Here is a 55345-nt window from a genome sequence, read left to right as displayed (position 1 = left end):
AGGTGAAGTCCCGCCTCGACATCTTCGTGAAGGACATGGGCATCGTCACCGGCATCGCGAAGGACGCCCACGTCCCGGTCCCGCTCGCCTCGGCCGCCCAGCAGCTCTACCTCCTCGGCGAGCGCGCCGGTCTCGCCGCCCACGACGACTCCTCGGTCGTCACTCTCCTGTCCCCGAAGTCCGCCGCCTCCCCAGCCCAGAAAGGAGAGGGACGATGAGTCACACCACCCTCCTCCTGATCGCCGCCGCCGGCGTCGCCACCCTCCTGCTGCTGATCCTCCGCGCCAAGGTCCAGCCGTTCGTCGCCCTGGTCGTCGTCTCCATCGGCGTAGCCCTCACCGCGGGCGTCCCGGCCGCCGACCTGGTGAAGACCATCGAGGACGGCATGGGCTCCACGCTCGGCCACATCGCCACGATCATCGCCCTGGGCGCGATGATCGGCCGGATCGTCGAACTCTCCGGCGGCGCCGCCGCGTTCGCCCACTCCCTCATCGACCGCTTCGGCTCCAAGCGCACCCCGCTCGCGCTCACCGTCGCCGGTTTCGTCCTCGGCATCCCGGTCTTCTTCGAGGTCGGTTTGATCATCCTGATGCCGATCGCGTACGGCGTCGCCCGCGCCTCCCGCAAGCCGCTCCTCGTCTACGCCCTCCCGATGGGCGCCGCGATGCTGACGGTGCACGCCTTCCTGCCCCCGCACCCCGGCGCGGTCGCCGTCGCCCAGGCCATCGGCGCCGACCAGGGCCTGGTCCTGCTCATGGGCATCCCGGTCACCGCGGTCGTGATCCTGCTGGGCTACCTGATCTCCCGCCGCATGACCCGCCGCGAATACCCGATGGACCCGGACCTGCACGCGGAGATCTACGGCGAGGAGACCACCCTCGAAGCAGCCGGCGCACCCGGTACCCCCGGAACGCCTGGAGGTTCCACTCCCCAGGCCGACGACGGCGGCCACGGCACCACCGTCCTCACCAAGCCGGCCCCGACGACCACCACCGCGGCCGTCCGCCCGCCCTCCTTCGGTACGGTCCTCACCCTGATCGTCACCCCGATCCTGCTGATCCTCGCCGGCACCCTCGGCCAGAACCTCCTCGCCGACGGCTCCGCACCGCGCGCCGTCCTCACCGTCCTCGGCGCCCCCATGGTGGCCCTGCTGATCGACGTGGCGCTGTGCGCGTACGTCCTCGGCGCCCGCCGCGGCTGGGACCGCGCCCACATCGCGAGCGTGATGACGTCGGCCCTGCCGCCGGTGGCGATGGTGATCCTGGTGGCGGGCGCGGGCGGGGTCTTCGGCAAGGTGCTGGTGGCGAGCGGTATCGGCGACGCGATCGCCGACGTACTGGACCGCAGCGGCCTGCCCGCGCTCCTCCTCGCCTTCCTGACGGCGCTGGCCCTGCGTGCCGCCCAGGGCTCGGCCACGGTGGCGCTGATCACCACGGCGGGCATCCTCGCCCCGCTCCTGCAGCGCGCCGACCTGTCCACCGGCCAACTCTCGCTGGTCGCGCTGGCGATGGGCGCGGGCGGCCTCGCCGTCTCGCACATCAACGACGCGGGCTACTGGATGTTCACCAAGCTGGCGGGCCTGGACGTGGCCTCGGGCCTGCGCACGTGGACGGTCCTGACGACCGTCATGGGCGTCCTCGGGTTCGGCCTGACCGCCGCCCTGTGGCCGCTGGTGTAGTGGTGGCCGCCGGTGGGGCCGGGGTCAGCGGACGCTGACGTCCAGCGCCCCGAGTCCCGCCCTGCGTACGGCGATCGATCCGTACGGCGTGCGCAGCCTGAGCCATGCGCCCGACGAGAACAGCGCCAGCGGCGTCTCATCGGGCGCACTCAAGCCGGCGGCGGGCACGGCCGGACGCAGGAATCCGAGCGACTGGGCCGCGTGCACGGCCCGCACCGGCAACCCGGTGTCCCCGACCGTCCGGGACCAGATCTCCCGCCCGATCCGGTCGAGTTCGGCCCTCGTACGCGCCTCGGGCGCCAACTCGTCCGTACGGGACCGGAATTCGGCGATCACGGCGGCGACCATGGCCCGCAAGGCGTCCGGCGCCGGCAGCCCCGGCTCCACCCGCCAGCCACGGCGCGGTGGCAGCACCCCGGCCCACGGCGGCCCGGTCACCGCCTCCGGAACGCCCGCGGTGACCGCGGCCTCGTCGATGGACTCCAGGAGCTCACCCGCGGACACGGTCACGTCCAGCGTCACGTCGAGTCCGTCCTCGTACGGCTTGGCGAGTCGCACCGTACGGATCGCGAGCACCTCGAAGGACGGTGGCCGTCCGAAGACGGCGAGTGCGGTGCCGGCTCCCTGGAGGCGTACCGCGGCTCCACGGTCGTAGTGGAGCAGCCGGGAGAGGAAGGCCGCGAGATCCGCCGCCTCCCTTTCGTCGGCCAGGTGGAGCACCGTCATGCGGCGACGGCCTCCCCCTCGTCCTCGTCCTCCTCGGAGGCCTCGGAGGCGTCGCCCCGGTCGTCCCGGTACTCCTCCAGGAACTCCCGTTCCTCCGCGGTGAGCCGCCGTGGCCGCTGCGCCTGGAAGTCGAACGGCACGATCACCGTCGCGGCCTGGACATAGACCTGGTCCGGGTCCTTGACCTCGTAGTTGATCGTGAAGGACGCCGCCCTTATCTCCGTGACCCACAGCTCGATGTCCACCGGTGTGTGCCGGTGGACCAGCTGCCGCTTGTAGTCGATCTCATGGCGCGCCACCACGGACCCCTGCTTGAAGTCCTTCTCCGGGCGGAACAGGAAGTCGATACGGGCTTCCTCCAGGTAGCGGAGGAAGACCACGTTGTTGACGTGGCCGTACGCGTCCATGTCCGCCCAGCGCAGCGGGCAGCGGTAGATGTGCCGCAAGAGATCAGCCCCGAGTCAGCTTCTTGTAGGTGGCGCGGTGCGGACGAGCCGCATCCGGTCCGAGCCGCTCGATCTTGTTCTTCTCGTACGACTCGAAGTTGCCCTCGAACCAGAACCACTTGGAGTCACCCTCGTAGGCGAGGATGTGCGTGGCCACCCGGTCCAGGAACCACCGGTCGTGGGAGACGACCACAGCCGCGCCCGGGAACTCGAGCAGCGCGTTCTCGAGGGAGCCCAGCGTCTCCACGTCGAGGTCGTTGGTCGGCTCGTCGAGCAGCAGCAGGTTGCCGCCCTGCTTGAGGGTGAGCGCGAGGTTGAGACGGTTGCGCTCACCACCGGAGAGGACACCGGCCGGCTTCTGCTGGTCCGGACCCTTGAACCCGAAGGCGGAGACGTAGGCGCGCGAGGGCATCTCGACCTGGCCCACATTGATGTAGTCCAGCTCATCGCTGACGACGGCCCACAGCGACTTCTTCGGGTCGATGTTCTCGCGGCTCTGGTCGACGTACGAGATCTTGACGGTGTCGCCGACCTTGATCGAACCGGAGTCCGGCGTCTCCAGACCCTGGATCATCTTGAAGAGGGTGGTCTTGCCGGCACCGTTCGGACCGATGACCCCGACGATCCCGTTGCGCGGCAGCGTGAAGCTGAGGTCGTCGATGAGAACCTTCTCGCCGAACGCCTTGCTGAGGTTGTTCACCTCGACGACCACACTGCCCAGACGCGGGCCCGGCGGGATCTGGATCTCCTCGAAGTCCAGCTTCCGCATCTTGTCCGCCTCGGCGGCCATCTCCTCGTAACGGGACAGTCGCGCCTTGGACTTGGCCTGACGCCCCTTGGCGTTGGACCGCACCCACTCGAGCTCTTCCTTGAGCCGCTTCGCGCGCTTGGCGTCCTTCTGGCCCTCGACCTTGAGGCGGGAGGCCTTCTTGTCGAGGTACGTGGAGTAGTTGCCCTCGTAGGGGTGGGCGCGGCCGCGGTCCAGTTCGAGGATCCACTCGGCGACGTTGTCGAGGAAGTACCTGTCGTGGGTGACGGCGACGACGGTGCCGGAGTACTTCGCGAGGTGCTGCTCCAGCCACTGCACGGACTCGGCGTCCAGGTGGTTGGTGGGCTCGTCGAGCAGCAGCAGGTCGGGGGCCTCGATCAGCAGCTTGCACAGCGCGACGCGGCGCTTCTCGCCACCGGAGAGGTTGGTGACCGGCCAGTCGCCGGGCGGGCAGCCCAGCGCGTCCATGGCCTGCTCCAGCTGGGCGTCCAGGTCCCACGCGTTGGCGTGGTCCAGGTCGTCCTGGAGCTTGCCCATCTCCTCCATGAGCGCGTCCGAGTAGTCGGTGGCCATGAGCTCGGCGACCTCGTTGAAGCGCTTGAGCTTGCCCATGATCTCGGCGGCGCCGTCCTGCACGTTCTCCAGGACCGTCTTGGACTCGTCGAGAGGCGGCTCCTGGAGCAGCATGCCGACGGAGTAGCCGGGGGACAGGAACGCGTCACCGTTGGACGGCTGCTCCAGTCCGGCCATGATCTTGAGAACGGTGGACTTACCGGCACCGTTCGGACCGACCACACCGATCTTCGCGCCGGGCAGGAAGCTCAGCGTCACGTCGTCAAGGATCACCTTGTCGCCGTGCGCCTTGCGCGTCTTGCGCATGGTGTAGATGTACTCAGCCAAGAGAAACCGTCCGGCAGCTTGAATTCTGGCAGTGGGCAGATACACCCCATCTTGCCTGACGGCTACCCCTCGAAGGAAACGCGTTCGGTCGGGCACCCGTGACCTGCACGTTCACCGGCCGCACGAGTAGCCGGCCTGTCACTGGTCGTCATCGCCGGCCGCTGCGGGACACCACGTCACATGTCCAGTGCGCTCAGTTCGCGCCGAAGAACCACGCGGGCGGCCCGGGTCGCGTCTCCATGGGCCTGCCTTGCCGTCTGATAGCTCACCGACGTCAGCGAGCCACCGGAAGCGAGTATCTCGCGTACGTCTCGCAGCGAGTGATAGGACGCGTCGATCGCAGACATCACCGTGTCGGTTGCCGTGAGGATCAGCCGTTCACGCGCCTCATCACGCCGCCCAGCGTGGCCCCCACTCCCAGCACAGCCCCAAGTCCCGTCCCGACCAGCGTCGTCCACTCCACGGCAGGGATCGAGCCATAGGGGAGCTACAGAAATGCCCTCCCGAAGGAGGGCGAACACTTGGCGCCCCCGGCAGGACTCGAACCTGCGGCCAAGCGCTTAGAAGGCGCCTGCTCTATCCACTGAGCTACGGGGGCCGGGTGTGGTGGCCTCTGTCGTGGGTGTGCCCGGGTGTGGGCCGTGCCGTGACGTTGCCGGGGACAAGGATAGGGCTCCCGCGTCCTCGTCCCTGTTGCTTCGCCTCCGTGGCTCGATGTGGAGGTTCGGTGAAGCGGTCCTGATAATCGCAGGCAGGTACGAATCGTGCATCGCTTTTGGCTACTTGCGCATCGGGTGTTGTGCACTCGTTATGCCTGGACTGTGGCCGCGCCCCAGTCGTCCCTTCCGTCCCTTGTGTTCTGTCGGCGCGCAGACATGCTCATATGCTTCAGAATTCCCCTAAAATTGGGCATTCTTCGCATGTGGTGACCTTGGACGTACGGCCTCAGCTGCTCGACGCACTCTCCGCCCTGCGCGACCGTGTCGCCGCCGCACGCTTCCCGCTGCCCCTGGCGGGGGCTCCACGCGCGCGTGCCAACCGCGACGAACTACTCGCCCAGCTCGACGACTATCTGGTGCCCCGGTTGAGGGAACCCGAAGCACCCTTGCTGGCCGTCATCGGGGGCTCCACGGGGGCCGGGAAGTCGACACTCGTCAACTCGCTCGTGGGGCGGCGGGTCAGCGAGGCGGGTGTCCTGCGGCCGACCACCCGGACGCCCGTGCTGGTCTGCCATCCGGAGGATCATCACTGGTTCAGCGGGATGCGGGTACTGCCCGACCTCACGCGCGTGTGGGTGCCCCACCAGGAACCGGCGGACGAACTCCTCTTGCCCGGCGAGAACCCCGCGCGCGTGCTTCGCATCGAGACCGCCGACACCCTCCCGCCCGGCCTCGCCCTCCTGGACGCGCCCGACGTCGACTCCCTCGTCGCCGACAACCGCGTCCTCGCCTCCGAGCTGATCTGCGCGGCCGACATCTGGGTCATGGTCACGACGGCGGCCCGGTACGCCGACGCCGTGCCCTGGCACCTGCTGCGCACCGCCAAGGAGTACAACGCCACCCTGGTCACCGTCCTCGACCGGGTGCCCCACCAGGTCGTCTCCGAGGTCTCGCGCCAGTACGGGGCGCTGCTCACCAAGGCCGGACTGGGCGACGTACCCCGTTTCACCGTGCCGGAGCTGCCCGAGTCGGCGTGGGGCGGCGGGCTCCTGCCGGGCACCGCCGTGGCGCCGCTGCGGACCTGGCTCCTGCATCAGGCGCAGGACCAGGCCGCCCGGCAGCACACGCTGGCCCGTACCGCGTACGGCGTCCTCGACTCGCTCAAGGCCCGGATGCCCGAACTGGCGAGCGCCGCCGCCGCGCAGTACGCGGCCGCACTGCGGCTCACCGCCGCCGTCGACGGGGCGTACGACAGCGAGCACTCGCGCGTACGGGGCCGGCTGCAGGCGGGTGCCGTGCTGGCCGGCGACGCCCTGAAGCGCTGGCGGGCCTTCCCGCTCGACTGCACCGCCGAGGAGCTCCTCGACGCCCTCGTGGAGAGCCTGGGCGCCCTCCTGCTGTGCGCCGTCACCGCCGCCGACGAGCGTGTCGACGACGCCTGGCGGCGCGAACCGGCCGCCGGGGCCCCGGAGCTGACGGACCGTGGCCCTTCCTCGGAGAGCGCCGAGCACCGCATCGGACTGGCCGTACGGCGGTGGCGGCGGGAGCTCGAGGAGTACGCCGAGGAGGAGGTGACCGCCCTCGACCGGAGCATGGCGCCCGACCCCGAGGTCGTCGCGGCCCTCGTCGCCACCGTGCTGCTGGGCGGCCGCCGGGCACGGTCGGCGGGCGAGGGACTCGCCGAGCGGATCGGCGCGCACGGCGCGCTGCGGCTGCGCGACCGCGGCGGACGGCTGCTCACCGACCACCTCGACCGCATCATGCACACCGAACGCGAGCGCCGCCTCGCCCCGCTCGACGCCCTCGACGTCCACCCCGAACCGCAGGCCGAACTCATCGCCGCGCTGTCGGTACTGCAGAAGGAGAGGTGACCGGTGACCGCCGTCACAGACCAGGACCACACGGACCACACGGACCACACGGACCACACCGAGCCCACAGATCACACAGAGCACGCCGACCACTTGGATCAAGCTGACCACACCGAGCATGCGGACGATGCGGGTGACGCGGGCGGCGCGGATCCCCAGGAGGAGCGTCCGGAAAATACCGTCTCCGAAGAGGGCGCCTCAGCGAACGAACTCCCTGAAGAGGCCGATTCGGACGGCGAGGCCACGGAGGACGAGCCCGCCGACCAAGCGGCTCCCGAGGAATCCAGCCAACCCGAGGAGCCCGAGGGAGGCCCCTCCGGCGACCGGCACGCACGCGTGAAGGACGACTACGACTCCTCAAGTCGTACGGGCGCGTCCGGTCGTACGGAGTCCGACAGGCCCTGGGACGACGGACTCATCGCGCGAAGGGTCACCGAGGAGACCGCCGCGCAGCACGTCTCCGTCGTGGAGACCCGGCCGTCCACTCCGCAGCCCGTGCCCCAGCTGGCGTACGACGGAGCGCTGCGCTCGCGGCTCGAAGCGCTGCGTGAACTGGTCGGGCTCTCCCGCACGCGGCTCGACAGCAGGACCCTCGCGGAGGCCGGCCGGGTCCTCGACGAGGCGGCCGCGCGGCGGCGGCTGTCGGGGCAGCACACCGTCGTCGCCATCGCGGGTGCGACCGGCAGCGGCAAGTCGCAGCTGTTCAACACGCTCGCCGGAGTGACGATCTCGGAGACGGGCGTACGGCGGCCCACCACGGCCTCGCCCATCGCGTGCAGTTGGAGCGACGGCGCGGCCACCCTCATCGACCGGCTCGGCATCCCGGGACGGCTGCGGCGGCGCCCGGTGCAGAGCGCCGAGGCGGAGGCGCAGCTGCGCGGGCTCGTCCTGGTCGACCTGCCCGACCACGACTCGGCCGCCGTACAGCACCGCGAGCAGGTGGACCGGGTGCTGGCGCTCGTCGACGCGGTGATCTGGGTCGTCGATCCGGAGAAGTACGCCGACGCCATCCTTCATGAACGCTATCTGCGGCCCATGGCGGGGCACGCGGAGGTCATGTTCGTCGTCCTCAACCAGATCGACCGGCTGCCCGGGGAGGCCACCGAGCAGGTCCTGGACGATCTGCGGCGGCTGCTCGACGAGGACGGGATCGCGCTCGGCGAGTACGGCGAACCCGGCGCGACCGTGCTCGCGCTGTCCGCGCTCACCGGGGAGGGCATCGGTGAACTGCGGGAGGCCCTCGGTCAGTTCGTGACGGAGCGGGGGGCCGCGGCCCGGCGCATCGCGGCCGACGTGGACGCCGCCGGCTGGCGGCTGCGGCCCGTCTACGCGACCGGACGGCGGACCGGGCTCAGCGAGCAGGCGCGCGACGAGTTCGCCGCCCGGCTCGCGGAGGCGGTGGGTGCCACCGCGGCGGGCGAGGCGGCCGAGCGCGCGTGGCTGCGCAACGCCAACCGCGCGTGCGGGACGCCCTGGCTGCGGCTGTGGCGGTGGTACCAGGACCGGTTCGAACCGTCCACGGGCCGACTGCCGTTGCGCGCCCAGGCCGACGAGGAGGCCACGGCCCGCCAGCGGGTCGAGCAGGCCGTACGGACGCTGGCCGACCGGGCGTCGGCCGGGCTGCCCGCGCCCTGGGGGCAGGCGGTGCGCGAGGCCGCCGTACGCGGTGCGCAGGGGCTGCCCGAGGCGCTGGACGAGCTGGCGACGCGGGCGGGACTGCCGCCGGGGCGGCCGCCGCGGCCGGGCTGGTGGCCGGCGGCCGTGTTCGCCCAGGCGTCCATGACGATCCTTCAGGTCATCGGCGGGCTGTGGCTGTTGGGGCAGATCATCGGGTTCATGTCACCGAACCTGGGCGTGCCGGTGCTGCTGATGGTGGCGGGCATCGTCGGCGGCCCGTTGGTCGAGTGGAGCTGCCGGATCGCGGCACGGGGGCCGGCGCGGCGGTACGGCCTGGAGGCCGAGCGGCGGCTCAGAGAGGCGTCCGCCGGGTGCGGCCGGGCACGGGTGCTGGATCCGGTGGCCGCGGAACTGCTGCGGTACCGGGAGGTTCGGGAGCAGTACGGGCGGGTGATGGGGGTGGCCGCGGCACGGTGATCCCGGCTCGGGTGCCTGATCCCGGGGGAGTTCGGGGTGTCCGGGGTATCCGGGGTATCCGGGGTATCCAGGGTGTCCAGGGTGTCCGGGTATCCGGGGTATCTCGGGGCGGTGGGTCCCTCGTTCGGGTGGCGGAGTTTTCCACAGCCGGGGGATGGTCCACAGCGCTCAGCGGGCTCGGCCCGACGGAGGCAGCCTGGCCGCACGGCGATCGCGACGGACGCGGTCGCCGCGGCAGACGCAGCCGTACGGGACGGGCCCGTGGGCGTATCCGACCGGCGTGAACGGCCGGGTGAAGGAGGGGTTCGAGATGAACGAGACGGTCATCTGCGCGGTGGGCAACGTGGCGACGCGGCCGGTGTTCCGGGAGCTGGCGTCGGGGGCGTCGGCGCGCTTCCGGCTGGCGGTGACCTCGCGGTACTGGGACCGCGAGAAGAGTGTGTGGACCGACGGCCACACCAACTTCTTCACGGTGTGGGCCAACCGGCAGCTCGCCACCAATGTGACGGCGTCGCTCGACGTGGGCGACCCCGTCGTCGTGCAGGGCAGGCTGAAGGTCCGCTCGGACGTACGCGAGGGGCAGAACTGGACGTCGGCCGACATCGACGCGCTGGCCATCGGCCACGATCTCGCGCGCGGCACCACGGCCTTCCGGCGCACGCCCAGGCCGGAGACGGGAGCCGTCGGCGCCCCGGCGCAGCCCGAGCCCAGCTGGGAGACACCGCCCGCGGAGCCGGACACCCAACCACAGCCGGAACCAGCCGCGGTGACGTGACGTCAGCCATCGGCGGCCACCCGCCGAAGTCTGACCGAACTGCGGCTTATCGGCGAATGCGCACCGAACGACCCCTGTGGATTTGTCGATAAGCCCTGTTCGGAAGAGGTCTTGGCGATAACGATTCCGAGTCGGATCGATTGACCGACAGCATCCCCGGGAAGCGCGGTGCGCCAGGTACCTAGGATGCCGAGCGTAGCTCTCGGGGTTTCTGTTTCTGCTGGTGGGACCGCGCCCCCACGTCAACGGGTCCTGCTCGAAGGGGAATTCTGTGTTTTCTTCGTTCTCCGCGCTGTCGGTGCGCGGGCGAGGCGTGGCCCGCCTCGCCGCCGCCACGTTGGTGTCCGGGCTCCTCGCCGCCGGTGTGCTGACCGGCGCGGGCCCGGCGTCCGCCGACGAGACGTCGCAGAACCAGGGCGGGGCGACCGCCACCATAGGTGGCCTGAAGACGTACGGCGACGCCGTCATACACGACGCCGCCGGGGACCTGACGGTGTCGGCGGGCCTGTTCGAGATGTCCGTCGAGGGCGGCGGCACCCTGCAGACCTACTGCGTCGACCTGCACAACCCCACGCAGCGGGACGCCAAGTACCACGAGACCCCGTGGAGCGGCACCTCGCTCGGCGCCAACAAGAACGCCGGCAAGATCCGTTGGATCCTGCAGAACTCCTACCCGCAGGTCAACGACCTCGCGGCGCTCGCGGCGGCGGCAGGGGTACGAGGCGGCCTCAGCGAGGAGGACGCGGCGGCCGGCACCCAGGTGGCCATCTGGCGCTACTCGGACGACGCTGCCGTCGACGCCGTCGACCCGCAGGCCGAGAAGCTCGCGGACCACCTGGAGAAGAGCGCCCGGAACGTGGCGGAGCCCGCGGCGTCCCTGACGCTCGACCCGCCCGCGGTCTCCGGTCACCCCGGTGAGCTGCTCGGCCCGGTCACGGTGCACACCAACGCGGCCGGCGTGACGGTGACGCCACCGGCGGACGCCGCCATTAGCGGGGTGCGGATCGTCGGCAAGGACGGCAAGGTCATCACCTCCGCGGTGAACGGCAGCCAGCTCTTCATCGACGTCCCCGAGGACGCGGCGGCCGGCTCGGCCGAACTGACCGTGCAGGCGTCGACCACCGTGCCCGTCGGCCGCGCCTTCACCTCCGAGAGCCGTAGCCAGACACAGATCCTGGCGGGCTCCAGCGAGTCGACGGTCTCGGCGACGGCGAGCGCGAACTGGGCGAAGCAGGGCGCCATACCCGCCCTGTCCTCGGCGAAGAACTGCGCCGAGGGCGGCCTGGACATCACCGCGGCCAACGTGGGCGACGAGGCGTTCGCCTTCGAGCTCATGGGGATCGAGCACAGCATCCCGGCGGGCGAGTCCCGGACGGTGACGATCCCGCTCCAGGAGGACCAGGCGTACGACTTCACGATCACGGGCCCGGGCGGCCTCGCGCAGCGCTTCAACGGCGTCCTGGACTGCCGGACCGAGGGCAGCGAGGCCGGCGGCGACGCGACCCAGACCCTGAGCGAGCCGAGCCCGGCGACGGTCGGCGGCACCGCCAGCGACGTGAACCTCGCCGAGACCGGCAGCTCCAACACCACCCCGATGATCGCCGGCACAGCCATCGCCCTCGTGGTGATCGGTGGCGCGGCCCTGCTGCTGGTGGGCAGGAAGAAGCCGACCGAGGACTAGGCCTGCCGGGCACCTGAAGAGAGGTCCGACAGGCGCGGACGGTGCCGAGGGGATGTCCTGGTCGGTCGTCGGGAGCACGATGGAGCCATGGACAGTCGCACGGAGCAGGTGGATACACCCCGATCACTGGACGACATCAGCACGCCGGGGCGCGTCGCCGACCCCGGCGAGGGCATCAGCCACGAGGAACTCGCCCTCGCCGCCCGCAACCACGGCCTCCCCCTCGAGGCCCTGCGCTACGACGTCACACCCCCCGGGCTGCATTACATCCTGACCCACTACGACATGCCGGTCCTCGACGCCTCCGCGTGGACGCTGACCGTACGCGGCCGGGTGCGTACGCCCCTGGCCCTGGACCTTGCGGCCCTGCGCTCCTTCCCGGCCGTCACCCACCGGGTGACCATGGAGTGCGCGGGCAACGGCCGGGCCCGGCTCACCCCGCGCCCCGTGAGCCAGCCCTGGCTGGTCGAGGCGGTCGGCACCGCCGACTGGACCGGCGTACCGCTGCGGACCCTGCTCGCCGAGGCCGGCGTGGAACCGGCCGCCGTGGAAGCGGTCTTCACGGGAGCCGACCACGGCGTGGAGCGCGGCGTGGAGCAGGACTACGAGCGCAGCCTGCCCCTCGCCGACGCCATGGCCACCGACCCGGAGGTACTGGTCGCGTACGAGATGAACGGCGCCCCGCTCCCCCCGCAGCACGGGCACCCCGTGCGCCTGGTGGTCCCCGGCTGGTACGGGATGGCCCATGTGAAGTGGCTGCGTGACATCACCCTCACCGACACGCCGTTCACCGGCTTCCAGCAGACGGTGGCGTACCGCTACCGCCAGTCCCCCGACGAGATGGGCACCCCGGTCACCCGGATCGCGCCCCGGGCGCTGATGATCCCGCCCGGCTTCCCGGACTTCATGTCCCGCACCAGGGTCGTACGCCCCGGCCCGCTGCGCCTGGAGGGCCGCGCCTGGTCGGGCCGCGCTCCCGTCACGAAGGTCGAGGTCAGCACGGACGACGGCCACACCTGGCACGAGGCGGAACTCGCCCCGGCGGACCGGCACTCCTGGTCCTGGCGCCACTGGCACGCGCCCTGGACGGCCGTCCCCGGCACCCACGTCCTGACCGCCCGCGCCACGGATGCCGCGGGCGACACCCAGCCGGTCACCCAGCCCTGGAACCGCGGCGGCTTCGGCAACAACGCGGTCCAGCGCGTCACGGTGCTCTGCGAACCTCAGTGAGGGTCGGTAGTGCCCATGGGCTGGCGGGTCGTCAGCCATACGCTCGCGCCCGGCATGAGGCGGACTTCGCGCGGCCGACGGAACCCGAGCGGCCGCACCTGGTCCGCATGGCGGGCGGAGACCGTGATCGCGACGGCGGTGGCGGCCTGGTCGTCGACGGCGCGCAGGCCCGGGGCCAGCAGGCCGGCGGCCACCGTGTGGTCCCAGGCGCTGGTGTCGTCCAGCTCGCCGGCGATGACCACCTTCCAGTGCGGCCCCTCGGGCCCGGCCTCCCTCAGCCCCGCGGGAAGGACGGGGCGGTCCTGCGGGCCGTTGGCGAGCTCACGGGAGAGAAGGCCGCCGAACCGCGTGTCGGGGGGCTCGGTCTCGGTGTCCGGCGGCAGCCAGATGCCGGCCGCGAGAAGCCGGCCGTCCGCACGCTCGGCCACCCACACCTGGCCCTCTTCGAGCGCGTAGTGGGCCAGCATCAGCCGCATCGCACGCTGCGCCTGCTCCCAGTCCACCGCGGAGTCGCCCGGGACCGAGGGCAGGGGCGAGGGCGAGGGCGGGACGAACAGGCGCACCACGGCGGGCACATCCACCAGCCCCGCCGCGCGCACGGTCGTCCGAAGGGTGCCTTGAAGAGTGGTCACAGCCGCAGTGCTCACGGTCGCAGTGGTCATGGTCTCCGTCTCGTTTCTCAGAGTGCCCGGCTCATGCCGGTGATGTCGGTGGTGACCGCGCCCATCCGTCCGGAGGACGCCAGCGTGGACGGCAGCGTGGACGGCAGCGCGGAACGGAACACGCGGGCGGGCCGCAGGCCAGGCGCGGCGGCCCGGACTGTCGTCCGGCGCGGCGCGCGCGGCCGGTCGACGCCACCCATGAGATGGGCGGGAAGAGCGTCCTGACCGGACTGGGGGCGGCTCAGCAGGATCACGCCACGGCCGGCCGCCGCGGCACCGGCGAGAGCGAGCAGGATGCCGGTCCCGCCGTACTGGAAACCTTCGCCGAGCAGGCTGATGCCGACGGCGGACGCGGTGAGGGGGTTGACGAGGGTGAGCAGCGCGAGGGGGCCGCCCAGGCCGCTGCGGTACGCCTTCTGCGCGAGCAGCACCCCGGCGACGGCGAACCCGGCGGTCAGGACCGCCACCAGCGCCACACTCCAGGACGGCGTCGCCCCGACCGCCAGCTTCTGTGCCAGCGTGGAACCGGCCCCGGAGGCGATGCCGGAGGCCGCCGCGAACGCGAGGCCGGCCCGGGCGGTGCGGCCCGTGGCGAACGAGACCAGCACCGCGATGACGCCGACGGCGGCGACCGCGACCACGAGAACCTCGCCGGTCCGCAGCGAGTCGTCCGGCGCGCCACCGGAGGCGGTGACGGTCAGCAGGGTGATCAGCCCGGCGAGGGTGAGGGCCATGCCGCGCCACTGCGTGCCCGAGGTCCGGCGGCGGGCGATCAGCGCCCCCAGGGGCACCGCCACCACGAGACTCAGCGCACCGAGCGGCTGCACCAGGGTCAGCGGCCCGTACCTCAGGGCGACCACGTGCAACAGCGCGCCGGTGCCGTTGAGAACGACGGACCACCACCAGGAGCCGCGGGCGAGCGCGCCGCGCAGATCCGCCGTACCCGCGGCGGTCCGCTCCTGGACCACGGCGGCCGCGGCGTAGCAGACCGCGGAGACCAGGGAGAGGACGAGGGCCAGGAACATCGGGGAGGCCGTCATCACGAGGCCTGCGCGCTGCTGCTGCTTGGCATGGTCCGGCCCCTCGTCGATACGAAACGGTTTCGTACCCGTAAGCTACGGCCCTGCCGATAGAAACGCAAGCGTTTCTTTATTCGCCCGTGCCGACACACCCCTGCCGACACACCCCTGCCCGGACCGGGGCAGCCGGTCCGGGCAGGGGCAGAGGGAGGAGGGCGGCGGAAGGCGGCGGAAGGCGGCGGAAGGCGGCAGACGAGGCGGTACGCCTCAGCCGCGGTCTACGGAGCGGACGTACCGCGTCCGGCCCGCGAGGATGGCCTCTCGTTGGCCATAGCGCTGGCGGCCAGACCCAGCAGGAGGCCGATGGCTCCGATGATGACGTTGTTCACGACGGTCCGGGTGGTGCTGACGTCACCTGACACGACCCAGGGTGCGATCACGGTCCACGCACCCAATGCGCAGGCGGCCCAGGCCATACCGTGAGTCCGCTCGTAGGCGCGGCCGAAGCCTCCGCTCATCAGCAGCGCGTAGGCGATGCCGACGACGAGGTTGTTGACCGCGAGCGCGGTCAGGTTGCTGAACCCCGCGATCCACGGGGAGGCCGCCAGGTACACGCCGGTGAGGAAGGCCAGGGATTCGATGGCCTGTGCCGCGGGTGTGCTGGTGGCGCGCTCCGCCATCTCATGACGGTTGCGCATGGCGACGATGTCGGGATGGGTTTCCATCGACGACCTGGGAGAGGTTGTCACTCCCATCACCTCCGGGAAGTTCCGGCCGGTCTGTGGAGACCTCCGAGTACCCCTGTCGTCCGCCGATCGAACCGTTCGGCCGGGTTCCCTGCCCGCGTTCCCGGCTCGACCGGAGCACGACGCTTCGCGGATCGAGGCGCGGGGTACCCGCCACGCCATGATGCGCGTCAAGCAGTACGGCGTCGCCGCCTCCGGACAGTGGACGGACGAGGAGGAGGGCCGGCGCCGACTGCCCGCCGGCGAGGTCCATGCCTGGGAGCCGGGCATGAACCAGACCGTCTGCGGGCTGTCCCTCAGCCGCTCCCAGCTGATCCGCTTCCCGCACGTCGCCTGGCCGGACACCTTCCCGGAGTCCGGCGGCGCGGCGGATCGGGTGCGGCGCCAGTGCCCGCGCTGCGCCTCCGTCGCCGGACGCCGTGGCGCTGACGCCCGCCCCCGGTCAGCGAGGTCTGGGACGAGGCCGCGCGCTCGTGGTCCGGCCGGTCGTCGGTCGTCCTGTTCGACGAGGCGAGCCGGGTACTCACGCAAGGCGTCTGCCGGTGGGCCGGCATCCCCCTCGACGACCCCGACCAGGTGGCCCGGGACCTGGTCGCCATGGTCGACGGATTCGCCGCGCCGGGGCCGCGCCGCTGGCGGGCCCGCCGCGCGCGGGCGCGCAGCGAGGCGTGGCTGGGACGTCTGGTCGAGGACGTACGGGGGGAGGGGGCTGCCGCCGCGCCGGCCGGGTCGGTGCTGGACGTGGTGGTCCGGCACCGGGACGTCGACGGCCGGCTCCTGGACCCGCACACGGCCGCGGTCGAACTGCTCAACGTCATCCGTCCGACCGCCGCGGTGTGCTGGTTCGTCGCCTACGCCGGTCATGCGCTGCACCGCAGGCCCGACATCCGGGAGCGGCTGCGGGAGGACGACGATGCCGGGTACGCCGTGGCGTTCGCCCACGAGCTGCGGCGCTTCTACCCCTTCGCCCCCTTCCTCGGCGGGCGTGCCGTCACCGATCTGGAGTGGCGGGGGGAACCGATCCCGTCCGGGGCGTTGATCCTGCTCGACCTGTACGGGCAGAACCACGACCCCGACCTCTGGAACGATCCGTACACCTTCGAACCGCGGCGCTTCCTGGACCGGCCGCCCCAGCGCGACGAACTCGTTCCGCAGGGCGGTGGCGACCGTGCCACCGGTCACCGCTGCCCTGGTGAGGACGTCACGATCGCGCTGCTGAGCGCGCTCGTGCCGCGGCTGGCCCGGCTGGCGTACGACGTGCCCGAACAGGATCCGAGGATTCCGCTGAACCGCATGCCGGCCCGCGTACGCAGCGGATTCGTGATCGAGGGGGTCCGGGTACCGGCGTCGGCTCGTCGCTCCGAGCGGGCGGCGAGCTGACAGCACGGACGCCACGGAGAAGAGACCGGGAGAAGGGACGCGATCCGATGATCACTGGCGATCATGTCCGCGAACTGCTCAACCGTGAGGACGACGCCGTGCTGGTCCCGCTGCACGGCCGGGCCGAGGTGGTCCCGGCGCCGGAGCTGGACTCGGACCGCTGTCGCGGCGCGCTGCCGGTGGTGTCCGGCCGGGATCTCAGGGAACGCCTGGGTGCCGACCGGTCGGCGCCCGACGACCCCGAGGCGGTGGCGGCCGCCCTTGACGCGACCGTGAGGGAGCAGGGCGGCTGAGGACGGCGGTTGCCGAGCGGACCGTACGACGAACCGCTCGGCAACCCGCTCCCGGCGAGGTGCCGTTCCGGCGCCCTACCGGCTCCTACCGGCTCCTAGTGGCTACGGCTCACCCGGCGCCCGGCGGTCACGGCCGCTCCCGCGAGCGCGGCGGCGACGGCCGTCCTGCGCATCGCGGTGCGCCGCCGCCCGTGCCAGCCGCCGTGCACGGCGCCCTCTCCGGGGGCAGGGACGTGCAGCACGCCGTGCGTGGCCGGGGCACTCTCGTCGTGGGACAGATGGCTCTTGTCCGCCTGCCGGGCCATCGCCCGCTCCGCGAGTCCCGGTGCCATGCGGGCCTGGCGCACCAGTGCGCGGCCCGCCGGGCCGACCACCACTTCGCGGTGCGGGTGGCGTACGAGGTCCACGACCGCCCGGGCGACCCGCTCGGGGCTGTAGACCGGCGGCATGGCGATCAACTTGCGCCCGGTGTAGTTGGCCGCCTGCTCGAAGTGCGGGGTGTCGATGGTCGCGGGCATCACCGTGCACACGTGGATGCCCTTCAGCCCCTCCATCCGCAGTTGCTGCCTCAGGCTCGATCCCAGTGCTTGGATGGCGTACTTGGACATGCTGTACGGGTGGTTGTACGGATGGGCGACGGCGCCCGCGATGGACGAGATGTTGATCAGCGTGCCCGTCCCCTGCTCCCGCATCACCGGCAGGGCCGCTCGGGCCCCGTGCACGTAGCCCATCACATTGACGTCCAGGACCTTGCGGAAGTCCTCCAGCGGTACGTCCTCGAAACGGCCGAAGGCGTTCACGGCCGCGTTGTTGACCCAGACGTCGATCCGGCCGAACTCCTGCACCGCTCGCCGCGCCAGGTTCTCGACCGCCCCCGCGTCCGTCGTGTCGGTCGGCACGACCAGCGTCCGTGCCCCGCGATGCTTCCCGCACTCCTCGGCGGTCGCCTCCAGTGCCTCTTCGCGGCGCGCGGCCAGCACCACGGCGCAGCCCTTGCGCGCGAACGCCTCGGCCGTGGCCCGTCCGATCCCGCTGGACGCTCCGGTCACCACCACCACGTGGTCTCGCAGTCCCATCCCGTACCTCCTCGGCTCTCCAGCTCCGTGGCTTTCTGACTTTCTGGCTTTCTGGCTTTCTGGCTCTGGACGGGTACCCGGCACCGCCGAGTCACCTCCGCCGTCAGCGGTCCGATTCGTCCTGCAGCACGAGGAGTGCGACGTCGTCGGTGCGCTGCCCGGTCGCCCTGGCCTTCCTCAGCAGGTCGTCGATGAGCAGGTCCAGGTCCCGGTCGTCGGCGTGGGCGAGATGGTGGGCGAGGTGGGCGATGGAGTCGTCGAGGTCGACGCCCGGGGTCTCGATGAGGCCGTCGGTGTAGAAGGCGAGCATCAGACCCGGGGTGAGCGGGATCTCGGTGAGGGGGAAGACGGCGTCGGGGTCGATTCCCAGGAGCGGTCCGGGCGGGACGTCGACGGGTCGGGTGTCGCCGTCGGGGAGGCGCAGGAGGGGTGGCGGGTGGCCGGCACTGGCCAGGGTCACGCGTCGGCGGGCGAAGTCGAGGTGGGCGTAGAGGCAGCTCGTGAAGAGGTCGGGGGCGAGGTCGGTGAGGAGCCGGTTGGTTCTGGCGAGGACCTGGTCCGGGGGCGTGCCGAGGGAGGCATGGGCGTAGACGCCGGTGCGGACCTGGCCCATCAGGGCGGCGGCGGCGACGTTGTGCCCCTGGACGTCGCCGATGACGGCCGCGGCGGCGGTGTCGCCGAGCCGGATCAGGTCGTAGAAGTCTCCGCCGATGTCCATGCCCCGGGTCGCGGGCAGGTAGCGGGCGGCGACCCGCAGGCCGGTGACGTGGGGAAGGGTGCGCGGGAGCAGTGCCTGCTGGAGGCCGTGGGCGAGCTCGTGCTTGGTGTCGTAGAGGCGGGCCCGGTCGAGGGCCTGCGCGATGAGTCCGGCGAGCGAGGTCAGGACGGCGCGTTCCTCGGCCGGGAACGCGTGCGGATGGTCGTAGGACAGGACGCAGCAGCCGACGGGCCGGCTGGAGATGATCAGCGGCAGGAAGGCCCAGGCCTGTTTGCCGCTGATCAGCGGCGCCTCGGGGTAGATGCGCCGCATCTCCTCCGGGTCGGCGAAGAACGAGGGGATGCCGCTGCTGAGGGCGTGCCCGGCCGGTGTGAAGTCGGTGTCGAGGGGCAGGCCGTCGAGACGCTCGATGGTGCGGGCGACGTAGCCGCGGTATCCGGTGATCCGCAGCCGGCCGGCGTCGGCGGCGGACAGGACCAGGCCCTGGGCTCCGAAGGCGGGCATGATCTGGTCGGCGACCAGGTCGATGACGTCCTGGACCCCGACGACCTCGGTGAGTGCGGCTGCCAGGTGGGTGAGCTGGTAGAGCCGGCCCGCGCGGGACGGTGTGACGGTGCGCGTGGACCGCACGGACGCCGGCGAGGGCGGGGGCTGCGCACCGCTGGGCACGATACGGATGCTGATGCCGCTGGCGTCCGGGTAGAGATGGAAGTCGAGCCACTGGTCCGGCGGACGGCACGCGGTGAACGCGACGGGCTCGCGGCTGATCACGGCGGCACGGTAGCGGTCCTCGTAGGTGGGGTCGTCGAGCCAGCGCAGCGACTGCCACGGCAGGGTGCCGAGCAGCTGACCGGCCTCGGACTCCAGCAGGTCGCAGGCGCCGGAGCTGAGGTAGGTGAAGTGTCCGTCCAGGTCCAGGGCGCAGCATCCGCCGGGCAGGCGCTCCACGAAGTCGGCGGCGGCCATCGCCGGACTCTCGGACCGGCCGCCGGTCCCGGTGGGGACGACGCGGGGCCCCTCGCCGTGGGCCGGGGGCCTGCCGTGCTCGACGGCCTCCTCCAGCAGCCGGGCCAGACGTCGGCAGCGGGACGCGATGTGTCCCCGCTCCCGGCCGGTCATGTACGGCGGTCGGGTGGCCGGCCACATCAGCAGCAGCGCGCCCCGCCGCCGGGCACCGGTGACCGGCGCGGCGACCAAGGCCAACGGGTAGGGAAGCGCCATCGCGGTGCGCGGATACGAACGGGCCATCTCCTCCTGGCTGCCCACCCACACCATCCGGTCCTCCCGGACCGCGACGGCCACCGGTGCCGGAGCGGCCATCGACACCCTCGCCCACGGCTCGGCGAACTCGGCCGGGGCCCCGCACAGCACGTCCAGCCACAACAGTTGCGCGTCCGGCGCGAGCAGGTACAGCGCGCCGATGGACGCGCCGGTCCGGCGCACCGTCTCCGCGAACACGGCATCCAACTCGCCGTTGTCGGCGGCCGGATCACCCGCGCTGGTCACGAGGCACCTCCAGCATCGCGGGGAGATTCGCGGCCGGCCTGGGGGCGACCCTCCGCTCCCCTCGGGGTGCGGCACCCGCACGCCGGACGTACCCGGACTCGCCCCTATGAGGACGCTACGCCCCTGGGCAGCGGTCGGCACGCCGTCCGACGCAGGCGCTCGCACACCCGCTCAGCGGGCCCCTTCCCGCACCCGTGCCACCAGCGCGGTCGAGGAACGGCCGACCAGGTACGGCAGCAGCACGGCCTGGCCGCCCCACTCCTCCAGCAGCGTGGCCTCGCGCAGGTCTGCGCCGGAGTAGTCGCCGCCCTTCACCCAGATGTGGGGGCGGAGGTCGGCCAGCAGCCGCTCGGGGGTGTCCTCGTCGAACACGGCGACGGCGTCGACGCAGGCGAGGGCGCTGAGCACGCGGACGCGGTCGGCCAGCGGGTTCACCGGCCGCTCCGCCCCCTTGCGCCGCCGCACCGACGCGTCCGAGTTGACGCAGACGACCAGGCAGTCGCCGAGGCGCCGGGCGGCCTGGAGCAGTCCGACGTGCCCGGCGTGCAGGAGGTCGAAGCAGCCGCCCGCGGCGACGACCGTGCCGCCGGTGGCGCGGACCCGCGCGACCGGATCGCGGGCGTCGGCGGCGTCGGTGACGACCGCCGGGCCGGCGTCGTCGGCGTAGGTGACGGCACCTGCCCCGCCGGCGCCCACGAACTCGGTCGCCGCGGCCACAGCCCCTTCCACGGCCTCCCCGACCAGGGCCCCGTCGGCCAGCAGCCCAGCCGCCGTGGCGGCGAACCGGTCCCCGGCACCGCAGGGGTCGCCGCGATGCACGGTGGGCACCGGGACGAGCAGCGGGTGTTCCCCGTACGACAGCAGGGCACCGCGAGCGCCGAGGGTCACGGTGACGGCGGCGACCCGCCAGTGCCGGACGAGTGCGGCGGCACCGCGGGCGGCACCGCGGGCGGCACCGCGCAGGTCGCCGTCCGTCGCGCCGCGCTCCCCGGACGGCGCGTACGCCTCCTTCTCCGACGGCGAGACCAGCCGGGTGCCCGGCACCGGCAAGCCGCCACGCGGGTGCGGGTCCCAGACCAGGGGCGGGCGCTCGGCGAGAACGTCCCGGAGGGAGTCCGCCGCGCCCCGCCCGTAGTCGGAGACCAGCACGGCGGGAGCCGAGCGGAGCGCCGCGCGCGCCTCGTCCGTGGCCTCGCGGACGCGGCCCGTGCCCCGGTCCAGGCGGACCACCGGACTGTCCTGCGCCAGCACACGGGTCTTCTCCGGCAGCGCGCCGGTCAGCGGGAGTTCGATCAACTTCAGTTCCCGCGACAGGAGTCGGCGCAGTTCCTCGCTCGCCGGGTCGTCGCCGAGCCCGGTGATCAGGGTGACCTCACGGCCGTCGCGGGCCGCGAGGCAGGCGGCCAGGGCGGCGCCGCCCGGTCGTACGCGCTGCGCGCAGTCGGCGACGACCGGCACGGGTGCGTCGGGGGCGAGGCGCTCGGCGGTGCCGGTCAGGTCGCGGTCCAGCAGACCATGGCGATCCTCATCAGGCCACCACCTCCTTCAACATCAGACGCGCCACCAGAGCCCTCACCGCCGCCGGCCACCCATGTCGTAGGCGGCCTCGATGGGCCGTTCGTCGGCCAGGACCTGGCCCCTCGGCGGTCCGTTCAGCACGGCCCGGACGGCGGTCAGGACGTCGGGGGCCACATGGTCCGCGGCTGCCGTCTCCTCCGGGCGGGTCTGCGGGGTGGGGACGAGGATGCCGTGGGCGCCGGCCCGGCGTGCGGCCTCGATGTCGCCGCCGATGTCGCCGATCACCACGCAGTCCGAGGGGGCCGTGCACAGGCGTCCGGCCGCCCACAGGATGAGGCCGGGTTCGGGTTTGCGGCAGTGGCAGCCGTCGTCGGGGCCGTGCGGGCACACGCCCCACACGTCGAAGGGGCCGAGGAGTTCGTCGACGCGACGGTTGACGCGGCGGACGTCGGCGTCGGTGAGCAGTCCGCGCGCGATGCCGGACTGGTTGGTGACGACACCGGTGCGGAAGCCGCGTGAGCGCAGCAGGCCGAGTGCCTCGCGGGCGCCCTCGACGGGGCGGACGCGGTCGGGGTCGCCGTTGTAGGGCACGTCGTGGACGAGGGTGCCGTCGCGGTCGAACAGCACGGCGTTGACACGGCTCATGGCGCCACCTCCCGCCAGGCGGGGGCGTGCCGGTGCCGCCACAGGCCGTTCAGCCAGTGCCAGGTCGCCGCGGGCGGGATGAGCGCACTGGTCACGAGCATGGTGGTCACCTCGTACCGGGTGCGCGGCCCGGCCACGATGCGCGCCCGGGCGAACTCGCCGGTGCCGACGGCCCAGCCCAGTGCGGCCGTCGCGGCGGCCCGGCGGCGTCCGGCGACCGCGAGCCCGCACGCGGCGGCACCGGCCGCGGTGACCGCGAGGTGCCTGCGCAGCCGGCCGCGCGGGGCGATGGCCTTCTGCGAGCGCGTCTGACCGCCGTCACCGGCGACGGACAGCGGTGCCCCGTCCAGGGCCTGGGCGATGAACGTGGGCACGGCGCGGCCGTCGCCGCCGCGCATGCGCGGGCCGTAGGTGTTGAAGATGCGGACGATGGCCGCGTCGGTGCCGTGCACCGCTCGGTGTGCGGTGACCAGGGCCTCGCCGAAGCGCTTGGACTCGTCGTAGACGCTGCGCGGGCCGACCGGGTTGACGTTGCCCCAGTAGGTCTCCGTCTGCGGATGCTCCAGCGGATCGCCGTACACCTCGGAGGTGGAGGCGAGGACGAAGCGGGCGTCGTCGCGGCTGGCCCGCTCCAGCGCGTGACGGGTGCCGTCGCTGCCGACGGCGAGGGTCTCCAGCGGCAGCCGCAGATAGTCGGCGGGCGAGGCCGGGCAGGCGAAGTGCAGGACCAGGTCGAAACGGCCGGGCAGCGTGCGCCAGGCCGCGGGATCGGTGGCGTCGGCCCGCACGAAGCGGAAACCGTCGTGCTGCTGCAGGTCCGCCACGTTGGCGCGGGAGCCGGTGGCCAGGTTGTCGAGGCATACGACCTCGGCACCTGTGGCCAGCAGCCGCCTGCACAGGTGCGATCCCACGAACCCGGCTCCGCCGGTCACCAGGGCCCGGCGGAAGACGCGTCCACTCATCCAGCTCTCCTCGCTCTCGCCACCCTGCGCGTGTTGCCTGAGTAACCCCGACACGAACGCGAAAAACGTGGTCGGCCCTGGGCTCCCCGCGTCTCACCTGGTGTCGACTATGCCGCCGGTCACGGCGATCACCTCGCCGACCGTGTAGCTGGAGTCGGCGTCGGAGGCGAGGTAGACGTACGTCGGTGCGATCTCCTCGGGCTGGGCCGCTCGGGCCAGTGGTGCGTCGCTGCCGATGTGGGCCAGACCGTCCGGCGGCATGTTCTGGTCCGCCTCGTTGAGCGGCGTCCAGGTCGGCCCCCGGTGCCACCACGGCGGGCGGGCGGGCGTACGTACGCGCGCCGTCATTCCCCCCACCGCGTGCCCGATGCGGCGGCAGCCAGTCACGCGACGGTGGAGCCCAGCTGCCCGAGGCCTCGTGCAGCGCAGTGTGACCGGGCCCTTCGGGGTACTCGGCCGACGTCGGACGCCTCCGACACGCCTCCGACACACCACCGAGCGCAGAGGGAGAGGTGTCATGGACGACCACCGGAGCCGAACCGACAGAAATCTGCTCGGCATCTACCTCAACGATCACCTCGCCGGTTCCACCCTCGGCGTGGACCGGGCCCGGATGCTCGCCGACGCCGAGTCCGAGCGTGACCCCGAGCTCGCCGATACGGTGCGTCCGATCGCCGAAGAGATAGCCGAGGACCGGGCGAGCCTGCTGCAGATCATGCGGTCTGTCGACGTCCCCGTACGCCGCTACAAGATCGTCGCGGGCCGGCTGGCCGAGCGGGCGGGCCGGCTCAAGGCCAACGGACGGCTCGTCCGCCGTTCCCCGCTCACCCCCATGCTGGAACTGGAGCTGCTGCGCCTGGGCGTGGAAGGGAAGGCCGCCGGCTGGCGGACGCTGCGCCGGCTCTCCGACGCCGACCCCGGCCTCGATCCCGCACACCTCGATGACCTGCTCGAACGCGCCCACCGGCAGCTGGACACGCTGGAACAGCTGCGCGTGCGACAGATCGCGGAGACCTTCCGCCGGACCGACGACCGGACCGACGACCAGGCCGACGACCGGGCCGACGACCGGACCGCCCCCCAGGAGTCACGCTCCTGAGCGACCACACCCCCTCCCAGGCCGAGGGCGAGCCCGACGCCCCCGACACCCGGAACACGGCCGACGAGCCCGCTCCGGACCATCCGACGCCGTCCCAGGCCGAGGGCGACCGCGACGACCTGCCTGACGACGCAGCCGCCGACGACTCCTGAATCCGGCCTCTTCCCCTCACGCGTGTACCGTCACGTCACCGACGAGAGGCGAGCGGCGAGAGGGGAAAGACGACGTGCGACTTCGCTGTGCGGTGCTGGACGACTTCCAGGGGGCGGCGGCCCGGTCGGCCGACTGGTCGGCGGTCGAGGAGGAGGTGGAGGTCGTGGCGCTGCGCGAGCACCTCGCCGACGAGGACGCCCTCGCCGCGGCCCTCGCCGACGTCGACATCGTGGTCACCCTGCGCGAACGCGTGCCGTTCCCGGCCTCGTTGTTCGCCCGGCTGCCCCGCCTGAAACTGCTCGTCGCCTCCGGCATGCGCAACTCGGTCATCGACTACGCCGCCGCCGAGGCCCACGGCGTCACCGTCTGCGGTACGGCCAGCTCCTCCACCCCGCCCGTCGAACTGACCTGGGCCCTGCTGCTCGGCCTCGCCCGCGGGATCGTCGAGGAGAACAACGCCCTGCGCTCGGGCGGCCCTTGGCAGCAGACCGTCGGCGCGGACCTGCACGGCCGCCGCCTGGGACTGCTCGGCCTCGGCAAGATCGGCAGCCGGGTGGCCCAGGTCGGCCTCGCCTTCGGCATGCGGGTCGGCGCGTGGAGCCAGAACCTCACCAAGGAGCGGGCGGACGAGGTGGGCGTCGAACTCGCCCCCTCCCTGCCCGACCTCCTCACCACCGCCGACTTCGTCTCGGTCCACCTCGCGCTCGGCGACCGCACCCGCGGTCTGCTCGGCCCCGCCGAACTCGCCCTCCTCAAGCCGACCGCCTACCTGGTCAACACCTCGCGCGCCGCGATCGTCGACCAGGACGCCCTCCTCGCCGCCCTCACTGAGGGCCGCATCGCCGGCGCCGGAGTCGACGTCTTCGACACCGAGCCCCTCCCCGCCGACCACCCGATGCGCACGGCCCCCCGCCTGCTCGCCACGCCCCACCTCGGCTACGTCTCACGCGCCAACTACGAGACGTACTACGGCCAGGCGGTCGAGAACATCCAGGCGTTCCTGGCGGGTTCGCCGGTACGACGGCTCCCCTGAAGCGGGCGGTCAGGCGATCTCGGCCTCCGCGGCCTCCGCGGCCTCCGCAGCCGCCTCCGGCCGCCGGTAGACGCCGTCGCTCCGGCGCAGTTGGTGCAGGTCCACCAGACAGCGCCGGAGCGTCACATGGTCGGTTTCGCCGTCCTCGCACCAGGCCCGCAGCTTCTCGTCGACGGCCCGCTCCGGGTACTCGACGCCCGGCTCGAAGGACTGCTCGGCGATGTGCCGCAGCACCAGCTTCTTGCGGGTCCACTGCGCGGGCAGCCGGAGCAGCCGCCCGTCCCGGACGAAGGTCCGCAGGATCATGTCGGTCCGCTCGTCCCCGCTGGAGGGAGTCGCCGTCGCCTGTCGCCCCGCCGCCCCCTCCCGCGCCCGTTCCCGGAACAGGTCGTACGCCACCCGAAGTGCCCCGTCGTCCCCCGCCGTCACGACGCCCTGCTCCCGCAGCCGAAGCAGCGCCAGGGCCGCGTCCTTCGCGGGCAGACCGGCCGCCCGCGCCACGTCCGCCGGGCTCCCCGCCCCCAGGGCCACTGCCGCGAAGGCGCGCGCCCGGCTCTCGTCGGCGAACAGACGGATGAGGGTCATCTGGTCGGATTCCATGCCGGGAGGCTAGTGAAGGGCCGGGCACGACCCAAGCCATTTTCCCGGGCCCCGGTTCCGCCGCCGCAACCGATCCCCTGTTCAAAAAGGGTGATCCGCGCATGATCGCCGTTACCAGGCGTGAGCGGCGGCGTTGAACGGAAAGTGCGACGGCACGTCCTGCCGTCGCGCTCACCGAGTCAGAAGGAGAACGTGATGTCTCGCATCGCGAAGGCAGCCGGTGTGGCACTCGGCACCGGTGCCGTGGTCATCAGCGGCGCCGGCCTGGCCATGGCGGACGCGGGAGCCCACGGCGCGGCCGTCGGCTCCCCCGGCGTCCTGTCGGGCAATGCCGTCCAGGTCCCGATCCACGTTCCGATCAACGTGTGCGGGAACAGCGTCAGCGTTATCGGCCTGCTGAACCCGGCGTTCGGCAACACGTGCGCCAACGTCAGCGACCACAAGGGCAAGGACGGCAACTCCGGCCCCGGTGGCCACCACGGTTCCAACGGCTCCAACGGCGACACCGGCTACGGCAGCTGACCGTCCGTAAGCAACCCCGCAAGAGCCCCGGCATCTCCGAGCGCCGGGGCTCTCGCACGTCCGGGGGCACTCCCCGACGAGCTGGGCGGACGAGCTAGGCGTACCGGTAGATCCGCCCGTGGTCCTCCAGCTGGTCCGGCGTCACGTCCCACGGCGGCAGCTTCTCGTGCCGGGCGACGATCCGCCCGCGCTGCTCGCTGCCCGGACCCGGCGGTTTCGCGGGCAGGTACCGGTGCGCGCGGTGCCGGCGCTGCCAGCGGGACCAGCACAGGTCGACGAAGGCGTGGTGCATCCAGAAGACCGGGTCGTTGACGGACGCGCCGCCGAGCATGACCCCGCCGACCCAGCGGTGCACCCGGTTGTGGTTGCGCCAGGCGGAACTGCCGCGCCCCGTGCCCCACCCCTCCAGTTTGTTGCGGAACCCCTTGGTGACCGTCGAGTCCCAGGGCGAGACGTCGTAGACGGGGTCCTTCATGGCCCACTCCAGTTCGCTCCGCGTCGGCAGCACGATCGGGTCGCGGGCCCGCCCGAGGTCCCGGGTGAGGAACTCCTCGTCGGTGATGCCCTCCGTGATGGTCCAGTTGCCCTCCTTGTAGGCGAACGGCCCGGTCGTCACCTGCCGGTCCGAGCGCCGCCCGTTGCCGCCGAGCAGGTCCTTGGTCCAGGGCACGGAGGAGGTCGTACGGTCCTTGGTCCAGTCCCAGTACGGCATGCTCACCGACGGATCCACCCGGCGCAGCGCCCGCTCCAGCTCCAGCAGGAACCGGCGGTGCCAGGGCAGGAAGGACGGCGTCATGTGGGCCGTGCGCAGTCCGCCCTCGCCGTCGCCGACGTAGTACTCGATGTGCATCCGCACGAACTCGTCGTACTCGCCCCGCCGTTTGACCTCCAGCATCGCCTTCACGAACCGCCGCTTCTCGGCGGCGGTCAGTGTGCTGACGTCCTTACGCGTGTACGCCATGGTGTCCCCCCGCGTCCCCGTGTCCCCCGATCGTCCCCGGGGCGCGCAGCCGCTGCCCCGGCCCCAGTTCGTCGACGGCGGCGCGGGCGGCCTCCAGCGGAGTGGCGTACGACCGGTAGTGGTCGACCATGCTCAGCCAGGTGCCGTCGGCGCGGCGCATCAGGTGCAGCGGGGTGCCGTCCACGGTGACGTGCCACTGCCCGTCGAAGGTGCGTCCCCCGGCGGTCGCGGAGGTCACGGAGGTCGCCGAGGTCAGGACGCCCCGGATACGGCGGCCCTGATACGTCTCGTCGAAGGCGACGTCCCCGGGCGGCCCGTCCGCGCCCGGCGGCCGGGAGGCCGCGACGACCGGAGTGAGGGCCAGGGCGACGGCCGGGGCGAGCAGCCCGCGCAGCAGGTCCCGCCGGCTCCCGCGCGCGGGCCCGCCTCTCGCCGGGCTCGACGCCGAGGACTCGGCACCCACCGGTACTCCGCCTGCGCTCACGACCATGGTCTGCTCCTCGTCCGATTCGGTTCTCTGCAGCGGTAACCGCCCGGCGGCCCGCCCGGTCACCGTCCGGCGGCCCAAGAGGTGAAAGCGGGGCCCGGACAGCCGAGGGGCCCGAGCCGCCGCACGCGGTCCCGGGCCCCTTCCGGCCGGCCGATACGGCCGCCGCAGCGCTACGGCCCTACAGGCCGGGCCCCGCCACCAGGTCCGCCCCCGGCACGGTCTGCAGCACCGGCGCGAGCAGGCCCACCTGCGGCAGCTTCGGCTCCGGCAGGCCGAAGTTGTCGGGGTTCGGGGCGGTCAGCGGGGCGTCCAGGCTCAGACCCGGCGCCAGCGTGCGCAGGTCGGAGGCGGGCGCCTCGATGCCCACGTGGTCGAAGTCGTCGCCGAGGAGGTGCGGCAGCGGGGCGCGCAGGTCCACGCCGGGCAGCGCGCCGCTGAGCGGCAGCTGCGGGATCACCCGCTCCGGGATGAGGCGCCCCTCGACGTACTGCGGCCCCTCGGGCGCGCCCGGCGTCAGCAGGGGGATCTCCCCGCCGACCTTGGGCAGCTCCATGTTGAGGGAGTGCTCGACGCCCTCCAGCGGCACCGGCACGGGGACCGTGTCCACCGCTGCGGCGGGGGTCGCGGTGGCCCCCACCGCGGCCGCGACGCCCGCGATGACGGCGGCAAGGGTTCCTCGGGTGGTCGACTTCATGTCAGGTACGGTCCCTTTCGGAATTCGGCGGATCGGCGGATCGGCGGATCGGCGAGCTCAACGCCCGTACCGCGTAACGATCCCGAACCGTCCACCAGCGCAAGATTCCCCCGACTGCCGCAGTAGTACGACGTACGGAAGTCAGCTCGTCCAGAAGTCCCACCAACGGGTCAGGATCAGCATTCCGACGACTCCGAGGTGCAGCAGCGGCGGCACCCAGGCGAATTCACCGAAGAAAGCCCGCAACCATTCCGGTGCGGGCAGGAATTCATTCCGTACGGCGAATGAGGTGACGTACCAGAACATGAGGATCGTGGCGATCCAGGCGAGGCAGCACCACAGGCACAGCGCGTTGATCCGGTACAGCGACTCGAACTGGAGCCACGACACGAATCCGACCCCGAACAGACAGCCGGCGCCGAGTGTCAGCCAGTACCAGCGGGGGAAGGCCGCGCCGGCCAGCAGGCTCATGCCGACGCAGATCACGATGCCGTAGGCGACCAGGCCCAGCATCGGGTTGGGGAACCCGAGGGCCTCGGCCTGGTCGCTCTCCATGACGCTGCCGCAGGACACCACCGGGTTCAGGCTGCAGCCCGGGGTGAAGTCCGGGTCCTCCAGCAGCTTGAACTTGTCGAGGGTGATGACCCAGGAGGCCAGCAGCCCGGCCGCTCCCGTGATCACCAGCAGCAGGGCGAGGCCCCGGCCGGACCCGGCCGCCGTCCGTGTGCGCTGTCCCGCGGCGGCGGTCATCAGCCGCGCAGGCTGCGGGCCGGCAGCACGATGTGCGCCGCCGCGTTCAGAGTGTCGTCGGCACCCGCGAAGGCCGCCAGCGCCTCCGGGTCGACCGGCTTGCCGGGCTCGGCCTCGGGCCAGGGGCGGGTGGTGAACACGAAGTAGGCGAAGCCGCGTTCGCCGACCGCGGCGAGCCACTCCGGGGGCGGGGTGCACTGGGCGTTGAAGCCCGGCATGGTGACGACGGCCGTACCGGCCTCGACCAGCAGGCTGACCGGCAGACTGGGCCGGGACTTGCCGTCGACGAGGTCGCCACCGACCGGCAGGCCGTTGTTCTCCAGCAGCGCTTCGACGGCGGCCGTCGAGCCCTCCGGGCCGTGCTCGCCGTCCCCGAGGCAGTAGGCGAGCAGGTAGGGCATGTCGCCGTCGGGGGCTTCGCCGCTCCAGGCCATCACGACGAGCGTGCCCAGGTCGGGGGCGTGGAATGGGAGGGTTTCGCTTCGGGTTGAGGTCACCGCGCGACCCTATCGACGGACCGGAATACGCCGACCGTGTTCTCACCCGACCGGGCGATTGCCCCTTGCCTGTCCACACGAACGAGGGACGCGCCTCGAACAGCGCGAAGGGCCGATTCCGTACGCCACGGAATCGGCCCCTGGAAAGCCTCGGAATACGTCAGCGCCGCATACGTCAGCGCCGCATACGTCAGCTCTGCAGCGGAAGTCCACCGAGAAGCCCGCCGGAGTTCAGCGTGGTGGTCGCACCCTTCACCGAGTTGAGGACGGAGTCCTTGTTCTCGGTGTCGAGCGCGTCCGACTGGTGCTGCAGCGGCATCGCGTCGGCCGGCTGGAGGTCCCCCTTGGTGAGCGTGTTCACGGCGCCGTTGAGGCTGGTGGGCGTGAGGTCGGCGGCGTCGTGGGCGAACGCGGGTGCGGCGGCACCGGCGAGGACCAGGGAACCGGCAACGACAGCGGCAGCCTTCAGGGACTTCATCGTGTTCCTTTCTTCGGCAACTCAGGTCACCAGAGGAAATTCTGACGCCGTGCCTAACGAGCCCCGACCGGAGCGGAAACCCCGTTCCTCATCCTCATATGAGATCAGGAGGCGGGCAGCACCCCGGACGTCGGCAGGCCCGGCAGGGTCGGGGCGGGCAGTTTGCCGCTCAGCAGCGTGGCGGAGACGACGTTGACGAGGCCGGTCAGCACGCCGGTGACGGCCGGCTCCACCTGGGCGGCATCCCCGGAGGTGACCGCCTTCAGCAGGGTGTCGACCGCCTTCTGCAGCCCGGCGAGCGCGTCGGCCACGAGGTCGGCCGGGAGCAGCTCGACGGCCGGCGCCTGGGAGTCGCCGCTCTTCGTGAGCGTGGGCAGGGTCGGCAGGGTGCTCGTCGGCGTGGTGGTGCCCGGAGTGGTGGTGCCCGGAGTGGTGGTCGTGGGCGCGGTCGTGTCCGGCAGGGTCTCCGGAGCCGCCGGAGCCGCCGGAGCCGCCGGAGCCGCCGGAGCCGCCGCGGTCACCTTCACGATGGCGTCCTTGACGGCGTCGCCGAGCTTGGTCGCCTCCTCGGCGGTCAGCTGCCCGTCGTCGGCCTTGAGCACGGTGCTGAGCAGATCGGTGACCGGAGTGAGCACGCCGCCGAGGTCCGCCAGGCCCTTGACCTGGGCGAGGAGCGCGTCCGCGCCGGGGACGGGGGCACGGGGCGCCGCCTGGACACTCTCACCGGCCGGCTCCCTCTCGATCGCCACCACGGCCGGGGCGGCGAGGCCGAGGAGGAGGGTGGCGCAGACGGCGGAGGAGGCGATGCGCCGTGCGGGCAGACCACGCATGGGTGTTCCTTTCGAGGTGCGTCTCGAGGTGCGTCTCGATGTGCGTCGGATCGTGAGCCCACCGTGAAAGCGCCCACCGCGCCCTGCAACCGTTCGAACACCTCGGGCGAGTCGAGGGACACGCGAACCGGCCGCCACCCCGGGGAAGAACCACGGGAGGACGGCCGGTGAAGCGGTCGCGCGCCGACGTCAGTCGTTGACGCAGGTGTTGCCGAACGCGGGGTTCAGCAGACCGATGATGTTGACGGTGTTGCCGCAGACGTTGACCGGGATGTGGATCGGAACCTGGACGACGTTGCCCGACAGGACGCCGGGGGAGCCGACGGCCTTGCCGTCGGCGCCGCTGTCGGCGGCGGCGATGCCGGCGGTGCCCGCAACGGCGGCAGCCGCAACGGAGGACAGGACCAAGCCCTTCGCGATACGCGACATGGAGAGGTGCTCCTTGGGGGTTGACGCTCATCCGGGCGGGGATGCCCGGCGCTGTGTCAACGCGCGCCGCTCGCGCGGGTTGTGCCGCCAATGGAGTGATCCAACCGGAGGCCCGACTTCACCGTTCCGACACACTTGTCGAGTTTCGCCGGATAAATACTGACAGCGGCTAGAGTTGCGGACCTCTTGAGGCACCCCTATAGCCAGTAAATCGCACTCTTCTCCGGGAAGGGCGACGCCGGTGTTCGAACTCGACAAGGCGCTGCGGCCGGGCGGTGACCAGCTGGCCCACCGGCTCGTTTCCCAGCGGGACGCGGCATGGGCCGGTGTGCTCTTCGCCGCCGCAGACGCCCGCACGTAGGCGCGTTCCCGCCCGTCCGAGCGTCGTCCGTGAGCGAGGAAACCGCGCATGCACCAGCCAGCACCCGACCGCCCCCGGCCGCGGGTCCTGCACCTCACCCAGCCCGTGGACGGCGGGGTCGCCCGGGTGCTGACGGACCTGGTACGCGCCCAGTTGACGGCCGGTCTGCACGTCACGGTCGGCTGCCCGGACGGCCCCGTCGCCCCGACCCTGCGCGCGCTCGGCGCGGACGTACGGCACTGGCACGCGACGCGTTCGCCGGGTCCGGCGCTCCTCGGAGAGGTACGGCGGCTCGCTCGTGTGATCGAGGACGTACGACCCGAACTGGTGCACGCCCACAGTGCGAAGGCCGGGCTGGCCGGGCGGCTCGCCGTGCGGGGGCGGATCCCGACCGTCTTCCAGCCGCACGCCTGGTCGTTCGAGGCGGTCGGCGGGGTCACCTCGGAGCTGGCGCTGCGGTGGGAGCGGTGGGGGGCGCGCTGGGCGTCCCGGGTGGTGTGTGTGAGCGCGGCGGAGCGTGCGACCGGCGTGCGCGCCGGGGTCGCCGGGCGCTGGAGCGTGATCCCCAACGGCATCGACCCCGAGCGTTTCCACCCCGCCGCCGCCGACACCGTACGGGCCTCGCTGCTCCCCGATGTCGATCCCGCGGCGCCGCTGGTGGTGTGTGTGGGGCGGCTGTGCCGGCAGAAGGGGCAGGACGTGCTGTTGCGGGCCTGGGAGGGCGTCCTCGCGCGGGTGCCGGGCGCCCGACTCGTGTTGGTGGGCGACGGCCCGGACCTGGACGAACTCCGGTCCCGTGCACCCGCGTCGGTGCTGTTCGCGGGCGCCGTCGCCGACACCGTGCCCTGGTACCGGGCCGCCGATCTGGTCGTCCTGCCGTCGCGCTGGGAGGGCATGGCCCTGGCACCGCTGGAGGCGATGGCGTGCGGGCGGCCGGTGGTGGTGACGGACGTGGACGGCGCCCGGGAGAGCCTGCCCCCGGGGCTCGCGCCGCACTGCCTCGTCCCGCCGCAGAACCCGGCCGCGCTGGCCGGGGCCGTCACCGGCCTGCTGCTCGACCCGCCGCTGCGCGAGTCGCTCGGCCACCAGGGGCGCCGTCACGTCCTGTCCACGCACGACGTGCGGCGCACGGCCGAGGCGGTGGCGGGCGTGTACCGCGACGTGCTCGGCGAATCGGCCGCCACGCTCGCCGTGCCCACCGAGTACAGGGAGTCCATCCACTCGTGACTGCGGAAAGCACCGTCCCCTCGCCCGGTGGGCAGCCACGGGATCTCGGATCCTCGCCCGTCTCCGTCATGCCGCCGCGCGGCGCCCCCGCCGCCTTCCGGATCCCCGCCCGAAGACCCCCCGCCAGACCCGTCTCACCCCTCCCGCTGCTCGCCGCGGACGGTGTCGCCGCCCTGGTCGGCGCTCTGGCACTGACCGGCACCCAGCGCCGGCCGCTGCTCGTCGCCCTGCTGGTGGCCGCGTCGCTGCTGCTACGGCCCCACATGCCCCGGTCCGTTCCGGGCGTCCTCGACGAACTGCCCGCCGTCTGCGCCCGCATCGCCGTGGCCTGGCTGGCGTCGGCGGCGCTCGTGGCGGCGTACGCGCCCCACCACGCGCTCTCCGTCCGCACGCTCGCCCTGGGTTTCCTGCTCCAGACGGCGGCCAGCGGTGCGGGGCGCGCTCTGGTGCACCGGCGGCGGCACGCGGCGCGGCTCGCCCGGCCGCGCGCCGCCCTCGTCGTCGGCCCGGCGGCGACCGCGCAGCGCGTGGCCGCGGCCGTCCTGCGGCATCCGCGGTGCGGGGTGCGGCCGGTGGGGGTCGTGACCGAGCAGCCGGACGGCAGCGACGGGCTGCCGGTGCTGACGAGTGGCGAGGAGGTCGAGCGGGCCCTCATCCAGAACGGTGTGCGGGACGTCCTGGTCGTCCATCCCTCCGTACGGTCCCAGCAGGGGCCGCTGCTGCGCGCGCTCGCCCAGTCGGGCTGCGCGGTGTGGGAGGTCGACGCGGACTCGCCGTCGTACGGCACGGGGGAGCGGCTCGCCGGGTTCTCCTGCCGACGGCTCGAACTGGGCTCACGGGAGCGCGGCAGCGTCGGCAAGCGGGAGCTGGACGTGGCCGTGTCCGGGACGCTGTTGCTGCTGGTCAGCCCGCTGCTGCTGGTGTGCGCGGTGGTGCTGCGGCTGACCGGCGGGCCGGGTGTGGTGTTCCGGCAGGAGCGCGTCGGCCGGGACGGCGAGCCCTTCACGCTGCTGAAGTTCCGCACCCACCGCCCGGTCGACGAGCACGAGGCGGCGACCCGCTGGAGCGTGGCGAACGAGCACCGCATGCCCTGGTTCTGCCGCTTCCTGCGCCGCACCTCCCTGGACGAGCTGCTGCAGCTGTGGAACGTCTTCCGGGGCGACATGAGCCTGGTCGGCCCGCGCCCGGAACGCCCGTACTTCGTCGCCGAGTTCAGCCGGACCCACCCCGGCTACGCGGCCCGCCACCGCATGCAGACCGGCATCACCGGCCTCGCCCAGATCCACGGCCTGCGCGGCGACACCTCCATCGAGGACCGGGCCCGCTTCGACAACGCCTACATCGACACCTGGTCGTTGTGGCAGGACATCTGCATCCTGCTGCGCACCGCGGCCGCGCTCCTGCGCCCGACGGGGAGCTGAGCACATGACACCTCCGCCCGTCCGGACACTGTCCCCCCTCCTACCCGTCCTGCCCGTCCTGCCCGTGGTGGCCGTGATCGCCCTGCTCGGGCTGCCGCTCGGCCCCGGCGGCGAGGGCGGCGCGGGCCCCGCCGACGCGCTCTCCGCGCTGGTCGTCCTGTACTGCGCGGTCCGTCTCGTACGGGACCGGCGGCGTCCCCTGTCCCGTACGGCCGCCGTACTCCTGGGCCTCCCCGTGGTCGGGCTGGCGGTGGCCGCGATGGGGGCGTCCTCGCCGGGGGCCGGGCTCACCGGCATGGGCCGCTATCTCCAGGTGTTCGTGCTGGTCCCCGCGGCCGTGCTGCTCCTGATCCGCGACCGGGGCGACGTCCGGCTGCTGGCCTGGTCGTTCGTGGGGCTCGCCCTGTGGCAGGGGGCGATCGGCCTGCACCAGTACGCGACCGGGACCGGTGCCTCCTACCAGGGCGAGGAGATCAGGGCCGTCGGCACCTTCGGGGCGCAGGACGTGATGGGCATGGCGACGGTCGTCTCCCTCGGCCTGGTGTGCGCGGTGGGGCTGGCGCTGGGGCGTACGTGGGTACGGCAGCGGGCCGTTGCCGCCGGGTGCGCCGTGATCCTGCTGCTCCCGCTCGCGTTGTCCTTCAGCCGCGGGGCGTGGATCGCCACGGCGGTGACGTGCGCGGTGCAACTGGCGCTGGCCGGGATGCGGCGGGCGCTGAAGGTGGCGGCGGTCGTGGCCGCGGCGGGCGTGATCCTGGTGGGCGGGTTCGGGATCGGTACGGCGATGCTGCAGGAGCGGATCACCAGCATCACGCAGGTCACCGACGCCCCCGACCAGTCCGTGACCGACCGGTACGCCATGTGGGCGGCGGCCGTCGGCATGTGGCGCGAACAGCCGCTCACGGGCGTCGGGTTGAAGGGCTTCCCCGAGCACCGGGACACACACGCCTCACCGGCGCTGTCCTCGGGCAGCGACACGGAGGGCGCGGGCGCGGCCTTCCGCAGGCAGCCGCTGCTCTCCCCGCACAACATGTACCTGCTGATCCTCGCCGAACAGGGGCTCATCGGGCTGCTCGCGCTGGGCGGAAGCTGGCTGGCGCTGCTCGCGTGCGGTCTGCGGCGGCTGTGCCGCGTCCGGAGGGAGGGGCGGCCCGGCCTCGACTGCGGGCTCGTCGCCTGCGGGCTGCTGGTGTGGCAGCTGACCGACTTCGCGTACGCCGACATCGGCGGCCAGTCCACCGTGCTGACGGCGGTGTGCTTCGGGCTGATGGGGTGGTGGGGGACGGCAGGGGGCGGCCTCCGGGGCGCCTCGGCCGGGCGACCGGTCGGCGCGTACGCGGAGAAGGCAGCCGCGCGATGAAAGTGACGCCCTCCCAGCCGCCGCCCCGGACCGACCCCGAGGGTGCGACCGTCCCCCCGGCCCGCACCGCGGACACCGCCGAACTCGCCCCTGCCTCCAGCACCTTCCTCGCCAAGGCCGCCCTCGTCACCGCCGTCCTCTCCGTCGCCGGAGCCGTCCTCGGCCTGGTCCGCGACCAGGCGCTGGCCCGGCTCTTCGGGGCCGGCCGGGAGACGGACGCCTTCCTGGTGGCCTGGACCGTTCCGGAGTTCGCGGCCACGCTGCTCATCGAGGACGGGCTGGCCTTCGCGCTGGTCCCGGCGTTCAGCCTGGCGCTGGCCCGCCGTGCGCAGGGCGCCGCCGGGGACCCGGTCCGCGCGCTGGTCGCCGCCACGCTCCCCCGGCTGTCACTGGCCTTCGTCGCCGTGTCCGCGCTGCTCGTCGCCGCCGCCCCCTACCTGGTCCAGGCCCTGGCACCGGGCCTGCCCGACCCGTCCCTCGCCGTCGACTGCACCCGGATCACCGCGCTGTGCGTGCTGGGCTTCGGGCTCGCCGGCTACTGCAGCGCGGCGCTGCGGGCGCACCGGCGGTTCCTGGCGCCGGCGGCGATCTACGTGGCGTACAACACCGGCATCATCACGGCGATGTACCTGCTCGGCGGGCAATGGGGGGTGCGCTCGGCGGCCGTGGGCGTCGCGGTGGGCAGCGGGCTGATGGTGGCGGTCCAGCTTCCGTCGGTGTGGCGGAGATTGCGCCGCAAGGAGGCGGTGGTCCAGGAGGAGCCCGTCGAGACGCCCGACCGTGCGGTGACGCTGGCGCTGGTCTCCTCCGTCCTCCTCTTCGCGCTGTGCCGGCAGTCCCAGGTCCTCATCGAACGGTTCCTCGCCTCCACCCTCCCCGCCGGCGCCATCTCGCACCTGAACTACGCGCAGAAGATCGCCCAGATCCCGATGACGCTGTCGCTGATGCTGTGCACGGTCACCTTCCCGGTGGTCGCGCGGGCGCTGGCCGAGGGCGACATCGAGCGGGCCCGCGACCGGGTGGAGCGGGACCTGGCGCTGGCCGCGTGCATGGTGCTGGCCGGGGCGGCGACGGTGATCGCCTGTGCCCCGCAGATGGTCGAACTCCTCTTCCAGCGGGGTGCGTTCACCGCCGAGGACACGGCGGCGACCGCGAACGTCATGCGCGTCTACGCCCTCGGGCTGCTCGGCCAGACCCTGGTCGGCTGTCTGGTCCGCTCCTACTTCTCGGCGGGCCGCCCCACCTGGTACCCGGTCGGCGCGATGACCGTCGGCATCGTCGCGACCACCTGGCTCGGCGCCTGGGCGGTGGGCTCCTGGGGCGTCACCGGCATCGCCGCCGCCAACGCGGCCGGCATCACCGTCACGGCCACCCTGCTCCTCGCGGGCATGGGCCCGCGCAGCGTCCCGATCCGCACCCGGCGGGTGCTGACCGAGCTGAGCCGGCCGGTGCGGGCGGCGGCCGTCGCCACGCTCTCGGGCGCGTTCGTGGCGAGCCGGATCGAGGCGCCGGTGCCCGGTCTGGCCGCCGGTGCCGCGACGGTGGCCGCCGTCTTCGCCCTGCTCGCCCAGGCCCTGGGCGCCCAGGCCCTGGGCGCCCAGGGTTTCGACCCTGTCCGCCACTCCGTACGACACCTCACACGCACCGTCACACGAAGGCTCCCGCATGGCCGCAACCGTTGACTCCGCCCGCGCCACCACGCACGCGAGACCCGCCCCCTGGGTGGCCATGTATCACTCGGTGGGCGACTGCTCCGACGACCCGTACCGCATCACGGTCACGCCCGAACGGCTCGACAGCCAGCTGCGATGGCTCCGCGCCCGCGGCCTCAAGGGCGTCTCCATGGCGGGCCTGCTCGCGGCCCGCGCCCGAGGCGAGGGCGACGACCTGGTCGGGCTCACCTTCGACGACGGCTACGCCGACTTCACCGAGCACGCCCTGCCCGTACTCCACCGCCACGGCTGCGGCGCCACCCTCTTCGTCCTGCCGGGCCGGGCCGGCGGCGACAACGCCTGGGACCCACTGGGCCCGCGCAAGCCGCTCCTCACGGCCGACGGCATCCGGCACGCCGCCGCCGAGGGCATCGAGATCGGCTCGCACGGGCTGACGCACGTCGACCTGACGACCGCGGACGCCGTCACGCTCAAGGCCGAGGTCGTCGAAAGCCGGGCGGCCATCGAGGTGTTGACCGGGACTCCCGTCGTCGGCTTCTGCTACCCGTACGGCACAGTCGACCGACGCGCCCTCGACGCCGTACGCGAGGCCGGTTACAGCTACGCCTGCGCCATCGACCCCGGCCCGCTGGGCGACCGCCACGCCCTTCCCCGCCTGCACATCGGCCAGAACGACACCGCCGTACGCCTCTACCTGAAGTACCGGCTGCACCGCCTGCGGCGCCGCCCGGTCGAGGGGGTCTGAGTGAAAGCCCTGCATGTCATCACCGGCCTCGGTGTGGGCGGTGCCGAGCAGCAACTGCGCCTTCTGCTGCGGCACCTGCCCTTCGACTGCGACGTCGTGACACTCACCAACCCGGGCGCGGTCGCCGACGGACTCGTCGACGACGGCGTGCGCGTCACCCACCTCGGCATGGCCGGCAACCGCGACCTCGCGGCCCTCCCCCGCCTGGCCCGTCTGATCCGCACCGGCGGCTACGACCTCGTGCACACCCACCTCTACCGCGCCTGCATCTACGGCCGGCTCGCCGCGCGTATCGCGGGGGTACGGGCGATCGTCGCCACCGAACACTCCCTCGGCGACTCGCAGATGGAGGGCCGCAGGCTGACCGCCGGAGTCCGCGGCCTCTACCTGGCCAGCGAACGCCTGGGCCGCGCGACGGTCGCCGTCTCCCCCACGGTCGCCGCCCGCCTCAAGCACTGGGGCGTACCGGCCCCCCGTATCGAGGTCGTCCCGAACGGCATCGACCTCGACCGCTTCCGCTTCGACCCGGCACAGCGCCTGCGCACCCGCCGGCGTCTCGGGCTGCCGGAGACGGCGTACGTCATCGGCGCCATCGGCCGCCTGACGGCGGGCAAGCAGTTCGCCGTCCTGATCCGCGCCCTCACCCAACTCCCGGACGACCACTGGCTGTTGCTGGTCGGCGGCGGCCCCGAGGAGAGCGTGCTGCGCCGGACCGCCCACGAGGCCGGGGTCGCCGACCGGGTGCTGTTCACAGGCGAGCGCCCCTACGTCCCCGACGGCTCCCCCGGCCCCGACCTGCCCTCCCTCACGGCGGCGATGGACCTGCTGGCCTCCCCGTCGCCCGAGGAGGCCTTCGGCCTCGCGGTCGTGGAGGGGCTGGCGGCCGGACTGCCCGTGCTCTACGCCTCCTGCCCGGCGATCGAGGACCTGCCGGCGCACACCGCGTCCGCCGCGCGCCGCGTGCGAGGCGGCCCGGAGGAGTTCGCGCGGGCCATCGCGGAGGCCCGCGCCCAAGGCCCCCGCCCGCGCACCACGCCCGACGCCGCCCACCACTACAGCATCACCCGCAGCGCCGCCCGGCTCATGGACGTCTACGCGGCCGCGGTGGCCGCCCCTTCCGTGTCCCCGTCCCCCCAGGGAGTCAGTTCCTCATGACCGAGAACCCCACCGGACCACGCCGCCCGGCCACCGCCCTGGCCCGCGCCAGAGCCCTCCCGCCCTGGTCCCTGATCGCGGCCGGCGTCCTCGTCGGCGGCCTGGTCGGCGGCGGGTACGGCCTCGTCAAGCCGCCCGCCTACACGGCCACCAGTTACGTCGTCGCCGTACCGACCGAGAAGTCCGACCCGGCGTCCGCGCTCGGCTTCGCCACGGCGTACGGCCGGGTCGCCACGCAGCTCGCGGTGCTCGGGGACGCCCAGGTGTGGGCGGGGGTGCCGGTGCGGACGCTGAAGCAGAGCGTGCGCACGGCGACCTCGCCGGACGCGCCGATGGTCGCCATCACGGCCACCTCCTCCCGCCCCGACCTCGCCGCCGACATGGCCAACGCCGTCTCCCGCGCGCTGACCCGGCACGCGAACGACGCCCAGGCCACCACCAACGTCGAACTCCAGCAGTTCGCCCGCGCCACCCGGCCGACCGAACCGTCCTCGGCCTCGGCCGCGGTGACGGGCCTGGTCGGCGCGAGCGCGGGCGGACTACTCGGCGGCCTCGCACTGCTGGTCCGGCCGAGGCGGGCCAGTGAAGAGGCCGGGCGCTCGGCATCAGTGCCGGGCCCGGCCGTCGCTGCCGACGTCCACGGCCAGCTTTGAACCCTCCCCCTCGTGAAGAAGGGGGATCCCTGGCTCACGCTGCTCGACCACTCAGCGAGCAATCGAGTCTGACGCGATCAACACCAGCCGGGTTGGAACCAGCCCGGTTTCCCCAATGATCGGAGTTTGCTGTGCCGGCTTGGCTCTCGCTGGGCACGCGCCGACGCTACCAGGCACGTGGACGGGTCATCCTGTGAATCCGACGTACTCGACAGAACTCGTCTCCGACCAGGGCTCCTTCGCCGAACTGGCCGATGACTGGGGCGCGTTGTACCGGCGGTGCGCCGCCGCGACCCCGTTCCAGAGCCACGCCTGGCTGCACTCCTGGTGGCTGTCGTACGGCAGACGCGGCCGGCTGCGGCTGGTGCTGGTCCGGGACGGCGGCGAACTCGTCGCCGCGGCACCGCTCATGCGCGTCGGCCGCCCGGTGCCCTCCCTCGTACCGCTCGGCGGGGCGATCTCCGACTACGGGGACGTCCTCCTGGACGACGAGCGCGGTGAACCGGCGGTGACCGCGCTCGCCGAGGGACTCTCCGCCGCCGCCCGCACCGCCCTGATCGACCTCCGCGAGGTACGCCCCGGTGCCGCCGCCGAGCGGATCTACGACCACTGGCGCGGACCCCGGCGACGGGTGACCGACTCGGTGTGCCTGGAGCTGCCCGCCCTGCCGATGGACGAGCTGGTCAGCCGGCTGCCGGCGGCGAAGACTCAGCAACGGGCGCGCGCCAAGCTGCGCAGGCTGGCCGCGCTCGGCATCGAGCGTCAGGTCGTACCGCCGGACGAGGTCGACAAGGCGCTGCGGCGGCTCATCGAGCTGCACCAGTTGCAGTGGCAGGGCCGGAAGGTGACGTCGGAGCATCTGCGGCTCCGGTTCTGCGAGCATCTCGTGCGGTCGGTCGGGCCGATGGTGCGCTCCGGCGACGCCGTGGTCACCGAGTTCCGCCTGGAGGACGACGTGGTGGCCGTGGACCTGACGCTGCTGTCGCGGCGGCTTGCGGGCGGCTATCTGTACGGCGCCCATCCGTGCCTGCGGGAACGCAGGGCGGACGTGGCGGTGATGCTGCTCGACGCGTGCGCCGAGCACATCCGGGGAAGCGGGCGCGGTGTGCTGAGCCTGCTGCGCGGCAACGAGCCGTACAAACACCACTGGCGGCCCGAGACGGTCGTGAACCAGCGGCTGTTGCTCGCCCGTCGGCACACCGCCCCGTTGCTGTCCGCGGTCATGTGTGACGTGGCCGCGCGGCGGCGGGGCAAGGAGCTGCTGCTGCACTGGAACGGGTGGCGGGAGCGGAAGGAGCGTGACGGTGGCGGCAGGTCCTGACCGGACCTGCCGCCCCTGACCTGTCGTCCTACCGGTTGCGCGACCACCAGTCGAAGCGCAGGCACAGCTTTCCGCCGAGCCAGTACTCCACCCAGTCGCCCAGGTCGAGCGGTGAGCAGTTCGGCGGCGGGGTGGTCGGGGTGGGGGGTGCGGTGGGTTCGGTGGGCTTGGTCGGCTCTGGGGTCGGGTCGGTGCGGCCGAAGAGCGCGGACCGGTAGACCTCGGACGACTTGGGGTTGTCGTCGCACTGCCAGACACCGTGCGGGCAGTAGTCGGTCACCGTGTTGTACAGCGGCTTGTGCTCGTCCATCCACGCGAGCATGCGGCGCATGTACTCGGAGTTGTCCCCGTTGCGGAACAGACCCCATTCCGGATACGAGATGGGCTTCTTGTGGGCCTTGGCGAAGTCCACGTGTTCCTGGAGGCCGTAGGGCTCTTTGATCTGTTCGTCGAACGTCAATCCGGAGGGCTGGTCGTAGGAGTCCATCCCGATGATGTCGACCGTGTCGTCACCCGGATAACACTGCGTCCAGGGAACGGCGTCCCGGCCGCGGGACGGCGTGAAGTCGAACCGGAATTTCTGCCCCGGCACGGCCCGCATCGCGGTGACGATTCTGTTCCAGTACTTCTTCCAGGCCTCCGGGTCGGGCCCGCACCGATGGGTGTACGTGATGCCGTTCATCTCCCAGCCGAGCACGATGACCGTGTCCGGCACCTCCAGCTCGACGAGCCGCTCGGCGAGCTTGCGGAAGTGGTGATCGAACTGTCCGGCCGCGCCCTGCCGCAGCAGCTGCCGGACTTCGGCGTCGGAGACGTGGTCCTCGTTGCGCTCCAGCATGGGCACGTTGAGGACGAACATCCGGTCGTCCTGCTCCCGCCGCCAGTCCGCCCACACGTCGAGGAAGCCGGGGGCGCCCTCGATGTTGCTCCAGCGGTCGCCGGGCAGATAGGTGTGGCCCACGCGCAGCTCGGCGTTGCCCAGCCAGCGGCTGAGCTCGGAGATCCGGGCCACGCCGCGGGGGCCGTAGTCGAGGTAGGCGCCGAAGGCGGAGCCGTCGTCGCCCTTCTCGGGTGCCGTGGGTTCTTTGGTGGGCGGAGTGGTGGGACCGGTCGGGTCGGCCGGGATCGCCGGGGTGAGGGGCGCCGGGGTCACCGCGGGTGAGGGAGCGGGAGGATCGGCGGCCCGCACCACCCCCGCGGCGACACCCGTACTCGACGCCAGGGCGGCCGACGCGGCGACGGTCGCCGCGATGAACGCCGGCCGTCGTGAACGGGACCGTCGCTGCTGTGAGGCCATGCCTGCTCCTTTCACCGCGCGTTTCCAGCTGTCACCGAACTCTCGATAAGCGGCTCGATAGCTGACACTCAGTCATATCAATATGACTTCCGCCACTGTGGTTACGGCTTTCGAGTGCTCGTATGGCCCGCACGAGTGAATCGCAGGAATCCGGCACCCACGCCGGACACACGAAGGTGCCGGGCACAAGGCGTGCCCGGCACCTGGTGTACGCGCTACCGACGGGACGCGGCTCGGCCTCGTCGGTACAGCACAGCCCCGCTGACGAGCAGCGCGGCACTCACTCCCGCGGCGGCCAGCACACTCTCGCTGCCGGTTTCGGGCAGGGTCGGTGGCTTGCCCGGAGGTGTGGTCGGAGGGTGCTCCGGCCAGGTGGGCGGGGGCGTGTTCGGCGGCGTCGTCGGAGGGTGCTCCGGCCAGGTCGGCGGAGGCGTGTGCGGCGGCGTCGTCGTCGGAGGGGGCGTCGTCGGAGGGTGGTGCGGCGGCGTCGTCGTCGGAGGGGGCGTCGTCGGAGGGTGGTGCGGCGGCGTCGTCGTCGGAGGGGACGTCGTCGGAGGGTGGTGCGGCGGCGTCGTCGTCGGAGGGGACGTCGTCGGAGGGTGGTGCGGCGGCTTCGTGGGTGGGGTTGTGGGCGGTGTGTGCGGGGGCGTCTCCCCGTAGCCGCCCGGCGTGTCCCCGTACCCGTCGTCCGCGTGGTCGTCCGCACCGGCGCCGGACGAACCGTACGGCCAGGACTCCGAGAAGCCGGGCAGGTCCTCGTCACCGTGGTCCGCGCCGCGCTCGCCGCTCTCGTGCGAACCCGAGTCGTTCGCGCAGGAGTTGCCGAACACCGGGTTGAGCGCGGCGACGACGTCCACGGAGTTGCCGCAGGCGTTGACCGGCACGTCGACCGGAACCTGCACGCTGTTGCCGGACGCGACGCCCGGCGAATCCTTGGCGGCCCCGCTCGCGTCGGAGTCGGCGAGGGCGGAGCTGCCGCACAGGGACAGAATGCTCGTCGCGGCGGCGGCCGCGACCATTCCCCTACTCAGGGTCTGGCGCAATCTCGTTGTCTTCCTGCTCGAAGAAGTGGGAAAAGCCGGCCCCGGAACGAAAATGGACGTCCCGAGACCGGCCGAGGCACAGCCGAGCGGCTGGTGCGTTACGTCGTCAGTCGTTGACGCAGACGTTGCCCGACGCGGGGTTCAGCAGACCGATGAGGTTGATGGAGTTCCCGCACACGTTGACCTGCGCGTGAATCGGAACCTGGACCACGTTGCCCGAGAGGAACCCCGGCGAGCCGACGGCGACGCCCTCGGCATACGAGTCGGCGAAGGCCGGGGAGGCCATGCCGAGGGCCATGATCACGCCCGCGACGACAGCTGCGGTCTTCTTCATGAGCTTTCCCTTCTCTGCGGTCATGCCTCTGTGACGGTCGAAACCGAGCGAGCACAGCCGGAACGGCTCGCACCATGACCTGCAGGTGTAAAAGGAGGGATAGACATCTGAAGAAACTACGGAACGTATGTCGTAGGGTAATTCACTCGAACGCCTTCACAGGATTGGCACAAATGCCGAGACCGCCCAGGCCGCCCACCAGAAAAGGAAATCGGGTCAGTCGTTGGCGGCACCGTTCCCGGACAGCGCGGAGACCTCGCTCAGGAGATGCGACAGCGGCTCGTCGGCCTTCGCCTGCGTCGAGTTCTCGGCACACTGCTGGTTCTGCGGAGCCGACAGGACCGGGATGTCCTGGACACCGATATTGATGAGCAGGATCGACTGGAGGTCGGCCTTCGCCGGCAGGCCGACGCAGAGCTTGTTCAGCGAGCTCTGGACCAGGGTGGTCTGCGGGCTCATCTTGCCCTTGGTCACCTGGTTGCCGAACGCGCCGCGGGCACCGTTGCCGCTGGCGGAGAACGTGCCGTCGTCGTCGGCGATGGCAAGCGCCTGGGATGCGGTCGCCGCGGACATGCCGACCACGGACGCGGCGATCGCCGCCATGGCCATTGCCTTCTTCAGCATTTCGCTTTCCTTCCCTGAGGTAACCCCTCGCATCAACCGGGTTCGCGCGGTTTGGTTTCCACATTTCACCCGATCAGGCTCAATGGGCCATCGGAGTGAATGACAGCAACCATGCGGGTCCGCGGGAGTTGACCAGAGCGCTCCGGTGGACGGGGTTTCTCCAGAAAGGGACTACACAAGTGATCAAGAAGGTTCTGGCTTCTGCCGCAGTAGCCGTGTCCGTCGTGGGCGCCGCTTCCCCCGCCATGGCCATCGCCGACGACGACGGCACGTTCTCCGCCAGCGGCAACGGTGCTTCGCAGTCGTTCGGCAACTCGGCCACGTACGGCAACATGAGCCCGCAGATGGCTCTGATCCAGGGTTCGCTGAACAAGCCCTGCATCGGTCTGCCCGCGAAGCTCAACGCGCAGTCCATCCTCGCCCTCGTCAACGTCGGCGTGCAGGACATCCCGATCCTGTCGGCTCCGCAGAACCAGCAGTGTGTCGAGAACTCGACGCAGGCCAAGGGCGACGAGCCGCTCTCGCACATCCTGGACGAGATCTCGGTGCTGGCCGGCAACGGCGCCACCAACGACTGAGCCTCCGCTCCGGCGCACGGCGGGTCACCGGTTCTCCGGTGGCCCGCTCGCTTAGTTTTCGTCGCGTGTCGATGAAGAGAGTCCTTTCCTCCCTGATCGTGTCCGCCTCCGCCGCAGCCCTGCTCGGTGCCCCCACACTTCCCGCCCGGGTGTCCTCCCCCCACGGCATGAACATCCTGCTGATGGGCACGGACGGCCGGGACACCATCTCCGACGCGGAGAAGCGCAGGTTCCACGCCGGCGGGATCGCCTGCGACTGCACGGACGTCCTGATGCTGGTCCATGTGTCGGCGCACCGGGACCGGGTGAGCGTCGTCAGCCTGCCGCGCGACTCCTACGCGGAGATTCCGCCGTACCGCGACGAGGCCACCGGCGAGGAGCGCCCGCCGCACCCCTCGAAGATCAACGGCGCGTACGCCGAGGGCGGTGCCCCGCTCGCCGTGCGCACCGTCGAGTCGATGACGGGGCTGACCGTCGATCGCTTTCTCCAGGTGGACTTCCGGCGCTTCATCGACGCCGTGAACGACGTCGGGGGTGTCGAGGTGTGCACCCCGCGCCGCCTGCGGGACAAGGCCACCAAGCTCGACCTGAGGCCCGGGAAGCACCGGCTGGGGGGCGGGCAGGCGCTGCAGTACGTCCGTTCCCGGAAGGTGGACAGCAGTGCCGACCTCGGGCGGATCCAGCGTCAGCAGCGGTTCCTGGTGGGGGCCCTGCGCGGGCTCCAGGCGAGCCGGCTGCTCGCCGACCCGGTCGCGACGGCCCGGGTGGTGCACACGCTGCTCGGCTCCGGTCGGGTCGCGCAGGGCTTCGAGGCCGGGGAGCTGGTCGAGCTGGCGGTCGTCCTGGGGCGGGTGCCGGCGAGGGCGACCGAGTTCGCGACGGTGCCGATCTCCGGGTTCGACGAGACCCACCCGGAGATCGGGTCCACGCTGGTCTGGGACCGGGCGAAGGCCGACGCGATGTTCGGCAAGCTGCGCGAGGACCGTCCGCTGATCGGGGCCGGCGCCTCGCCCAAGCCCCTCGATCCGCCGCGGCTGGCCAACTCCGCGCCCGTGCGCGGGAGCTCCTATGCCTGTCGGTGAGGGCCGCACGTGAGGTGTTCGAGGGGCGCTCACCCGGTCGCTGAGTGCGCTGCGCCAATCGGGGCAAAGCCCGCAACCCCGGCGAGGGTCGGACCGTTCTCGATCATGCAGCTCCTCCCCGGAGTCCGCTTTTCGAAGGGAATGAACATGAAGAAGCTGTGGGCCACCGCGGCTGTCGCCGCCTCCGTCGCCGGTCTCTCGGTGGCGGCCGCCTCCCCGGCCCTTGCCATCGCCGACGACGACGGCACCGTCTCCGCCAGCGGCAACGGCGCCAAGCAGGAGTTCGGCAACTCGGCCACGTTCGGCAAGATGAGCCCGCAGCTGTCGCTGGTCCAGGGTTCGCTGAACAAGCCGTGCATCGGTCTGCCCGCGAAGCTCAACGCGCAGTCCATCCTCGCCCTCGTCAACGTCGGCGTGCAGGACATCCCGATCCTGTCGGCTCCGCAGAACCAGCAGTGTGTCGAGAACTCGACGCAGGCCAAGGGCGACGAGCCGCTCTCGCACATCCTGGACGAGATCTCGGTGCTGGCCGGCAACGGCGCCACCAACGACTGAGCCTCCGCTCCGGCGCACGGCGGGTCACCGGTTCTCCGGTGACCCGCCGTCGTGTTGTGTCTCAGCGCCGGTACAGCGCCTCGATCTCCTCCCCGTACACCGCCGTCACCGCGTGCCGCTTCACCTTCAGGGACGGCGTGAGCAGGCCGTTGTCCTCGGTGAACTCGCCCTCGACAAGGGTGAACGCGCGGATCGACTCGGCGCGCGAGACGGCCTCGTTGGCATAGTCCACGGCTTTCTGGACGTAGGCGCGCATCCGGGGGTCGCGTACGAGGTCCGCCAGCGGGGTGTCGGCGGGCAGTTTGCGTACCGCCAGCCAGTGGGCGACCGCCTCGGGGTCGAGGGTGACGAGGGCGGCGACGAAGGGGCGGTTGTCGCCGACGACCATGCACTGGCCGACGGGCGGGCGGCTGCGCAGGCGGTCCTCCAGGACGGCCGGGGAGACGTTCTTGCCGCCCGAGGTGACGAGGATGTCCTTCTTGCGGCCGGTGATGGTGAGGTAGCCGTCCTCGTCTAGGGAGCCGAGGTCGCCGGTGGCGAACCAGTCGTCGGCAAGGACCGCGTCCGTGGCGGCCGGGTTGTTCCAGTACGCGCCGAAGACGATCCCGCCCTTGATGAGGACCTCGCCGTTGTCCGCGATGCGGATCGCGGTGCCGGGGACCGGCTGGCCGACCGTGCCGGGGCGGGGCTTGAGGGGCGGGACGATGGTGGCGGCGGCCGTGGTCTCCGTCAGGCCGTAGCCCTCGTAGACGATGATTCCGGCGGCGTAGAAGAACAGGTTGAGGTTGCGGTCGAGCGGGGAGCCGCCGCTGATGGCGTAGCGCATGCGGCCGCCGAGTTCCTTGCGGACACGGCGGTAGACCAGGAGGTCGTACAGGGCCCAGGCGGCGTAGAGGCCGGGGCCGGGGCCTTTGCCCCGGTCGAGGAACTTGTTCAGGTACGCCTCGCCGAAGCGGACGCCGATGCGGTCGGCGCGGTCGAAGGAGGCGCCGCGGCCGATCTTCTCGGCGGTGGCGCGGCCGGTGTCGTGGATCTTCTCGAAGAGGTACGGCACGCCGACCAGGAAGGTCGGGCGGAACTCCTTGAGCGCCGGGCGGAGTTCGTCGGGCTTGATGCTCGGGCAGTGGCCGATCTCGATGCGGGCCAGCAGGCAGGCGATCTGCAGGGTGCGGCCCAGGATGTGGGCGAGCGGGAGGAAGAGGAGGGTCGAGGCGACCTGGCCGGTGACCTCCTGGAAGATCGGGTGCAGCAGTTCGACCGTGTTGGCGGCCTCGGCGTGGAGATTGGCGTGGGTGAGGACGCAGCCCTTGGGTTGTCCGGTGGTGCCGGAGGTGTAGCAGATGGTCGCGATCGTGTCGGGGGTGAGGGAGGTACGGCGCTTGGTGACCTCGTCGTCGGGGAGGTCGCGGCCGAGGGTGCTGAGGTCTTCGACCGCTGCGGAGTCCAACTGCCAGATGCGCGGCCGTACTTGGTGGCGGGCCGTGCCCGTCGTCACCGTGGCGGCGTTCTCCGGCGTCTCCGTGACGACGAAGCGGGCGCCCGAGTCGCGGACGATCCACTCCACCTGGTCGGCGGAGGAGGTGGGGTAGACGGGCACGGTCTGGCCGCCGGCCGCCCAGACGGCGAAGTCGAGGACGGTCCACTCGTAGCGGGTGCGGGACATCACGGCGACGCGGCCGCCCGGTTCGAGGCCGGCGGTGATCAACCCCTTGGCGACGGCGGTGACTTCGCGGGCGAAGGCCGCGGCGGTCACGGGCTGCCAGGTGCCCTGCTGTTCGCGCCGCAGCACCACGGCGTCGGGTGCCTCGGCCGCGTTGGTGAAGGGGAGGTCGGCGATGGTGCCGGTCGGCGGGTGCGGGGCGAGGGCGGGGGTGCGGGCCTCGCGGACCACGCCGTGTTCGTCCCTGATGACTTCGACCCTGGTGCGGGTCGCCAGGTCGGTGCGCTGCTTCGCCCGTTTCAGATCCCTGCGTACGCCCATGACGGCTCCCGGTCGCGGCTCTGCTGACGTCTTGCCGTACGAAGTGCCTTCACCACTGATGGGCCAACTCGGTGGCGGTGTCAAGGTGGGCCCGGCGTCGGCGGTCGGGAGCGGCGTCGATACGTTGCCGGGTGACCGACCCCCCCCCACGGAAGGAAAGCCTGTGCGCCCCCAACGCCTTCGCTCCGTCCTCGTCGCCGTGTGCGCCACGGCGGCCGTGAGCCTCACCGGCGCCGCCCCGGCCGCCGCCGCGCCCGCCCCGGCTCCCCTACGGGCGACGGCCGTCGCTTCCGGACTCGCGCCGCTCACCGACCTGTTCGCCGAGCGGCTGCTGCTCGCCGACAAGGTGGCTGCCGCCAAGTACGGCACCGACAAGCCGATCGACGATCCGGCGCGTGAGCAGCAGGTCCTCGACGACGTGGCCGCGCGGGCGGTCGGGCTCGGGCTGGACCCGGATGCGGTGACGGCCGTCTTCCGGGACCAGATCGAGGCGAACAAGCTGGTGCAGCGCGGGCTGTACGCCCGTTGGGACGCGCATCCCGAGCTGCGGCCCACCGAGCGGCCGGACCTGGTGCAGGAGGTCCGGCCGGCGCTGGACCTCATCACCACGCGGGTGCTGGCCGCCCTGCGGGAGACGGAGTCGCTGCGGGCCTCGGCTGCGTGCCTGCCCGGGCTGTCCGTCGCCGCGGCGCGGTCGGGGTACGGCCATGAGCTGGACCTCCTGCACCTGGCGGGGCTCGGGCGGGCGCTGCCGTCCGTGTGCGGGGGCTAGGTACAGCTAGGGCCTGTCCGGCGGATCAGGTCGCAGGAAGTCGGCGGCGCCTCATTGACGCAGGTGAGCGGGGCCTGGTGCGTCGAGCTGCAAGGCGGAGGAGGGCGTCGATGCGATGGGGGTCCCCCGCTCGAATCGGCAACCGACGACAACGCCGCAGATCGGCGCCCGCCGCGGAGCGGCTGATGTCACTGCGGCCCCGCGTCTGCGACCTGATCCGCCGGACAGGCCCTACTAGGGGCTAGTCCCCCGTTGCGGCGAGGGTTCGGCGGGCCTCGACTGCGGTGTTCGGGTCCCAGCCCTGGCCGGGTACGGCGGCGAGCAGGAGGCGGGTGTAGGGGTGGGCCGGGTCGGTGAGGACCCGGTGGGTGGGGCCCTGCTCGACGACCCGGCCGTGCCGCATGACCAGCACGTCGTCGGTGATGTGCTGGACCACTGCCAGGTCGTGGCTGACGAAGACGAGGGCGACGCCGGTGTCGCGGCGGATCTCGTCGAGGAGTTGGAGGATCTGGGCCTGGATCGACACGTCCAGGGCGGCGACCGCCTCGTCCAGGACGAGGATCCGCGGGTCCACGGCCAGGGCGCGGGCGATCGCGAGGCGCTGGCGTTGACCGCCCGAGAGGTGCCGGGGGCGGGCGTCCGCCTCCCGGGCGCCGAGGCCGACTCGGTCGAGGAGGCGGGCGGCGATGTTCGCGTCGCGGCCGTGCAGGCGCAGGGCGGTGCGCAGGCACTGGGCGGAGGTCAGGCGGGGGTCGAGGGAGACGTACGGGTCCTGGAAGACCATCTGGATCTCGCGGGCGTGGGCGAGGCGGCCGGACCTGCGGCGGGGCGGGCGGGGGCCGCGCGGGCGGCCGTCGACCGTCACCGTGCCGGAGTCGGGGCGGACCAGGCCGACGAGCATCCGGGCCACCGTCGTCTTGCCGGAGCCGGACTCGCCGACGATGCCGAGGGAACCGCCCCGGGGCACGGTGAAGGAGACGTCCTCGGCGGCGGTGAGGCGGCCGCGGCCGGGCAGGGGGTAGGTCTTGCGGAGCCGGTCGACGACCAGCAGGGGGGCGTCGGTCATGACGTACTCGTACTCCTCACGGCGACCGGCAGGCGGCGGCAGGCGGCCGTTCCCTCGTCCGGCAGGTCCAGCGGCTCCGGGTGCCAGGTCTCGCAGGCCGGCTCGGCGTCGGGGCAGCGGGAGGCGAACGGGCAGCCGGGAAAGGCGTCGGACAGGGACGGGGGGCGGCCCGGGATGGGGCGGAGGGGGCGGTTCGTGTCGCCCAGGGTGGGTGAGCAGGACAGGAGGCCGCGGGTGTAGGGGTGGGCGGGGGTGGTGAAGAGGGCGTGGGCGGTGCGTTCCTCGACGATCCGGCCCGCGTACATGACGTAGACGCGGTCGCAGTAGGCGGCGGCCAGGTGCAGGTCGTGGGTGATGAACAGCATTCCGGCGGCGTGTTCGGCGCGCAGCAGGGCCAGGATCTCGGCCTGGGTGGTGACGTCCAGGGCGCTGGTCGCCTCGTCGGCGAGGAGGAGTTGGGGGTGGGTGGCCAGTGCCCCTGCGATGACCACGCGTTGGAGCATGCCGCCGGACAACTCGTGCGGGCGTTGGCGCAGGCGGTGTTCCGGGTCGGACAGGCCTACGGCCGCGAGGAGTTCGGTGGCTCGGGCGCGGTCGGCTCCGCGTTCGCGGAGGAAGTCGCCGATCCGGCGTACGGGGTTGAGGGCGGCGCGCGGGTCCTGGTGGACCATGGCGACCGTGCGGGCGCGGTGGCGGCGCAGGTCCTCGCCGGTGAGGGTGAGGACGTCCGTGCCGTCCACCCGTACGGCGCCGGAGGCGGTGGCCCCGCCCGGGAGCAGGCCCAGCGCCGCCTTCGCCGCGGTCGACTTGCCGGAGCCGGACTCGCCGACCAGGCCGACGACCTCGCCGGGAGCGATGTGCAGGGACACGTCGTCGAGGACGGGGCGTGCGGTGTCCGGGAGCCGGACGGTCAGGTGGTCGAGGGTGAGCAGCATCAGGCCTGCCTTCCGAGCCGGTCGGCGGCCCAGACGCCGACCACGTTGAAGGAGACGACGACCGCGGCGATGGCCGTGCCCGGGACGAGCGCGGGCAGCAGGGCGCCCTGGACGATGGCCGCTTGGCCCTCCTGCACCATCAGTCCCCAGTCGGAGCTGGGCGGTTGGGCGCCGAAGCCGAGGTAGGAGAGGGTGGCCAGGGACATCAGGGCCTCGCCGAAGAGGACGACGAGATAGCCGGTCACGGCTCGGGCGAGGTTCGGGACCAGGTGCATCGCGCAGATGCGGGTGCCGCCCATGCCCTGGACGCGGTAGGCGTCGACGTACGGCTTGCGGGCCTCCGAAAGGGCCAGTGAGCGCGTGTACTTGGCGACCGTGGGTGTGTAGGCGAGGCCCAGGGCCAGCACGGACGTCGTCATGCCGGTGCCGAAGACCGCGATGATCAGGACCGTGAACAGCAGTCCCGGGAAGGCGTACATGACGTCCGTGGCCCGGGAGACGAGGGCGTCCGTCCAGCCGCCGCGCCAGGCGGCCAGCACGCCCAGGGTGACGCCGAGCAGCGCGGCCACGGCGAGGAGCAGCACGGGCGCGATCAGGCTGGTGCGGGCGCCGTACAGGACGCGGGAGAGCAGGTCCTGCCCGGAGGAGTCGGTGCCGAGGAGGTGGTCGCCGGTGGTGCCGGCGAGGGAGGCGGAGAGGTCGATCGCGTCGGGGGCGTAGGGGGCGAGGAGGGGGGCCAGGGCGGCGGCCAGGACCACCAGGGCGAGGAAGCCGGCGGCGACCGTGACGCCGGCGGGGCGGCGGGGTCGTACGCGGACGGGGGTGAGGGTGAGCGCGGTCATGCGGTACGGGCCTCCTCGCGGACGCGCGGGTCGAGGAGCGGGTGGACCAGGTCGACGACGGTGGTGACGACGACGTAGCCGGTGACCATGAGGAGCAGCACGGCCTGGGCGACCGGGAAGTCGTGGGTGTTGATCGCGCCGACCAGCAGGGAGCCGATGCCGCTGATGCCGAAGGCGGTCTCGACGACGACCGTGCCGGCGAGCATGCCCGCCATGACCAGGCCGCACATGGTGATGATCGGGCCGAGCGCGTTGCGCAGGACGTGGCGGCGGACGATCTCGCGCTCCGGGATGCCGGAGGATCGGGCCGCCTCGACGTGGTCGGAGGCCGCCGCGTCCGCCATGGCCTGCCGGGTGACGCGGCTGATCAGGGCGAGCGCGCCGAGGGCCAGGGACAGGGCGGGGAGGGTGAGGTGGTGGAGGGTTCCGGCGAATCCCGTGCCGGTCCCGGTCACCGGGAACCAGCCCAGTTGGACGCCGAAGAGGGAGACCAGCGCGATCGCAGCCACGAACGACGGCACCGACGCGGCGAGGGTCGTACCCCCGACCACCGCCGAGTCGACCCATGTCGACTGTTTGACGGCGGCCAGGATGCCCGCGCCGACGCCGAGGACGACGAACAACAAGGTGGCGTAGGCGACCAGTTCGAGGGTGGTGGCGAGGCGGGCGGAGATCAGGTCGGCCACCTGGTCGCCGTACTTGAAGGAGCGGCCGAGGTCGAGGTGGAGGCAGTCGGCGAGCCAGCGGCCGTACTGGACGATCAGCGGCTCGTCGAGGTGGTACTGGGCGCGGACGGTCGCGAGGCGCTCGGGGGTGAGCTTGTCGCGGCCGCCGGCCAGGAAGACGGCCGGGTCGCCGGGGGCCGCGTACACGGCGGCGAAGATGACGAAGGACGCGGCGAGGAGGGTGGCGAGGAAACCGGCCAGGCGGCGGACGACACGGGCGAGCATGCCTCAGCCCTTCTTCGCGCCGAGGCCGGCCGCCCACGGGTAGTAGAGGTAGGCCTGGGAGGCGGGGGCGCCGGTCAGCTTGTCGCTGAGGACGAGGACCGAGGGGACCTGGGCGACGGGGATCCAGACCGCCGCGTCGGCGAAGCGCTTCTGTACGTCGATCGCGAGGGCGGCGCGCTCGGCGTCGTCCAGGGTGGACAGGGCCTGCTTCACCTTCTGGTCGTAGGTGGCGTCCTTGAAGCCGACCCAGTTGTTGGAGGAGTCGGACAGGCCGTTGTCGTAGAAGCCCATGGGGTCGGACTTGGAGATGTACCAGTCGCCGGCGAGGACGTCGATCTCGGCGCGGGCCTGCGGGTCGCTGTAGAACTCCTCGAACTGGGCCGTCGGTACGGTCTTGATGGTGCCCTCGAGGCCGATGCGCTGGAGGGCGGCGCGTACGGCGTTGGCGATGACGGTACGGCCCTGGCTGGCGTCGGTGCCGATGACGATGGGGTCGGTGGGGGCGCCGGCCTCCTTCACCAGCTTCTTCGCCTCGGTGATGTCGGCGGCGTCGGGTGAGGCGGGGGCGGTGGCCGCCAGTTCCTTCTGGGCGGCGGTGAACTCGGCCTTCTGGTAGCCCCAGGAGCCGGAGCCGACCGGGCTGGCCCAGGGTTCGACCAGGCCGCCGTAGCCGGACTTGGCTATGCCGGCGCGGTCGAGGGCGAGGGAGAGGGCGCGGCGGATCTTCGGGTCGGTCAGGCCGCCGCGGTCGGTGGGGATCAGGTCGAGGGTGGCGGTGGAGGGGCCGTAGTACTGGGCGAGGCCCTTGGTGGCGCGCAGGGCGGAGGCGGTGTTGGGCGACTCGGCGAAGGTGCCGTCGGCGGCGCCCGTCTTCAGGGCGTTGACCAGGGCGCTGTCGGAGGCCCAGCGGAAGACGAGTTCCTTGGTGAGGGGCTGGTCGCCCCAGTAGCCGTCGTAGGCGCGGATGGTGATCGAGTCGCCGGACTTCCAGTTCGTCAGCTGGTACGGGCCCGAGCAGGCGTCTGTCTGGCCGGGGGTGCCGAAGTCCTGGCCCGCCTTCTCGACCTGCTCCTTGTTCCAGACGATGCCCGCGTCGCCCGCGAGGGCCTTGGTGAACAGGGCGTCGGGGGTCTTGAAGCGGACGGTGATCTGGTTGGCGCCGGTCTTGGTCATGGAGGTGACGTTGGTGAACTCGTCGCTCTGTTCCATGTCCGGGTCGGCGTGGCGCTTCAGGCTCCACAGGACGTCGTCGGCGGTGAGTTCCGAGCCGTCGTGGAAGGTGACGCCGTCGCGGACGGTGAGGACGAGGGTCTTGTCGTCAGGGGTCGCGGCTTTCTCCGCGAGGAAGGGCTTGACGGTCATGTCGGGCTGGAGCTGGTAGAGGCGCTCGCAGACGTTGGTGAGGACGACGCGGCCGGCGCTGGTGCCCTGGGTGTCGAGGTCGAGGGAGTCGGGCTCGTCCTCCAGGAGCCAGTTGACC

54 protein-coding genes, 1 tRNA gene and 3 pseudogenes (2 of these 58 only partly in view) are annotated in these 55345 nt (G+C 72.3%); 26 read left to right on the top strand and 32 right to left on the bottom strand.

Annotation, left to right across the window (positions count from 1 at the left end):
* Together OG252_RS32325 and OG252_RS32320 are read left to right on the top strand one after the other, a co-directional pair.
* Positions 1-218, top strand: the end of a protein-coding gene (locus OG252_RS32325) for an NAD(P)-dependent oxidoreductase (RefSeq protein ID WP_329340491.1). 709 nt of this gene lie to the left of the window's left edge; only the last 218 of its 927 coding nucleotides appear in the window; its start codon lies beyond the left edge, outside the window; it ends in the stop codon at positions 216-218.
* Positions 215-1678, top strand: a complete 1464-nt coding sequence (locus OG252_RS32320) for a GntT/GntP/DsdX family permease (RefSeq protein WP_329340489.1) — start codon at positions 215-217, stop codon at positions 1676-1678. The genes OG252_RS32325 and OG252_RS32320 overlap by 4 nt, the downstream gene beginning before the upstream one ends.
* Before the next feature lie 24 nt (positions 1679-1702).
* Here OG252_RS32320 and OG252_RS32315 read toward each other — a convergent pair whose 3' ends face one another.
* The 4 genes from OG252_RS32315 to OG252_RS32300 all read right to left on the bottom strand — a co-directional run bounded on the left by OG252_RS32315 (position 1703) and on the right by OG252_RS32300 (position 5117).
* Entirely contained in the window at positions 1703-2404 is a 702-nt protein-coding gene (locus tag OG252_RS32315) for a hypothetical protein (protein ID WP_266439426.1), read from the bottom strand.
* Positions 2401-2850: an acyl-CoA thioesterase gene (locus OG252_RS32310; protein WP_266439425.1), complete on the bottom strand. Its 450-nt coding sequence runs from the start codon at positions 2848-2850 to the stop codon at positions 2401-2403. Before OG252_RS32310 ends, OG252_RS32315 begins: the two co-directional genes overlap by 4 nt.
* A 4-nt stretch (positions 2851-2854) precedes the next feature.
* Entirely contained in the window at positions 2855-4519 is a 1665-nt protein-coding gene (gene ettA / locus OG252_RS32305; RefSeq protein ID WP_266439424.1) for an energy-dependent translational throttle protein EttA, read from the bottom strand.
* A gap of 522 nt (positions 4520-5041) precedes the next feature.
* Positions 5042-5117: transfer RNA gene (locus OG252_RS32300), tRNA-Arg, on the bottom strand.
* A 324-nt stretch (positions 5118-5441) separates the two neighbouring features.
* On the opposite strand from OG252_RS32300, the gene OG252_RS32295 reads away from it, so the two are divergent.
* The 5 genes from OG252_RS32295 to OG252_RS32275 all read left to right on the top strand — a co-directional run bounded on the left by OG252_RS32295 (position 5442) and on the right by OG252_RS32275 (position 12829).
* The gene (locus tag OG252_RS32295; RefSeq protein WP_266439422.1) at positions 5442-7049 is read left to right on the top strand and encodes a dynamin family protein; all 1608 of its coding nucleotides are present in this window, start codon (positions 5442-5444) and stop codon (positions 7047-7049) included.
* Between the two features lie 3 nt (positions 7050-7052).
* The gene (locus OG252_RS32290; RefSeq protein WP_329340485.1) at positions 7053-9143 is read left to right on the top strand and encodes a YfjP family GTPase; all 2091 of its coding nucleotides are present in this window, start codon (positions 7053-7055) and stop codon (positions 9141-9143) included.
* Between the two features lie 310 nt (positions 9144-9453).
* Complete coding sequence (locus OG252_RS32285; RefSeq protein ID WP_266439418.1) at positions 9454-9918, top strand: single-stranded DNA-binding protein; 465 nt, start codon at positions 9454-9456, stop codon at positions 9916-9918.
* Between the two features lie 271 nt (positions 9919-10189).
* Positions 10190-11599 carry a Cys-Gln thioester bond-forming surface protein gene (locus OG252_RS32280; protein ID WP_266439417.1) on the top strand — a complete coding sequence of 470 codons (1410 nt, stop codon included), beginning with the start codon at positions 10190-10192 and terminating at the stop codon, positions 11597-11599.
* A gap of 87 nt (positions 11600-11686) precedes the next feature.
* Entirely contained in the window at positions 11687-12829 is a 1143-nt protein-coding gene (locus OG252_RS32275; RefSeq protein WP_329340482.1) for a sulfite oxidase, read from the top strand.
* On the opposite strand, the gene OG252_RS32270 is transcribed toward OG252_RS32275, so the two are convergent.
* From OG252_RS32270 to OG252_RS32260, 3 genes are all read right to left on the bottom strand, one after another.
* A complete protein-coding gene (locus tag OG252_RS32270) occupies positions 12823-13461 on the bottom strand; it encodes a hypothetical protein (protein WP_329340480.1) in 639 nt (212 codons plus the stop codon). The genes OG252_RS32275 and OG252_RS32270 overlap by 7 nt on opposite strands.
* Positions 13462-13508: 47 nt before the next feature.
* A complete protein-coding gene (locus OG252_RS32265) occupies positions 13509-14531 on the bottom strand; it encodes a hypothetical protein (protein ID WP_329340477.1) in 1023 nt (340 codons plus the stop codon).
* A gap of 257 nt (positions 14532-14788) precedes the next feature.
* Positions 14789-15235 carry an SPW repeat protein gene (locus tag OG252_RS32260; protein ID WP_266448483.1) on the bottom strand — a complete coding sequence of 149 codons (447 nt, stop codon included), beginning with the start codon at positions 15233-15235 and terminating at the stop codon, positions 14789-14791.
* Positions 15236-15416: 181 nt separating this feature from the next.
* Between OG252_RS32260 and OG252_RS32255 the strand changes: the two are divergent.
* From OG252_RS32255 to OG252_RS32245, 3 genes and pseudogenes are all read left to right on the top strand, one after another.
* A pseudogene (locus tag OG252_RS32255) lies at positions 15417-15722 on the top strand (hypothetical protein); the annotation flags it as partial.
* Positions 15698-16636 (top strand): annotated as a pseudogene (locus OG252_RS32250) (cytochrome P450); the annotation flags it as partial. The pseudogenes OG252_RS32255 and OG252_RS32250, both read left to right, overlap by 25 nt.
* Before the next feature lie 47 nt (positions 16637-16683).
* Positions 16684-16929, top strand: a complete 246-nt coding sequence (locus tag OG252_RS32245; protein ID WP_329340475.1) for a hypothetical protein — start codon at positions 16684-16686, stop codon at positions 16927-16929.
* 95 nt (positions 16930-17024) lie between these two features.
* Here OG252_RS32245 and OG252_RS32240 read toward each other — a convergent pair whose 3' ends face one another.
* The 6 genes from OG252_RS32240 to OG252_RS32215 all read right to left on the bottom strand — a co-directional run bounded on the left by OG252_RS32240 (position 17025) and on the right by OG252_RS32215 (position 23702).
* Positions 17025-18005: an SDR family oxidoreductase gene (locus OG252_RS32240; RefSeq protein WP_329340474.1), complete on the bottom strand. Its 981-nt coding sequence runs from the start codon at positions 18003-18005 to the stop codon at positions 17025-17027.
* 103 nt (positions 18006-18108) lie between these two features.
* Entirely contained in the window at positions 18109-20229 is a 2121-nt protein-coding gene (locus OG252_RS32235; protein ID WP_329340472.1) for a SpoIIE family protein phosphatase, read from the bottom strand.
* A gap of 171 nt (positions 20230-20400) precedes the next feature.
* Positions 20401-21687: a D-glycero-beta-D-manno-heptose 1-phosphate adenylyltransferase gene (gene rfaE2, locus OG252_RS32230; RefSeq protein ID WP_329340470.1), complete on the bottom strand. Its 1287-nt coding sequence runs from the start codon at positions 21685-21687 to the stop codon at positions 20401-20403.
* Positions 21688-21801: 114 nt separating this feature from the next.
* Positions 21802-22392: a D-glycero-alpha-D-manno-heptose-1,7-bisphosphate 7-phosphatase gene (locus OG252_RS32225; RefSeq protein WP_329340468.1), complete on the bottom strand. Its 591-nt coding sequence runs from the start codon at positions 22390-22392 to the stop codon at positions 21802-21804.
* Complete coding sequence (locus OG252_RS32220; RefSeq protein WP_329340466.1) at positions 22389-23354, bottom strand: NAD-dependent epimerase/dehydratase family protein; 966 nt, start codon at positions 23352-23354, stop codon at positions 22389-22391. Before OG252_RS32220 ends, OG252_RS32225 begins: the two co-directional genes overlap by 4 nt.
* Positions 23355-23447: 93 nt before the next feature.
* On the bottom strand, positions 23448-23702 hold the full coding sequence (locus OG252_RS32215) for an SDR family oxidoreductase (protein WP_266439404.1): 255 nt from the start codon (positions 23700-23702) through the stop codon (positions 23448-23450).
* Positions 23703-23871: 169 nt separating this feature from the next.
* Between OG252_RS32215 and OG252_RS32210 the strand changes: the two genes are divergently transcribed.
* Complete coding sequence (locus tag OG252_RS32210) at positions 23872-24453, top strand: hypothetical protein (RefSeq protein ID WP_266439403.1); 582 nt, start codon at positions 23872-23874, stop codon at positions 24451-24453.
* Positions 24454-24679: 226 nt separating this feature from the next.
* A complete protein-coding gene (locus OG252_RS32205; protein ID WP_266439399.1) occupies positions 24680-25639 on the top strand; it encodes a D-2-hydroxyacid dehydrogenase family protein in 960 nt (319 codons plus the stop codon).
* Between the two features lie 9 nt (positions 25640-25648).
* On the opposite strand, the gene OG252_RS32200 is transcribed toward OG252_RS32205, so the two are convergent.
* Entirely contained in the window at positions 25649-26239 is a 591-nt protein-coding gene (locus OG252_RS32200; protein ID WP_266439398.1) for a DUF2087 domain-containing protein, read from the bottom strand.
* A gap of 195 nt (positions 26240-26434) precedes the next feature.
* On the opposite strand from OG252_RS32200, the gene OG252_RS32195 reads away from it, so the two are divergent.
* The gene (locus tag OG252_RS32195) at positions 26435-26761 is read left to right on the top strand and encodes a chaplin (protein WP_266439396.1); all 327 of its coding nucleotides are present in this window, start codon (positions 26435-26437) and stop codon (positions 26759-26761) included.
* 94 nt (positions 26762-26855) lie between these two features.
* Here the strand turns inward: OG252_RS32195 and OG252_RS32190 are convergent, their stop codons facing one another.
* The 8 genes from OG252_RS32190 to OG252_RS32155 all read right to left on the bottom strand — a co-directional run bounded on the left by OG252_RS32190 (position 26856) and on the right by OG252_RS32155 (position 31890).
* Complete coding sequence (locus OG252_RS32190) at positions 26856-27722, bottom strand: tyrosinase family protein (RefSeq protein ID WP_266439394.1); 867 nt, start codon at positions 27720-27722, stop codon at positions 26856-26858.
* Positions 27706-28212, bottom strand: a complete 507-nt coding sequence (locus tag OG252_RS32185) for a tyrosinase family oxidase copper chaperone (protein WP_266439392.1) — start codon at positions 28210-28212, stop codon at positions 27706-27708. The genes OG252_RS32190 and OG252_RS32185 overlap by 17 nt, the downstream gene beginning before the upstream one ends.
* Positions 28213-28390: 178 nt before the next feature.
* Complete coding sequence (locus OG252_RS32180) at positions 28391-28906, bottom strand: hypothetical protein (RefSeq protein ID WP_266439391.1); 516 nt, start codon at positions 28904-28906, stop codon at positions 28391-28393.
* 141 nt (positions 28907-29047) lie between these two features.
* The gene (locus OG252_RS32175; protein WP_329340460.1) at positions 29048-29656 is read right to left on the bottom strand and encodes a vitamin K epoxide reductase family protein; all 609 of its coding nucleotides are present in this window, start codon (positions 29654-29656) and stop codon (positions 29048-29050) included.
* Entirely contained in the window at positions 29656-30153 is a 498-nt protein-coding gene (locus OG252_RS32170; protein WP_266439389.1) for a DUF5949 family protein, read from the bottom strand. Before OG252_RS32170 ends, OG252_RS32175 begins: the two co-directional genes overlap by 1 nt.
* A 190-nt stretch (positions 30154-30343) precedes the next feature.
* Entirely contained in the window at positions 30344-30631 is a 288-nt protein-coding gene (locus OG252_RS32165; RefSeq protein ID WP_266439388.1) for a hypothetical protein, read from the bottom strand.
* 104 nt (positions 30632-30735) lie between these two features.
* A complete protein-coding gene (locus OG252_RS32160) occupies positions 30736-31461 on the bottom strand; it encodes a hypothetical protein (RefSeq protein ID WP_329340457.1) in 726 nt (241 codons plus the stop codon).
* Between the two features lie 189 nt (positions 31462-31650).
* Entirely contained in the window at positions 31651-31890 is a 240-nt protein-coding gene (locus tag OG252_RS32155; RefSeq protein WP_266439384.1) for a chaplin, read from the bottom strand.
* Between the two features lie 226 nt (positions 31891-32116).
* Between OG252_RS32155 and OG252_RS32150 the strand changes: the two are divergent.
* The 9 genes and pseudogenes from OG252_RS32150 to OG252_RS32110 all read left to right on the top strand — a co-directional run.
* A pseudogene (locus OG252_RS32150) lies at positions 32117-32251 on the top strand (DUF3344 domain-containing protein); the annotation flags it as partial.
* Between the two features lie 48 nt (positions 32252-32299).
* Positions 32300-33478 carry a glycosyltransferase gene (locus tag OG252_RS32145; RefSeq protein ID WP_329340455.1) on the top strand — a complete coding sequence of 393 codons (1179 nt, stop codon included), beginning with the start codon at positions 32300-32302 and terminating at the stop codon, positions 33476-33478.
* Positions 33475-34899 carry an exopolysaccharide biosynthesis polyprenyl glycosylphosphotransferase gene (locus OG252_RS32140; protein WP_329340453.1) on the top strand — a complete coding sequence of 475 codons (1425 nt, stop codon included), beginning with the start codon at positions 33475-33477 and terminating at the stop codon, positions 34897-34899. The genes OG252_RS32145 and OG252_RS32140 overlap by 4 nt, the downstream gene beginning before the upstream one ends.
* Positions 34900-34903: 4 nt before the next feature.
* The gene (locus OG252_RS32135; RefSeq protein ID WP_329340451.1) at positions 34904-36259 is read left to right on the top strand and encodes an O-antigen ligase family protein; all 1356 of its coding nucleotides are present in this window, start codon (positions 34904-34906) and stop codon (positions 36257-36259) included.
* Entirely contained in the window at positions 36256-37941 is a 1686-nt protein-coding gene (gene murJ, locus OG252_RS32130) for a murein biosynthesis integral membrane protein MurJ (RefSeq protein WP_329340449.1), read from the top strand. The genes OG252_RS32135 and murJ overlap by 4 nt, the downstream gene beginning before the upstream one ends.
* Positions 37925-38677, top strand: a complete 753-nt coding sequence (locus OG252_RS32125; protein WP_329340447.1) for a polysaccharide deacetylase family protein — start codon at positions 37925-37927, stop codon at positions 38675-38677. The genes murJ and OG252_RS32125 overlap by 17 nt, the downstream gene beginning before the upstream one ends.
* The gene (locus OG252_RS32120; RefSeq protein ID WP_329340445.1) at positions 38678-39832 is read left to right on the top strand and encodes a glycosyltransferase; all 1155 of its coding nucleotides are present in this window, start codon (positions 38678-38680) and stop codon (positions 39830-39832) included. It begins immediately after the preceding gene.
* On the top strand, positions 39829-40485 hold the full coding sequence (locus OG252_RS32115) for a lipopolysaccharide biosynthesis protein (protein ID WP_329340444.1): 657 nt from the start codon (positions 39829-39831) through the stop codon (positions 40483-40485). Before OG252_RS32120 ends, OG252_RS32115 begins: the two co-directional genes overlap by 4 nt.
* A gap of 193 nt (positions 40486-40678) precedes the next feature.
* Complete coding sequence (locus OG252_RS32110) at positions 40679-41806, top strand: GNAT family N-acetyltransferase (RefSeq protein ID WP_329340442.1); 1128 nt, start codon at positions 40679-40681, stop codon at positions 41804-41806.
* Between the two features lie 28 nt (positions 41807-41834).
* Here the strand turns inward: OG252_RS32110 and OG252_RS32105 are convergent, their stop codons facing one another.
* From OG252_RS32105 to OG252_RS32090, 4 genes are all read right to left on the bottom strand, one after another.
* On the bottom strand, positions 41835-43103 hold the full coding sequence (locus OG252_RS32105) for a glycoside hydrolase family 26 protein (protein ID WP_329340440.1): 1269 nt from the start codon (positions 43101-43103) through the stop codon (positions 41835-41837).
* Positions 43104-43318: 215 nt separating this feature from the next.
* The gene (locus tag OG252_RS32100; RefSeq protein WP_329340438.1) at positions 43319-44122 is read right to left on the bottom strand and encodes a chaplin; all 804 of its coding nucleotides are present in this window, start codon (positions 44120-44122) and stop codon (positions 43319-43321) included.
* Positions 44123-44252: 130 nt separating this feature from the next.
* Positions 44253-44480, bottom strand: a complete 228-nt coding sequence (locus OG252_RS32095; protein ID WP_266439369.1) for a chaplin — start codon at positions 44478-44480, stop codon at positions 44253-44255.
* A 216-nt stretch (positions 44481-44696) separates the two neighbouring features.
* Positions 44697-45104 (bottom strand): rodlin, encoded by a 408-nt coding sequence (locus OG252_RS32090; protein ID WP_266439368.1) that lies wholly within the window; start codon positions 45102-45104, stop codon positions 44697-44699.
* A gap of 179 nt (positions 45105-45283) precedes the next feature.
* Between OG252_RS32090 and OG252_RS32085 the strand changes: the two genes are divergently transcribed.
* From OG252_RS32085 to OG252_RS32075, 3 genes are all read left to right on the top strand, one after another.
* Positions 45284-45682, top strand: coding sequence for a rodlin (locus OG252_RS32085; RefSeq protein ID WP_266439367.1), 399 nt, complete (start codon positions 45284-45286; stop codon positions 45680-45682).
* 71 nt (positions 45683-45753) lie between these two features.
* Positions 45754-46764: an LCP family protein gene (locus tag OG252_RS32080; RefSeq protein ID WP_329345230.1), complete on the top strand. Its 1011-nt coding sequence runs from the start codon at positions 45754-45756 to the stop codon at positions 46762-46764.
* A gap of 147 nt (positions 46765-46911) precedes the next feature.
* Complete coding sequence (locus OG252_RS32075) at positions 46912-47319, top strand: rodlin (RefSeq protein WP_266439364.1); 408 nt, start codon at positions 46912-46914, stop codon at positions 47317-47319.
* Positions 47320-47380: 61 nt separating this feature from the next.
* Here OG252_RS32075 and OG252_RS32070 read toward each other — a convergent pair whose 3' ends face one another.
* A complete protein-coding gene (locus OG252_RS32070) occupies positions 47381-49300 on the bottom strand; it encodes an AMP-dependent synthetase/ligase (RefSeq protein ID WP_329340434.1) in 1920 nt (639 codons plus the stop codon).
* 163 nt (positions 49301-49463) lie between these two features.
* Here OG252_RS32070 and OG252_RS32065 point away from each other — a divergent pair, with 163 nt between their 5' ends.
* Complete coding sequence (locus OG252_RS32065; RefSeq protein WP_329340432.1) at positions 49464-50072, top strand: chorismate mutase; 609 nt, start codon at positions 49464-49466, stop codon at positions 50070-50072.
* Between the two features lie 241 nt (positions 50073-50313).
* Here OG252_RS32065 and OG252_RS32060 read toward each other — a convergent pair whose 3' ends face one another.
* The 5 genes in view from OG252_RS32060 to OG252_RS32040 are tightly spaced (at most 3 nt apart) and all read right to left on the bottom strand, a layout consistent with a single transcriptional unit that may run on beyond the window.
* Positions 50314-51138: an ABC transporter ATP-binding protein gene (locus tag OG252_RS32060; protein ID WP_329340430.1), complete on the bottom strand. Its 825-nt coding sequence runs from the start codon at positions 51136-51138 to the stop codon at positions 50314-50316.
* Entirely contained in the window at positions 51135-52073 is a 939-nt protein-coding gene (locus tag OG252_RS32055; protein WP_329340428.1) for an ABC transporter ATP-binding protein, read from the bottom strand. The genes OG252_RS32060 and OG252_RS32055 overlap by 4 nt, the downstream gene beginning before the upstream one ends.
* Entirely contained in the window at positions 52073-52915 is an 843-nt protein-coding gene (locus tag OG252_RS32050; protein ID WP_266439358.1) for an ABC transporter permease, read from the bottom strand. Before OG252_RS32050 ends, OG252_RS32055 begins: the two co-directional genes overlap by 1 nt.
* Positions 52912-53865: an ABC transporter permease gene (locus tag OG252_RS32045; RefSeq protein ID WP_266439356.1), complete on the bottom strand. Its 954-nt coding sequence runs from the start codon at positions 53863-53865 to the stop codon at positions 52912-52914. The genes OG252_RS32050 and OG252_RS32045 overlap by 4 nt, the downstream gene beginning before the upstream one ends.
* Positions 53866-53868: 3 nt before the next feature.
* A protein-coding gene (locus tag OG252_RS32040) for an ABC transporter substrate-binding protein (protein ID WP_266439355.1) crosses the window boundary here: on the bottom strand, positions 53869-55345 show its 3' portion. 167 nt of this gene lie beyond the right edge of the window; only the last 1477 of its 1644 coding nucleotides appear in the window; its start codon lies beyond the right edge, outside the window; its stop codon occupies positions 53869-53871.

Origin of the sequence: Streptomyces sp. NBC_01352 (assembly GCF_036237295.1) — a bacterium.
In the GTDB taxonomy this organism is placed as follows: Bacteria; Actinomycetota; Actinomycetes; order Streptomycetales; family Streptomycetaceae; genus Streptomyces; species Streptomyces plumbiresistens.
Note: the sequence above shows the minus strand (reverse complement) of the source record. Positions and strands in the feature narration are given on the sequence as shown.

Excerpts from the sequence above, each read along its gene's own strand:
- OG252_RS32320 (WP_329340489.1), top strand. The coding sequence starts at position 215 with ATGAGTCACACCACCCTCCTCCTGATCGCCGCCGCCGGCGTCGCCACC.
- OG252_RS32315 (WP_266439426.1), bottom strand. The coding sequence starts at position 2,404 with ATGACGGTGCTCCACCTGGCCGACGAAAGGGAGGCGGCGGATCTCGCG.
- OG252_RS32285 (WP_266439418.1), top strand. The coding sequence starts at position 9,454 with ATGAACGAGACGGTCATCTGCGCGGTGGGCAACGTGGCGACGCGGCCG.
- OG252_RS32275 (WP_329340482.1), top strand. The coding sequence starts at position 11,687 with ATGGACAGTCGCACGGAGCAGGTGGATACACCCCGATCACTGGACGAC.
- OG252_RS32265 (WP_329340477.1), bottom strand. The coding sequence starts at position 14,531 with ATGACGGCCTCCCCGATGTTCCTGGCCCTCGTCCTCTCCCTGGTCTCC.
- OG252_RS32260 (WP_266448483.1), bottom strand. The coding sequence starts at position 15,235 with ATGGAAACCCATCCCGACATCGTCGCCATGCGCAACCGTCATGAGATG.
- OG252_RS32245 (WP_329340475.1), top strand. The coding sequence starts at position 16,684 with ATGATCACTGGCGATCATGTCCGCGAACTGCTCAACCGTGAGGACGAC.
- OG252_RS32240 (WP_329340474.1), bottom strand. The coding sequence starts at position 18,005 with ATGGGACTGCGAGACCACGTGGTGGTGGTGACCGGAGCGTCCAGCGGG.
- OG252_RS32225 (WP_329340468.1), bottom strand. The coding sequence starts at position 22,392 with ATGAGCCGTGTCAACGCCGTGCTGTTCGACCGCGACGGCACCCTCGTC.
- OG252_RS32220 (WP_329340466.1), bottom strand. The coding sequence starts at position 23,354 with ATGAGTGGACGCGTCTTCCGCCGGGCCCTGGTGACCGGCGGAGCCGGG.
- OG252_RS32215 (WP_266439404.1), bottom strand. The coding sequence starts at position 23,702 with ATGACGGCGCGCGTACGTACGCCCGCCCGCCCGCCGTGGTGGCACCGG.
- OG252_RS32210 (WP_266439403.1), top strand. The coding sequence starts at position 23,872 with ATGGACGACCACCGGAGCCGAACCGACAGAAATCTGCTCGGCATCTAC.
- OG252_RS32200 (WP_266439398.1), bottom strand. The coding sequence starts at position 26,239 with ATGGAATCCGACCAGATGACCCTCATCCGTCTGTTCGCCGACGAGAGC.
- OG252_RS32195 (WP_266439396.1), top strand. The coding sequence starts at position 26,435 with ATGTCTCGCATCGCGAAGGCAGCCGGTGTGGCACTCGGCACCGGTGCC.
- OG252_RS32190 (WP_266439394.1), bottom strand. The coding sequence starts at position 27,722 with ATGGCGTACACGCGTAAGGACGTCAGCACACTGACCGCCGCCGAGAAG.
- OG252_RS32185 (WP_266439392.1), bottom strand. The coding sequence starts at position 28,212 with ATGGTCGTGAGCGCAGGCGGAGTACCGGTGGGTGCCGAGTCCTCGGCG.
- OG252_RS32180 (WP_266439391.1), bottom strand. The coding sequence starts at position 28,906 with ATGAAGTCGACCACCCGAGGAACCCTTGCCGCCGTCATCGCGGGCGTC.
- OG252_RS32175 (WP_329340460.1), bottom strand. The coding sequence starts at position 29,656 with ATGACCGCCGCCGCGGGACAGCGCACACGGACGGCGGCCGGGTCCGGC.
- OG252_RS32165 (WP_266439388.1), bottom strand. The coding sequence starts at position 30,631 with ATGAAGTCCCTGAAGGCTGCCGCTGTCGTTGCCGGTTCCCTGGTCCTC.
- OG252_RS32160 (WP_329340457.1), bottom strand. The coding sequence starts at position 31,461 with ATGCGTGGTCTGCCCGCACGGCGCATCGCCTCCTCCGCCGTCTGCGCC.
- OG252_RS32155 (WP_266439384.1), bottom strand. The coding sequence starts at position 31,890 with ATGTCGCGTATCGCGAAGGGCTTGGTCCTGTCCTCCGTTGCGGCTGCC.
- OG252_RS32145 (WP_329340455.1), top strand. The coding sequence starts at position 32,300 with ATGCACCAGCCAGCACCCGACCGCCCCCGGCCGCGGGTCCTGCACCTC.
- OG252_RS32135 (WP_329340451.1), top strand. The coding sequence starts at position 34,904 with ATGACACCTCCGCCCGTCCGGACACTGTCCCCCCTCCTACCCGTCCTG.
- murJ (WP_329340449.1), top strand. The coding sequence starts at position 36,256 with ATGAAAGTGACGCCCTCCCAGCCGCCGCCCCGGACCGACCCCGAGGGT.
- OG252_RS32125 (WP_329340447.1), top strand. The coding sequence starts at position 37,925 with ATGGCCGCAACCGTTGACTCCGCCCGCGCCACCACGCACGCGAGACCC.
- OG252_RS32115 (WP_329340444.1), top strand. The coding sequence starts at position 39,829 with ATGACCGAGAACCCCACCGGACCACGCCGCCCGGCCACCGCCCTGGCC.
- OG252_RS32105 (WP_329340440.1), bottom strand. The coding sequence starts at position 43,103 with ATGGCCTCACAGCAGCGACGGTCCCGTTCACGACGGCCGGCGTTCATC.
- OG252_RS32100 (WP_329340438.1), bottom strand. The coding sequence starts at position 44,122 with ATGGTCGCGGCCGCCGCCGCGACGAGCATTCTGTCCCTGTGCGGCAGC.
- OG252_RS32095 (WP_266439369.1), bottom strand. The coding sequence starts at position 44,480 with ATGAAGAAGACCGCAGCTGTCGTCGCGGGCGTGATCATGGCCCTCGGC.
- OG252_RS32090 (WP_266439368.1), bottom strand. The coding sequence starts at position 45,104 with ATGCTGAAGAAGGCAATGGCCATGGCGGCGATCGCCGCGTCCGTGGTC.
- OG252_RS32080 (WP_329345230.1), top strand. The coding sequence starts at position 45,754 with ATGAAGAGAGTCCTTTCCTCCCTGATCGTGTCCGCCTCCGCCGCAGCC.
- OG252_RS32075 (WP_266439364.1), top strand. The coding sequence starts at position 46,912 with ATGAAGAAGCTGTGGGCCACCGCGGCTGTCGCCGCCTCCGTCGCCGGT.
- OG252_RS32070 (WP_329340434.1), bottom strand. The coding sequence starts at position 49,300 with ATGGGCGTACGCAGGGATCTGAAACGGGCGAAGCAGCGCACCGACCTG.
- OG252_RS32060 (WP_329340430.1), bottom strand. The coding sequence starts at position 51,138 with ATGACCGACGCCCCCCTGCTGGTCGTCGACCGGCTCCGCAAGACCTAC.
- OG252_RS32055 (WP_329340428.1), bottom strand. The coding sequence starts at position 52,073 with ATGCTGCTCACCCTCGACCACCTGACCGTCCGGCTCCCGGACACCGCA.
- OG252_RS32050 (WP_266439358.1), bottom strand. The coding sequence starts at position 52,915 with ATGACCGCGCTCACCCTCACCCCCGTCCGCGTACGACCCCGCCGCCCC.
- OG252_RS32045 (WP_266439356.1), bottom strand. The coding sequence starts at position 53,865 with ATGCTCGCCCGTGTCGTCCGCCGCCTGGCCGGTTTCCTCGCCACCCTC.